The sequence below is a fragment of the Microthrixaceae bacterium genome (assembly GCA_023957975.1).
GTDB lineage: Bacteria > Actinomycetota > Acidimicrobiia > Acidimicrobiales > Microtrichaceae > JAMLGM01.
The window spans coordinates 56,585-114,255 of the sequence record JAMLGM010000001.1; the positions used below are offsets into that span (position 1 = coordinate 56,585).

Consider the following 57,671-nt stretch of genomic DNA (forward strand, 5'->3'; position numbering starts at 1 on the left):
GCGCACGCGCCCGTTCGATGGCGAGATGCATGTCGACGGCCTTGTGCTTCACCGCCTGGAACGACCCGACCGGCACCCCGAACTGGTGACGCTGGGACACGTAGTCGACGACCATGTCGAGCGCCCGTTGACACGCCCCGACCATCATGGCGGCGAGACCCGTGAGCGCCTCGTCGTTGGCCCGACCCACCGCGGCGAGTCGCTGTGACGGGTCCACCCCGTTGAGGCGTCGATCCTCGTCGACCACGACCCCGTCGAAGCAGACGTCGGCGAGGTGCATCGTCGGGTCCATGGTCTCGATCCGGGTTGCGGTAACCGCTGTGCCCGGAACCACGAACACGTCGATGTCGCCGCCATCAGCGCTGCCATCAGCGCTGCCGCCGGCGCTGCCGTCGGTGCGGGCGATGACGGCGATCTCATCGGCCCGGTCGCCGTCGAGGACGAAGCACGCGGTCCCCTCCAAGACCCAGCCGGCGTCGGTGCGGCGGGTGCTCACCGGGGAGGTCTCGGCGTTCCACCGTCCGCTGGGCGCACCGAGGGCGATCGTGGCGGTCCCACCGCTGGCGACAGCGCCGAGCAGACGCGCTCGCTGTGCATCGTTACCGCAGGCGGCGACGAGGGGTGCGAACTGTGTGGTCGTGGCGACAAAGCCGGTGGGGTCGGCCACCTAGCCGAGTTGTTCGATCACGATCGCCAACTCGACCGCGGTCGCTCCCGAGCCGCCGTGGGCGACGTCGAGTGCCAGGCCCGGCCAGTCGAGGGACACATACGTCTGCCACAGGGCATCGGTGCTGTCGCCGTCGATCACCTTCCTCAACACGCCCGACGGGACCTCTTTGGTGAGGATCTCACGTACGGCCTCGTGGAGGTCGTTCTGGTGCTCGTCGAACTCAAAGTCCACGCTTGTTGCTCCTGATTGATCTAGAAGTTCTCGTATTCGACGGTCACGACCGGGCCCTGTGGCAAGGCCTGGCAGGTGAGGACCCACCCTTCGGCCACCTCCTCAGGAGTGAGGGCGTTGTTGACGCGCATCGTCGCCGACCCCTCGGTCACCAACGCCATGCAGGTGGCGCAGTTGCCGGCCTCGCAGGAGAACGGCGCTGCCAGTCCGCCCCGCCGTGAGGTCTCAAGAATTGTGTCGCCGGGTTGATAGGCGATTTCGGTTCGCTTGCCCTTGAGGATGATGTTGACCGTGGCGGTCACCTCGGCGGTCACCTCGGCGTCGCCGGCGCCGCCCTCGCCCTGGCCCTGGCTCGTCGCAGCGACCTCCGCCGCGTTCTGGCCGGCGTTGATGAAGCGCTCGATGGAGATGTTCGACGGGTCGACGCCACGGCTCAACAGGTGGGCCTCGACGAGATCCATGAACGGTGTCGGGCCACAGATATAGAAGTCGGCGTCGAGGTCGTCGCCCAGGAACCCGTCGAGGTCGACGGGGGAGAGGTACCCCGACTCGGCATCGAGGTGGTGAGCGAGGTCGAATCGGTCGGAGTGGTCCACGGCGAGACACTCGAGCACCTCGGCGAAGATCACCGAGGCCGCGTCGCGATTCGCGCACAACAACCGAACCGGACGCTTGCCGGAGTTCAGCGTGCTCTTGGCGATGGACAGCACCGGGGTGATCCCGCTGCCGCCCCCGAACGCGACGATGGGCCGACGAGCATCGACCGTCTCCGCTGCCACGAACACCCCGGCCGGTCGGGTGGCCTCCAAGACGTCGCCGACCGCCACGTGGTCGTGCATCCAGTTCGACACGAGTCCGCCGGGAACACGCTTGACCGTGATGGTGAGCGCGTCGTCGGTGTCGGGTGCGCTCGACATCGAGTACGAACGCAGGCATTCGACACCGTCAATGCTGAAACGAAAGGTGCAGAACTGCCCGGCGCGATAGCGGAACAATTCGGCTGCGTCGGTGAGGATGTCGAAGCGAAACGATCGGGCATCGGCCGTCTCGTCGACGAGTTCGACGACGCGCAGCGGGTGGAACCCGTGGGTGGCGCGAACGGCGTCGTGATCGACGCTCACAGGAACGCTTCTTCGAACAGGCGCAGATGCTCCCAGGCCAACTCCGGGGGGATGCCGCCCACCATCGGGTGCAACACCGCGAACATCGCGCCGGTGCGTTCGAGTTCGTCGCGGTACTGGTCGGGGGTGAGGACCTGGTACTGCCCGCCGGCACGTACCTCCTCGAGCGTCTCAACGGGCCGGTACTTGTCGTCGCCGGCCATCGGGTTCCACGCGCCGTACGCATTCGATTCGTGGATGAAATACGGGGCGAGTTTCGGCCATGCCACCTCGGGGTCCTCGGCGAGGATCGTCACCGCCGCGTTCGCCCCGCTACCCGGACCGGGGTCGGGCTTTCCGAGCTTGAGGCACTCGTCGCGGTAGTGCTGCCAGCATTCGGGGTCCGAGGGCACGAATCCATCCGCGATCCGCGCGGCGCGACGGGCCGCGGGTTCACTGCTTCCCCCGAGGATGATCGAGGGTCCTCCGCTTTGAGCCGGAGTCGGCAGCACCTGAACCGTTCGACCACGGAACTCGAAGGGTTCGCCGGTCCATGCCTGGCGAAGTGCGGCTACGGCCTCGCGCACCCGGGCCGGTCGCTCGGATAATTCGACACCAAACATGTCGAATTCGTGCTCGGCGTACCCGCCGGCGAAGGTGACGTGCAGCCGACCGTTCGCGATGCGGTCGACCACGGCGATGTCCTCGGCCAGGCGCAACGGATCGTGAAAGGGGATGGGCATGGCGTTGATGGCGATCGCCACCGAGGAGGTGCGCGCCGCCATCGCGGCGGCCATTACGAGCGGGCTCGGCAGATATCCGTCCTCGCTGCCGTGATGCTCGGACAACGACACCGCGAGTGCACCGTTGCGCTCACCCCACTCCGTCATCTGCAGCGCGGCCTCATAGCGATCGGCGAGGTCGACCCCCGAGAAGGCCGGGTTGCGAAGGTCGAATCGAAGCAGGAACAACATCAGCGGCCTCCAGGGGCGTCGTTGCGGAAGATCTCGCCGCCCTTCATGACGAAACACACCCGCTCGACCGCGGTGATGTCGGCGAGCGGGTTGCCCGCCACGGCGATGACGTCCGCGAGCAGGCCCGCCTCGAGGGCACCGCGGTCGTCGACGTCGATCAGTTCCGCAGCCACGAGTGTCGCTGCCTGCAACGCCTGCAGCGGAGTCATGCCCCGGTCGACCAGCGCGACGAGCTCCTTGGCATTGCGGCCGTGGGGGATGGCCGGTGCGTCGGTGCCACAGGCGATTCGAGCGCCTGCAGCGATGGCCTTGGAAATGGTGGCCTTCGCCCGTGGGAACACCTCGGCCGCCTTGGCCTGGAGTTCCTTGGGAGCGTGCGACACGTCCATGCCGTCCGCCAGATAGGTGGTCGGAACCAGGAACGTCTCTTGAGCGACGAACCGTTCGAGCGTGTCGTCGCTCATGAGTGAGCCGTGTTCGATGCAGTCGAATCCGGCGGCGAGCGCAGCGCGGATGCCGTCGTCGCCGTGGGCGTGTGCGGCCACCTTCAGCCCGGCGCGATGTGCCTCGTCGGCGATCGCGGCGAGTTCTTCATCGGAGTACTGCTGCGCGCCGGCCGGTCCGGTATGTGACATGACCCCGCCCGAGGCGCACACCTTGATGACTTGAGCCCCGTGCTTGATCTGATAGCGCACTGCCTTGCGGACCTCATCGACGCCGTTGGCGATGCCCTCCTCGACGGTAAGGGGCAACACGTGCGGGGCGAATGCCTGGAACATCGTCGGGTCGAGGTGTCCCCCGGTCGGGCAGATGGCGTGTCCTGCCGACACGACGCGGGGCCCCTCGAACCACCCCCGGTCGATGGCCTTCGCCAACGCGACGTCCAACAGGATCCCGTTGGTCTGGATGAACAGTCCCAGATTGCGCACGGTGGTGAACCCGGCGCGCAGTGTGCGTTTGCCGTTGACGACGCCGCGAAGTGTCCGGGTCGCCGGGTCTTCCTGTACGGCGGTGAGGGGGCTGGCGTGATCCGGGCCGCCGAGAAAGAGGTTGACCTCCATATCCATGAGGCCGGGCAACAAGGTGACGTCGCCGAGGTCGATGGTGACGGTGCCGTCGGGCAGGGCCGTGGGGGAGACCTCGGCGATGCGGTCGTCGATGATGAGCAGCGAGCCGGGTTCGACGAGTTCCCCCGATCTGATGTCGACCATGGCAGCGCTGCGCAGATGGGTCGGATGCTCGCGTGTGCGACGTCGCGCCACGGTGATGCTCCTGAACGGGTCGTGAGGTGTGAAAACTCGGTTGGGTGCTGGCGGTTAGAAGGTGACCGGGAGCTTCTCCCAGCCTCGAACGGTGGAGGTGCGGGCCTGCACGGCGTTGTCCCAATCGACCTCCCAGGTGGGGAATCGCTTGAGGACCTCGTCGAGGGCGACCCGTCCTTCGAGGCGGGCGAGGGCGGCTCCGAGGCAGAAGTGGATGCCGTAGCCGAAGGCGAAGTGGTGGCCGATGTCGCGGCGCACATCGAACCGATCGGCGTCGGGGAACCGGCGCTCGTCGCGGTTGGCCGAGCCGTTCAACAACAACACGATGCTGTCGGCGGGAAGCGTCTGGCCGTGGTGGTCGACGTCTCGGGTCACCCACCGGGCATTGACCGGCGATGGGGCTTCGTAGCGCAGGAGTTCTTCGATCGCGTTCGGCACCAGCGAGCGGTCGTTCACCAGCACCTCGCGCTGGTCGGGGTGTTCGGCGAGCACCTTGCCGCTCCACCCGATGAGGCGGGTGGTGGTCTCGTTGCCGGCGGCCGCAAGGAGATTGATGAAGTTCAACACCTCTTCGCGGGTGAGCTTGCGGGTGGTGCCGTCGTCGGTTTCGACCTCGGCGTTGAGCAACTCGGTCATGACGTCGTCGGAGGGGTTCTTGGCCCGCCAGTCGATGTAGTCGGCGAAGATCTGCGCCTGATCGATGTTTTCCTGCATCTGTTCGGCGGTGATTCCGGCGTTGTTCGAATCGGTGAGCTTGAGCCCTTCATCGACCCGGTCGCGGATCGCTTCCTGGTCGGTTTCGGGGATGCCCAACAACATGCCGATCGTGCGCATGGGCATCTGGGCACCGAGGTCTGCGATGAAGTCGAAGCCGCCGGAGCCGACGAGTGGGTCGAGGCTTCGGGCGCAGAACTCACGTACCTTCGGTTCGATCGCGTTCATCTTTCGTGGCGTGAACACCCGCGACAACACGCTGCGGAGGCGATCGTGGGTGGGCGGGTCGTCGAAGATGATCGAGCCCGGCGGAATGTCGATGTCGGCGCGAATCAGCTCGAGCAGGGTGCCTTTCGCCGAGCTGTAGGTGCGCCAGTCGACGAGTGCCGCCTCGACGTCATCGGCGCGGCTGAGCGCATAGAAGTCGTGTTTGTCGTTGTAATAGAGCGGCGCCTCGTCGCGCAGCCGTTTCCACACCGGATATGGGTTGGTGTCGATGTCGAAGTCGAACGGGTCGTAATACGGTGAGGCGGAAGCGTGCGCGCTGGTGGCGGTGTCGGCCATGTCGGTCCCCCTGACGACGGCGATGAAAGTGAAGTTACTCTATGAGGAGAAGCTGATTCTCGCAATCGTGTTCGAATGGCGACTCTGGGCGGGAAGCTGGCGGCTCGCAGATGTGACGAACCCCCGCGTGCTCGTTGAAACCTAACTCTCCGTTTGCGATAATGGGGTTCTCCTCAGCCAGAGGGCCGCAACACATCAGGGGGCCACGATGACCACTCGCACACTGGACTGTCCCGTCTTCGACGCAGACCACCACATGTACGAAACCCGAGACGCGCTCACCATGAGGTTGACCCGGTTCAACGGACGGGTTGGTTATGCGGCTTCGGGTGAGGCCTCGGCTTGTTGACGGTACCAGTCGGTTTCGGTTTCGATCGGGCTGCGGTAGCCGAGGGTCGAGTGGAGCCGCTTCGGGTTGAACCAGCCCTCGATCCAGCGGATCAGGTCACGGCGGGCATCGGCCCGGTTGGGCCAGGTGCGCTTGTGGGCGAGCTCACGTTTGAGGGTCCCGAAAAACGACTCTGCTGCGGCGTTGTCCCAGCATTAACCGGCCAATCTCGGCTCGGGTTGAAGCGATCTCTGGTGTGGATCCGGGGTGGTCAGTTCGCTCGTCGGCGGGTTGTGGTTCGGCCTTCGAGGTGGCGGAGTCGTTCTTCTTGGTCGCGGACTCGGTCGGCGAGGGCTTCGAGGCCGGTGCGGAGGTGGGCGATTTCGGCGGCGAGGCCGGTGAGGGTGTGGCGGTCGTGGCTGTCGCGGCGGTGGTCGTCGATGACGGCCCGGAGTTGGGGGTTGCGATAGAGGGTGGTGCGGCTGATGCCGGTGTGCTCGGCGACGCCGGTGAATGTGATCTGGTCGCCGGTCTCGGCGAGGTGTGTGCAGGCGGCTTCGACAGCCTCGAGGGTTGTGGTCATCCGGCCTCGGCTTGGCCGATGAGGGCGTCGAGCCGGTCGAGGAGGCGCCGATGTCGGTCGGCTTCGTCGATCCAACCTCGAGCTTCGGCGTCGTCGGCGAGGGCCCGGGTGTCGACGCGTTGGGCGGCGAGCACGGCGATGGAGGCGGTGTCGGTGCGGAAGCTTGGGCAGTGCTCGCAGATGTTGGCGTAGGGGCATGCGCCCTGGGACGGGGCTCGGAGGCAGTGACCCCCGGCGAGACGGGACTTGATCGCGGGTGCGTCACGCCAGTCATCACCATCACCGCAGCCGTTGTTGGCGATCGGGATGCGGGTCTTGCCGGTGGGTGTGGGCAAGGCGCCGATCCGGCCCTTGGCCAGGTCGAGGGCTCGTTCGTATTCGGCTCGGACGGTGGAGTCGAAGAGGTGCGCGTAGCGCAGGCTCATCTCGGCGGACACGTGACCGAGCAGGGCCATGAGGGCTTGGAGCGACACGCCGGCGTTGACCAGCGCCGTGGCGTATGTGTGGCGGAGCTGGTGTGGAGTGACGTGGCCGATCCCAGCGGTCTGGGCGCTGCGGGCGAGCTCTTTGCGAACCGCCGTCTGGGACAGACGCCGGCCGTAGTGGGTGAACAGGAACTGGGTCGGTCGGCCGGTGCGGGGGTGGGGCAACGGTTTGCCGACCGAGCGGGTTGTGCAGATCCGGTCGATGAGCGCCACGGTCTCGTCGTCGAGGGGAACCATGCGTTCGGTGTCGAGCTTGCCGAGTGGAACCTTGAGCCAAGCGCCGTGACCGCCGATCTCGTGCACACAGTCGAGTTCGAGATCGAGCAGCTCCCCGATGCGGAGCCCGACGGCCCGGGCCAGCAACAGGGCGTCGGCGGCGAGCCGGTAGTCGGAACCTTCGAGCGCGGCTGTGAGTCGGCGATCGGCATCGACGGGCACGTAGCGGGGTAGCGGCCGTGGCTTGCGGGGATGATCGCTGCGGAAGATCAGTTTCCGGGTCGGGGCGTCGTCCCAGCCCCATTCGGTGATCTCGTTGAGCATGTTGCCGACGGCGCGCACGCGGCGGTCCTGGTCAGCGAGCGTGATCGCCTTGCCGGTCTTGGCGGAGTCGGCGTGGGCGACCGAGTTCAGGTAGGGCTCGATGTGGCGCTGACGGTGCAGTCCGGCAAGCGTGACGAGGTCGGGGTCGGTCTCGGCCAGGAACCGGCCGAAGTGAGCGAGTCGGGTAGCGAGGCTGGAGACGGTCTTGGGGCGGCAGGTCCCGAGCTTGCGTTCGAGGTAGGCGACGAACGCTGGGCGAAGGTTCGGGTGGCAGTCCGCCAGCCGAACCTCGAACGTGTCGGGTTGCTGGGCCGGTTCTGGTGGTTTGCCGACGACGTCGAGGTGGAACAGCACGATGTGGGCGCAGCTGAGTGCGGACCGGTAGTGCCGCCATCCCTGCCCGGTCGCTGCCTCTCGGGCCCGGCACGCCGCAGCGAGTTCGTCGAGATCGCCGACGGTGAGCGCTTCGAGGGGGCGGCCGGTCTGGATCAAGAGCCGGCCGACCGATTGCGACGCGGCCCGCTTGGCCTGGATCTCGGTGAACCCGACCATGACGGCGGTGTCGCAGAACCGGGACATGTCGGCCTCGAGGCGAGAGCCTTCGACCTCACGCCAAAAGCTCGACAGCTTCTTGGCGACGAGCCAGTCCCAACCGGGACGGAGCCACCCCTGGACCATCAAGAACATGAGCAGTGACATGGTCGACGGCGCCAAGTCCAACCGTGCCGCCAAGGATTGGTCGGCCCAGTCATGCGGGTGTGGCCAACGGGTCAGGAACGATCGTGCTGCCCAGTCCGATGCCGGATTCCCTCGACCGGTCGCTGCCTGGTTGGCCCGCCACGCCGACAACATGACATCGGCCGACGGGATCGGCGCGAGGTCAGGTGTTGGCGCGTTGGCGGGCGCGGGCAGCATCGAACTCGGCTTTCACGTGGGTGGGGGCCAAATGGATGTAACGGGCGGTGGTGTCGATGTGCGCGTGGCCCAGCAGGGCCTGCATCACGGCCAGATCGACACCAGCCTCGGCCAGCGCGGAGCCGAACGTGTGCCGTAGCGCGTGCGGATGCGCAGCCGTGATGCCGGTCAGGTCACGGTGATAACGGAAGATCCGTCGCAACCCTGCCGGCGAGAGCGGCTGGCCTCGGGTCGGTCCCTTGGCCACGATGAACAACCGCGAGCTGGCCGTGTCTGGTCGCTCGGCGAGCAGGTACGTCTGGATCACCCCTGCCACGTCGACGTCGAGCGGGACCCGGCGTTCCTTGCCGCCCTTGCCCGACACTCGTAGCCAGCGGGCACCGATGTCGACGTCGCCGACATCGAGGGCGAGAACCTCGGCTGACCGCAGCCCGCAGAACACCATCAGCCCGGCGATGGCCCGGTCACGCCACGTGCGCAAGCTCTCCAACAGTTGGATCACCTCGCGGTGATCCAGCGTCTTAGGAAGGCGTTTCGTGTCGCGGACCCGCAGCGGTGACCGTCGCTTCGGCGCACGCGACACATGAGCCAGCATGCCGGTCCGTTCCCCCGCCGACAGGCGCTTCGCTTCCCGACCCTTGGGGACCGGGTTCGAGATGTCGGGGTCGCGCATCGACCGGAACGAGTACAAGCCCGAGATCGCGGCCAGGCGCATGTTGACCGTCGCCGGGGACAACACGTCGGTCCGGCGGCCGTCGAGTCCGACCACGTTCGCGCCGCCCAGTCGACCCGTGACCAGCTCGGTCCGACACGCGGCCAGGAACTGCAGCAACACGTCGGTCGTCACCGAGGCCAAGTCGAGGTCTTCGCTGTCGAGCCAACGACAGAACGCCAGCAGACCGAACCCGTAGGTACGCGTCGTGCGGGGCGAGTAGTTCCGGTCCGCCAGATACGACAAGTACTCGTTCACCAACCGGAACCGGCCGGCGTCGCCGCCGCCCAGCCGCCAACCATCGTCGCCCCGTTCGAGGAACAACCCGTCGTCTGACACAGACACATCTGTAACGCTGACCGGACCAAAAGACAAGCATTCCCCAGAGAACCCGGCCCTTAGGCTGCTACAGCTAGATCACATTGGCCGGTTAACAGGCACACGCCGGTCGCGCCCATCGACTGGATCACCCCGAGCTGCTCGCACAGCTCAGCGAACTCGGCGGAGGTGTACTGCGAGCCGCGGTCGCTGTGAAAGATCACCCCGTCGACGTGGCCACCCCGAGTCGCGGCGGCCATCTTCAAGGCGTCCGCGACCAGCTCGGTGCGCATGTGGCTCGCGACCGACCAACCGATCACCCGACGCGAGAACAGGTCGATCACCGTCGCGAGGAACAGCCAGCCTTCGCCGGTGCGCAGGTAGGTGATATCGCCGCACCACGTCGTGTTCGGTTCGGTCGGGTTGAAGTCGCGCTTGACGTGGTCCGAGGCGGCCTTCGCACCGCGATCAACGATCGTGGTGCGGATCTTGGACCGGCCCGTCTCGCCCTCCCAGCCGTTGCGCCGCATCAGCCGGGCCACCCGCTTGCCTGACACCGCGAAGCCCTGCTTGCGCAACCAGGCAGTGACTCTCGGGACGCCGTAGGTGCGCCCGGAGCACTCCCAGATCGCCTCGATCTCGACCTCGAGCATCCGGTCGGTGATCTCACGCTTCGACGGGGCCCGGTCGACCCAGTCGTAGTAGCCGGACCGAGACACATCCAGGGTCCGGCACATCTCGCTGATGGTCCACGGGTCGGTGGGGTTGGTGGGGGTGGCCTGCTCCTCGGCGATGAACGTGTACAACGCTCTCACCCGTTCCTCGGGTCCGAGGCCGAGAAGTAGGCCACTGCTTTTCCCAAGATGTCCCGTTCCCGGGTCACCCGCTCCAACTCGCGCTTGAGCTCGCGGATCTCTGCTCGCTCCTCCGCGGTCGGGGCACCGCCGTCGGCTTCCTCGCGGGCTTGGCGAACCCAGTTCCCCAGGGTCGAGTCGTAGATGTTGAGTTCCCGGGCGACCTTCGCCACATTGCCCCCCGACGCCGCGACCATCGCCACTGCCTCAGCCTTGAACTCCTTGGTGAACTTGCGCCGGCTACGACCGGACTTCGCTGCTGCTGACATGAACACTCCGTTCTGGCCTCATCAGGCCAAGGTAGGTGTCCGCCAGACCGGGTCAACCTCACCCACGAATCGACCCCACCCCACCAACAACAAGCCAACCCGGCACAATTACCCACGCCCCCAGACATCGGGTCGGAGTCCACCCCGGGAGGTAGGCACAGCGATACGAGGGCCCGAGACACCACCACGCAAAGGGGACTCAGACTGCTGATTGTATGGAGCCGTACGTTGATGTACATTCAACCCATGAGCACCGTATCGGCGACAGAAGCCCGAACGACGTTGCCCGATCTCCTCGACCGGGTGACATCAGGTGAGGAAATCACGATCACCCGCCACGGGCGAACAGTCGCTGTACTCGTACACCCCGACGCGCTGCGTGTCCGCAAGGCGGGGCGCGCGCTTGCGGAGGCCGAGCAGGTCGGCGCGCTGCTCCGACGTGCACGCGAACTCCCCCTCGCGGACATGCCCTCGATCTCGGCCGATCGCGCCGACGAACTCATCGCCGAGTTGGCAGCAACACGATCGATTCGTTGAGTCGGCAATGGACGCATTCGACGCCGAAGCATTGATCTACGCAGCCGTGCCGAATCATCCGCTCGGCAAACGTGTGCGCCGTCTCCTCTCAGCAGCCGCGACCTCCCCGGACGGCACTGGCATCGGATCGGTGCTCCTCATCCCCGAACTCCTCTCCAAGCCGATGCGCGAGGGAGCGACAACCGAGATGACGGAACTGGCCACGTTGCTCGGGCGGCTCATTCTCCTACCCGTTGACGAACATGTCGCCGGTCTGGCTGCCGCACTGGGATCCAGTTATCGGCTACGCGCTGCGGACGCGGTGCATCTGGCGACTGCTGTCGCCGCAGGCGCCGACCGTTTCATCACCAACAATCAGTCCGATTTTCCAACCACCATCTCAGAGATCGAGATCGTCTACCCGGCCGAGCTGCCACACCCTTGACCGAGCACTAGTCGCGACTGGATTCAGCGACCGTCGGTGATGCCGCACTACGGGGTATCGAGGCCGATCGCGTTGGCCCACAACAGCGTGAGTTGCATGGCAACCTCGTCGAGGTCGTAGTCGCCCCAGTGCTCGATCAACCACAGTTCTGCAAACCTCGCCACCATCGAGCCCAGCGCTCCTGCCGCGATCTCCGGGTCGAGAGCTTTCGACACCGCTCCAGATCGCTGCATCCGACGAATCGAACGCTCGGCGCGATCCGCGAAGTGCTTCTGGCGACGCATCCGCGCCTCACTCACTTCATGGTCGTACCGCGACACCTCCTCGATCACCCCCATGATCCGGCCGTTATCGCGGTACCGCTCGAGGTAGCGACGATTCGCCCGCAACAACCGGTCGAACTCGCTGAGCTCGGCCCCGCCGTCGTCCGTTTCCGATTCCGACGGCGGGGCGGTCAACAGCGCCTCTTGCTGCTCGGCCACCTCGCGAAACACCTGCTCCTTGGAATCGAAGTAGTGGTAGAAGGACCCGTGCGACATCCCCGCTTCCTTGGCGATGTCGGAGACCCGGGCCTCGAGAAACCCGGTGCGTTCGAACACCGCCTTCGCTGCCTCGAGCAGACGTGCACGGGTCTGTGCCCCCTTGCGGGAACGCGGTCCCGCGGCACCCTGGTCGATGGTCTCGATCTTCGCCATAGGCAGCACTCTCTCGATGGGTGAGCTCGGTCGACTCGGTCGCCGTCGATTCTACGGGGATGGGTCCGCTTCGACGTCGAAGCGCTCAGCGACGCAGCAGCGGCGCAAGGCCGACGGTGCCGTCGGCATCGAGCAACCGAAGCCCCTCGTTGCGTGACGGACGCCAGTACACCCGCTGCGCCTCCCACGCCTGGGCCCGCAGCGCCTTCTTGTCGATCTTCATACTCGACAGCTTCGGCAGTTCAACATCAACTCGAACGAAGGACGGCACCCACTTCGGGCCCAGGTCGGGCTGCTCGCTCAGGAACGCCTCGAAGGCCGCTAGATCGAAAGCAGCAGGATCGAAGGCTGCGTTGCCCAACCCATCGTCGACCTGCCCGGTCATCTCAAGCGCCGCCATCACCCGGTCACCGACCGGATCGTCGGGCACCGCGTACACCGCTACGGAACGCACGCCTGGGAATCGCGCCAGGATCTTCTCGACCGGCCCTGCGGAGAAGTTCTCCCCGTCGACCCGCAACCAGTCGTTGGTGCGCCCGGCGAAGAAGAACCAACCCTCCGCGTCGCGATAGGCCAGGTCCCCCGACCAGTACCACCCGCCTCGGAACCGCTCGGCCGTTGCGGCCTCGTTTTTGTAGTACCCCTCGAACCCCGATGCCGGAGCGGTCTCGACCAGCTCACCGATCGCCTCGTCGAGATTGGTGATCTGACCGTCCGCACCGACATGCGCACGAGGGCATTCGACCCCCGTTTCGGGGTCGACCACCTTCACCGACTCGTTCGCCGTGCCGAGCGCGCCGGGCGGCATCGTCTCGTCGCGTCGCACGATGATGACCCCTTCGGTCGAGCCGTAGCTGTCGCGCACCTGACAGTTGAAACGTCGAGCGAACTCGCGGATGTCGTGTTCGGAGGCCTCGTTGCCGATAGCGAGCCGTAACCCCAACCCGGTATCGGTCGGGTCTTCCGGCATCGACAAGATGTAGTTCAGCACCTTGCCGGTGTAGGTCATGTAGGTGGCGCCGAACTTGCGCAGGTCGCCGACGGTGGCAGACCTTGAGAACTTGTCGCGGGTGGCGATGGGAATCGCCGCGTTGATCGCCGACGCCCAGCCCGTGAACATCGACGCCGCGTGGAAAAACGGCAGCGGCGCGTACGCGACGTCGTCGTCGCCCAACGAGGCGATGTTCGCCACATGGGCACCGGTGCGACCGAAGCGTCCCTGTGTACAGCGCACCGCCTTGGGTAGCCCCGTCGACCCGGAGGTGAAGATCAACATGAACAGATCGTCGTCGGCAGGCTGGTACTCGACGGTCACCTCCGCCGCAGCGTCGAGGCGTTGGTCGTAGTCCTCGGCATCGACGACGAGTCGCATCTCGGGTGCGACGGCGGTGTCGACATCGTCAAGAAGACCGACCAGGTTGGAGGAGGTGACGATCGCCTGACAATCGGTGTACTCGACGAGTTGTCCGAGTTGTTCGCCGCGATAGGTGGCGTTGATTCCGACGATCACCGAGCCGGACAGGGCGGCGCCGGTCAACCAGAACAGGTAGTCAGGAACGTTGTCCAACAACACGCCGATATGCGGGGGCCGCTGCGGGTCGCGAACCGACTCGAACCAGGCGGCCCGGCGACGCCCCTCGGCCACGAGTTCGCGGTACGACCACGACCGGTCGCCGTACAGCAACGCCGGCCGGTCGCTCTCGCTCAGCTCCAACAGCAACGTTCCGACGGCGGTCACAGTCCCCTCCAAATTTCAGCCAATGGCGCGATCGCCGCGGGAGTCGTGGGCTCGACGATCAGCGTGGTGATCGGCCCGCTTCGCCAACGTTGAAGTTGCTCGCCGATGTGGCCGGCAGGGCCGACGAGCGTCATGTCGTCGACCATCTCATCGGTGACCGCGGCGATCGACCCGGCACGGTCACCCGACAGCCACAGGTCCTGAATGCGCTCCGCTTCCTCGCCGTAGCCGTAGCGGGTCACGAGAGACTTGTAGAAGTTCGTCTGCTTCGAACCCATCGCACCGACGTGCAGGGCGATGCGTGGACGCACCTGATCGCGACACACCGCGAGATCGTCGCCGAGCGCGGCCACCACCGTGGGTGCGACGGCGAAGCCCGGGCGGGCCGCGCCAAGCACCTCGCCCCACGCCGCCTCCCAACGGGTCGCGCTCCACAGGTACGGCAACAATCCGTCAGCAACCTCGCCAGCGAGGCGCACGTTGTTGGGCCCGAGCGCCGCTAGGTAGATCGGCGTGTCGGGCCAGCCGGGTTGGGTCGAACGAAGCGGGCGGCCTTGACCGGTCGCTTCGGCACCCCGATACGGAACGCTCAGCTCCGAGCCTTCGTAGCTCACTTTGGTATCGGCCGCGAGCGCCTGACGCACGATCGCCACGTAGTCGCGCGTCACCGCCAACGGGCGCCGAAACGCCACGCCGTGCCATCCCTCGACCACCTGTGGCCCCGACACCCCGAGCCCCAGCACCAGGCGACCCTCGGACAGCTGCTGCAGGGTCAGCGCGGTCATCGCTGTTGCCCCGGGCGTGCGCGCCCACACCTGAGCGATAGCGGTGCCGAGTTTCAGCCGGGTCGTCGTCGCGGCGAGGAACGCGAGCGGGGTGAAGGCGTCGGCTCCCCACGCCTCTGCGGTCCAGATCGAGTCGTAGCCCGAGTCCTCCGCGATCCGCCCGAGCTCCGCCAAGTCACTCGGAGCCAAACTCAACCCGATGGTGCTCAACCCAAGTTCCACGATGATCTCCCCTCACTGGCGCCGGCAGGAAACCGACGAACGGACCGGTCTAGCGCGACCCTGACGACGTCGCCGCTGCGAGGTGCGCCGCTGCGGCAGTGAATCCCGGATCGGTGTTCACCTCGCGCAGCCAACGTCCCAACCCATGGGTCAGCTCGGCCGAGGAGCCCAGCAGCGCATCGAGCATCAGCACACGACTCTGGTAGTGGTGATGAGGATGCTCGGCGGTGAACCCGATCCCTCCGAACACCTGCAGGGAACGCTGACACGCCTGACGGGCGTTGCGCCCCGCCAGCGCCTTGACCACCTCGTCGAAACGCGCCGGTGGAGAGTCGGCGAAATCCAGTCCACGGCGATTCACGCTGCCGATGGCGGTGACGTCGGTCGATGCCCACGACAGCAGATGTCGCACTGCCTGAAACGTTCCGATCGGCTTCGAGAACTGCTCGCGGACGGTGGCGTATTCGACCGCGAGGTCCACGATCCGTTCCGCCAGCCCGTGTAGTTCCGTCGCCAGTGCGAGCCTGGCGAGATACCTCGCACGATCCCGCACGGCCGCCGCTCGCGGTTCGGTGAGAATCAGCTCACCCGCGTCGGGCGGGATCGAGACCTCGGCGAGGCTGAAACGCCCCGACAACTCGACCGCAGTGACGGCTACTTCGGCCAGGTCGACGAGCCAGACTCCCGATCCCGCACGATCGACGAGCAACGGCCGCCGGCCCACGGGTCCTATGAGGGTCCACGTGTCGACCCCGCTGCCTTTCGACGCGCCTCGCGGGAGCACTGCGACGGCCTCGCCCGGCCCTCGACCGGCCGCGACGAGAAAGGTCGACGCGACCAACGCCCCGAGGGCGGCGGTGTCGGCGAGTTCACGCCCCTGGGCGCGAAAGACCGCAAAGACCGCCTCGCGCGCGTCTGGGTCGCCCCACAGAGCGATCCCGTCGCCGAGCAGATCCCACCACCCGAGTTCGTCGAGCGCTTCGGGCCCCGGCGTGGTGTGCAACGCGCGGGTCGCAGCGGCGAGGAACTCGTCGTCGGGTTCGTTCGCCGACGTCATGGGAGCCTCAGAATCTGTTTGGCGATCGTGTCGAGCTGCATCTGTTGGGACCCTCCGTACACCGTCACGATCCGCGAGAACAGGTACTCCTGGCGGCGCAACGCGGTCTGTGCATCGAAGGGGCCGATGGCGATGCCCTCGTCGCTCGCCAGCACCGCGTCGTTCACCGATTGCTCCGAGGCGCACAACAACAGCTTGGTGTACGCCGCTTTGACGCCGAGTTGGTGTCCGAGCCCGTGTGCCCGAACCCCGGCGTACCCGGTGGCGGTGACCGCAGCTAGGTCGAGTAGCGCATCTCCGAAGGCGACGTCGTCACGCGCCGTCGCCCGACCTGCAGCATCCAGCAGCTGTTGGTACAAGAAACAATGACGGAACCAGGCGAAGGTGCCGCGCTCGTTGCTCAAGATGTGCATGGCGACCGCCCAGCCGCCGCCGACCGTCCCGACGATGCGATCGGCGGGCACGACGACCTCGTCGAAGAACACCTCGGCGAGTTCGTCGGTTCCGTTCGCCTGCTCGATCGCCCGCACGTCAACCCCGGGTGAACGGAGATCGACGATGAACGCGCTCAGTCCGCGGTGCGCCGATCCAGGCTCGCCGGTTCGGGCCAGCACCAGACACCACGTCGCGTACCGCGCCCAACTCGTCCAGATCTTCTGGCCGGTGATCCGATACGAGTCGCCGTCGAGCACCGCTGTCGTGCGGAGGTTGGCGAGGTCCGACCCGGCGTTGGGTTCTGAGAACCCCTGTGCCCACAGCTCCCGACCCGACAAGAACCTCGGGAGCAGATCGGCGATGAGTTCGCTCGGACCGTGAACAGCGAGGGTCGGGGCGAGGATCTCGAGGTGCTCGAACAACGCCATGCCCTGCACCCCGAATCGGGCCGCGACCTCCCACATGACCGCCCGATGCGCAATCGTTCCGCCCAACCCGCCCAGTGCGACCGGCCAGCCGTACCGGGCCCATCCGGCCTCGAACAGTTCGGCCATGAAGGCCCGCATCGCCTCGACCCGTTGCCCGTAGTCGACGATCGGCTCGCACACGGCCGCCAAGGTCGCACACTCGGTGCTCAACCACGCTTCGAAGGCCGCGCTGTAGTCCGCGATGTCGGCGAGCGAACCCTCGTCGGCCGATGCGATCGGCGTGCGTGCGGTGGAAACGATGACGGCGTCGCCCATCGGTGGCTCCTCGGATTCGCGCGTGAGGTGGAGGTTACGAAGATGTTGACATCGACGTCAACATCGAACCAGTGGCGCTCCGCCCGATACGATCGCCACGGATCTGCATCGAAAGGACCCGTGCGGTGCGCCTGCTGCCCGAACTCACCCCCGTCAACGAATGGTTTTGGACCTCCGGCGCCGACGGCGTCCTGCGAATGCAGCGTTGTGAGGACTGCACCCGGATCGCTCATCCCCCGACCCCCATCTGCCCCGAGTGCCGGAGCCGCAACCGGGGCATCGTCGAGGTCTCGGGGCGCGCCACCGTCGTCGGAGTCACGGTCAATCACCATCCGTGGCTTCCGGGTTTCGACCCGCCCTATGTCATCGCGAACGTCGCCCTCGCCGAGGATCCGACCGTGCGGCTCACGACCAACATCGTCGACTGCGACCCCGACACCGTTCGCATCGGCGACGTCGTCGAAGTCCGCTTCGAGGAATACGGGCACAAGGGTTCCGCTCCGCTCCACCTGCCGCTGTTCACCCCGACCGGGGAGCGCGACGACCGCGACCTCGTGGGCGAACCGGCCATCGCGACACCTCGGGCGCCGCTCGGCTCCGAGCGATTCGAACACAGCGCAGTGCTGTCGGGGGTCGGCCGGTCCGATATCGGCCGACGGCTCATGCGCGACCCGCTGTCGCTCACCGTCGACGCCGCCCTCGCAGCGATCGCGGATGCCGGACTTGAGATCGACGACATCGACGGCCTGTCGACCTACCCCGGCCCGCTCGGCATGGGGATGAGCGAAGGCGGCGTCGAAGCTGTGACCGAGGCCTTGCGCCTCAACCCCACCTGGCACAACGGTGGCATGGAACTACCCGGCCCCGGCGGCAGCATCATCGCCGCCGTGCAGGCCGTCGCCAACGGGTTGTGTCGTCACGTCCTGTGTTTTCGCACGGTCTGGGAGACGACGCACTCGGCGCTCGGGCTCAGCCGCGGCGGCGGGCTGACGGTGTCGGGGGCGATGGCCGAATGGCGCATGCCCTTCGGGGCGATGTCGGCGTCGAACTGGATCGCGCTCAACGCCAGCCAGTACCTGCACCGTTACGGGGCGAGCCGCGAGATGCTCGGTTGGGTTGCGCTCAACGGTCGGGCGAACGCGGCGCGCAATCCCGCCGCCATCTACCGCGACCCGCTGACGATGGACGACTACATGGAGGCGCGGCTCATCTCCACACCTTTCGGCCTGTATGACTGCGACGTCCCCTGCGACGCGTCGATCGCGGTGATCGTGTCCGATGCCTCGGTCGCCGGCGACCTGCCCAAACCGGCGGTGCGCATCGAGGCGGTGGGCACCCAGATCCTCGAACGGGTGTCGTGGGACCAGGGGACGATCACCCACGAACCACAGGTGCTCGGCCAGGCCGCCCACCTGTGGACCCGCACCGATCTCACACCGGCAGATGTCGACGTTGCGCTGCTGTACGACGGCTTCACGTTCAACGCCATCTCGTGGCTCGAAGGGCTCGGGTTCTGCGGCATCGGCGAGGCCCAGGACTGGCTCGACGGCGGTCGTCGCATCGCCATCGACGGCGAATTGCCCGTCAACCCCCACGGCGGGCAGCTGTCGGAGGGACGCACACACGGGTTCGGCTTTATCTACGAAGCGATCACCCAGCTGCGTGGCGACGCCGGCGAACGTCAGGTGGCCGATGCCCGCACCGCAATGGTGACCTCCGGCGGCGGCACCCCGTCCGGTGTGCTGTTGTTGCGCACGGACTGAACCAACCCGAAATCACACGACCAGATTGCAGGAGCCATGGCCCACGACAACATCCGCGTCGACCTCGACGAGCACCTCATGACGATCACGATCGACCGTCCCGAAACCAAGAATGCCTGCACCTTCCCGATGTGGACCGAGCTGCGCGACCTCGTCCGAGACGCGCCGGGCGCCGGGGCGCGAGCGATCGTGTTCACCGGGGCCGGGGGGAACTTCTGCTCGGGTGCCGACGTGTCGGGAAAGGCCGGGTCGCGTGGGTTCAAGGGCAACGACCTCGACTCGCTTCGTCTCATCGCCCAGACCGTGCAGGCGATCCACGACTGCCCGATTCCGACCATGGCGAAGGTCGACGGGGTCGCGGTGGGGGCTGGGCTCGGACTCGCCATCGTCACCGACCTCACGTACTGCTCCGATCGCGCCCGGTTCAGCGCCATCTTCGCGAAGGTCGGCTTGACCCTCGACTTCGGAACCTCGTGGTTGTTGTCGCGACGGGTCGGCGTGGCGAACGCCAAGGAGATGGCGCTCACCGCCGAGATGGTGAACGCCTCGGACGCACTGGCGATGGGTCTGGTCAACGCCATGGTCGCGACCGACGAACTCGACGGCCATGTCGACACGATCGCCCGACGCATCACGGCTGGAGCGCCCATGGCCCTGCAGATGAGCAAGCGTCTGATCGACAGCGCACTGACCTCATCGCTGGCACAGGCGCTCGAGACGGAGGCACTCGCGCAGAGCCTCGCACTCACGACCCACGACACCCGTGAGGCACTCAAGGCCCATCGCGAGAAACGACCGCCGACGTTCGAAGGCCGGTAGCGATTCGCTTGCCGTCAAACGGTGCGTGAGCTGCTCGACATACGACGTTGCACCTACGCGGCGAAATCCTCGCCGAGCCATCCGTGCGCGACGAGTTGGTCGAGTGCCGCTACGACATGTCGTTCGGTGAAGAGTTGCTCTTTTCGCTTACTCCATCCATGCACGGTTGCGATGACGCACGCTCGATCGTCGCAACCCTCACTCGACGCAGCCCAGTGGGCGGTTGCAAGTAGTTCCATGCCGTACGACGACTCAAACCCGTCAGCCAATGCCAGCACTCGATCGATCCGGCGCCGAAGTTGGTCGTCGGCGGCCACCACGACTTCGGCTTCGGCTCCGGCTCCATCAAGGAGAGCGATCGGCTCGGCTTCGGTCACCGAGGCTGAGCCATCACCGAATCCTGTGAGAAAATGGCCTTCGACCCGGTTGAGTACGTGGCGGAGGTTGTCCGCGTACGGTCCGTAAATGCCCTTCACATAGTGGAGGTTGAGGGGCTGCCCGGCGACTTGCAGGAAGTACATCAGTTTCTGGATCTCGATCAGCCCCGCGCCCATGGCGACCGGTGAGTATCGGTCGATGATGTGAACCAAAGCAGCCTTGCCCGCCGACATCGTCGGGCGATTGCCCGATGGGACGATCGCCGCAGCGGGCGGCGCCCCCTCCGGTGGATAGACGACGATGTCCGCATCGACGCTGGCCAGCTTGCGTTCGATGAGCGGCCGAACCTCTAACCAATCCAACCCACCCAATCCGCAACCAAGCGGTGGCAGGGCGATGCTCTGAATACCCAACTCACCGATCACGTGCACGAGATCGTCGAGGCCAGCGTCGATGTCCTTGAGGCGCGATCGGGACTTCCAGTGCTGCTTCGTTGGGAAGTTGATCACCCAACGAGGTGTCACTAACTGTCCAGCGTCGAAGACGAACATCTCACCCAGCTTCACGTCGCCGAGCTTGCACGCGGCGCTGTAGGCCTTGAAGTTGTCAGGAAACCGCTTCTTGAACTGGAGCGCGATACCTTTGCCCATCACGCCGACGGTGTTGACCGTGTTGACGATCGCATCCACGTCTGCGCTGAGTAAGTCGCCGTGAGCCTCTCTGATCATGGTCATCCCCTAGAAATACCAGTTGGTCCTGACAGCGAGAGCTGGCCGGTGCTCGACACTAGCGAGCAGGTCGTTCACTTGCGCGAGCATCGCCTCCGACCGCGCCGCGATCTCCACGACCAACGAGAACGGCACCGCGTCATGAACCAGCATCTCAGCCATGCGTCGCTCCATCCGGTCGGGCTCATTGCCGGTGTTGTTCCACATGGACGCCCTCATCAGCGGCCAGTCAACCTCGTCGTATGCACGACGAGCGTCAGCGTCGAACGTTGCGTACGGGTAATAGGCATTCCGATCAGTGAACACGGCAGTACAGCCGCCGTCGACCACCGTCGAGATCTCCGAGACCAAGTAGACAATCGGGTCCTGCCCACCCTGGTACGAAGCGACGTTCCCGCAATGAATTGTGTAGAGCATCGGCGACCTGGCGGCGAAGTAGAAAGGGACGTAGTCCGCGACCACGCCACCCGGCGGGATGGGAACGGGCCGCGATCGCCTGGCCTTCTTGATGCGGTCTTCCCCAACCTCCACCTTGAGCGCATCAGCCGTCTGGACAGCTGAGTCCGCCCGCCGGCCGTTCGCAATAATCGAGGGCAGGTTCTCGATGTGCGTGAAGTGAAAGAGCAGCCCATTCTGCGGAGTGGTCACGTCGCATTCCTAGATCTCGTCCGCCCCACTCTAGAGATCGCCATTTGATCTGCTCAGACCCGTTCAACAGAACCGAAGCCGGTTCGTCCCTCACCTCTCGGCCCTACACCAGCTGGCGAGTTGCAGAAAGGGGTGTCCAGAGCTCACCCGGTCACGACCGGTAGGCGCTCCCACCCGCGCACGTGCGGAGTGTGGGCCTGCTTCGCGTTGTCCCAGTCGACGTCCCACTCCGGCCAACGGTTCAACACCTCGTCGAGCGCGACGCGGCCCTCAAGCCTGGCGAGCGCGGCACCCAGACAGAAATGAATGCCGTACCCGAAGCTGAGGTGCCGCGAGATGTCGCAATGGATGTTGAAGGTCTCACCGTCGACGAACTCACGCTCGTCGCGATTCGCCGAACCGTTCAGGATCACCACGGCGCTGCGTTCCGGAATCGTGACCCCGTGCCAGGTGACCTCGCGATAGTTGACCCGCGCCTGCACCGGTGACGGGGCCTCAAACCGCAGGACCTCCTCGATCGCGTTCGGGATGAGGGAACGATCATTGGCGATCTCGCGACGTTGATCGGGGTGCTCAGCGAGCAGCTTGCCGGTCCAGCCGATGAGCCGGGTCGCCGTCTCATTGCCTGCCCCCGCCAGCAACATGATGTAGGTCATCGCCTCGTCGAGTGAGTCGCGGATCTCCACCTGATCCGCCTCGGGAATACCGAGCAGCATCCCGATCGTGCGCATCGGCATCTCGGCACCGAGATCCGCGACGAAGTCGAAGCTTCCCGCGTCGCGCAGCGGGTCGAGGGTCCGCGCGCAGAACTCGCGGATCTTCGGCTCCAGGGCGTTCATCTTGCGGGGAGTGAACACCCGCGACAACAGGCCGCGGTGCACGTCGTGTTCGGGTGGGTCCTCCATCAAGATGATGCCCGGCGGCAACTCGATGTTGGCCTTGATGATGTCGAGGGTCGACCCGTGACCGCTGCGATACGTGTCCCAGTCACGCATGACCTCTTCCACGTCCGCGAAGCGGCTCAGCGTGTAGAAGTCCTTGCGCTCGTTGTACCACCACGGCGCCTCGTCGCGCAGGCGCTTCCAGATCGGATACGGGTTCTTGTCGATCTCGCGGTCGAACGGGTCGTAGTAGAAGTCGTCGTTAAGGCCGTCGACGCGATCCGTCGTCATGCCACCACCCCATCGATCTTCAACTGGATGATCGCGTCCATGTCGAGCCCGATCTCTCCGAGGATTTCCTCACAGTGTTCGTTGAACTGCGGTGCGCGTGTCGGCACCGCGGGTGACCCGTTGTATTGCACCGGTGCCGCGACGAGCCGAAAGGCCGTGCCCTCAGCGCTGTAACACTCCTGGAGGTACCCGTTCGCCACGGTCTGAGGGTCGGAGATCACCTCGACGCTGTCTTGCACCACCGCCCACTGACCGGTGAAGTTGGCCAGCCGTTCGATCCACTCGGCAAGCGGACGCGCCGCGAAGGCCGCCGAGAGTTCGTGCATCGCCGGCGTGCAGTTGGCGACCAGGTCGGCGTGTCGCGCGAAGCGCTCGTCGACCGCAAGGTCGAGGCGTTCGATGACCTCGCACATCGACCCCCAATACACCCCGGCCTGCAGACACGTCAGCGCGATCCACCGTCCATCGCTCGTCTCATAGTTCGCGACGAGCGGATTCATCGACTGGTCCGCCGGCCCGGGTTTCCACGGCATCCCGAGGCGGTCGGACAGCGCAAGGGCCTGGCCCATCGCCCAGAGGCCGGCCCCGAGCAACGACACGTCCACCTCGGTCGCCTCGCCGGTTCGTTCCCGATGGAACAACGCTCCCATGATCCCGCCCGCGATCGTCATGCCTCCGACCGAGTCGCCAAAGCCCGGTGCCGGAGCTGGCGGAACGATGTCGTACTCGGGCCGCATCGCCCCGACCGCAGCACCGCTGCGGGCCCAGAACGCGAGCGAATCGTAGGAACCCTTGTCGGCGTCGGGCCCGTATTCGCCCTGCCCCGTACCTCGGGCGTAGATGATGTCGGGGTTCGCTGCCCGGATCTCCTCCACGCCGATCTTCAGTCGCGACCGGACCCCTGGCATCTTGTTGGTGAGGAACACGTCGCAGGTCGCCGCGAGGCGATACAACACGTCGCGACCCGCGTCGCTCGCCAGATCGAGCCCGATGCTGCGTTTGCCCCGGTTCGAGTGCTCCAGCAGCGGGTGCACCTCTCCGCCGAGTCCAGCCAACCCGGTCGAGCCAAGGCCGCGCATGGCGTCGCCGCGTTCGACGTGTTCGATCTTGATGACGTCGGCGCCGAGGTCGCTCAGCACCGCCGAGGCGGCCGGAACGAAGGTGTGCTCGGCGACTTCGAGAATCCGAACCCCTTGCAGAATCGCGGTCATGGCGGTCTCCCCCTGTCACAGCCCCCGTCGGTGGTGGCCTTCGGCGTTCATCGCACGACACAGCTCTACCACATTTTTGATTCCGACGTCAGAACCAGTTATCGTCCGATCAGACCGGGACACGATGAGGGGGCCTTCGATGTACCTACCGATCTTCGACGCCGACAATCACCTGTACGAGACCAGGGAGGCGTTCACGAAGTACCTCCCGAAGGAGTACCGCAACGTCATTCGCTACGTCGAGGTCGACGGCCGCACCAAGATCGCGGTCAACGGCACGATCAGCGAGTACATCCCGAACCCGACCTTCGACGTCGTCGCCCGACCCGGCGCCCAGGAGGACTACTACCGCAAGGGCAACCCCGAGGGGCTGTCGATGCGCGAGATCTACGGCAAGCCGATCCCGGCGCCCGAAGCGTTCCGCTCGCCCGAGGCTCGCCTCGCGTTGATGGACGAACAGAACCTCGAACGCACACTCATGTTCCCGACGCTCGCGAGCCTCCTCGAGGAACGCATGCGCGACTACCCGGAGATCACCCACGCCGTGATCCACGCGTTCAATCAGTGGCTGTATGAGACCTGGCAGTTCAATTACCAGGACCGCATCTACACCACACCGGTCATCACGCTGCCGATCGTCGACAAAGCGATCGAGGAGCTCGAGTGGGTCGTCGAACACGGCGCCAAAGCGATCCTGATCCGCCCCGCCCCGGTACCCACCTACGGCGGGCTGTCGCGCTCCATGGCGCTACCGGAGTTCGACCCGTTCTGGGCCAAGGTCGTCGAACACGACCTCCTCGTCGGCCTGCACTCCTCCGACAGCGGCTATGACCGCTACACCAACGACTGGACCGGCCAGGGCGGCGAGTTCCTTCCGTTCCAACCCAACCCGTTCCGCACCTTCGCCATGTGGCGACCGATCGAGGACACCGTCGCCTCCCTCGTGTGTCACGGGGCGCTCAGCCGCTTCCCCGAACTGAAGATCGCCATCATCGAAAACGGCGCCTCGTGGGTCGCACCGCTGTTGGCCAAGATGGCCGAACTGTGGAAGAAGCAGCCCCAGGCGTTCGCGGAGAACCCCGTCGAGGTCGTGAAGCGAAACATCCACGTCAGCCCCTTCTGGGAGGAAGACCTCGGCGAGATGGCCGAACTCCTCGGCGAGGATCGGGTCCTGTTCGGCTCCGACTTCCCGCATCCCGAAGGACTTGAAAGCCCGCGCAGCTACGTCGAGGAACTCTCACACCTCCCCGAGGCGCTGCAAGCCAAGATCATGGGTGGAAACCTCTCACGCCTCATGGGCGTACCCGCCGAATTGCCCGCCTGACCCGATCGAACAGGACACCATGAGCACCGAGACCACCGCTTCCGTCGACATCTCCTCCACCGAGTTCTGGCAACTCAGCGAGGTCGATCGCGACAAGCGATTCGCGGCACTGCGAGCAACCGAAGGCCTCACCCAACATCGTCCCATCGAACTCGGAGGCATCACCGACGGCCCCGGGTTCTGGGCGATCGTTCGACGCGACGACATCCAGTACGTCAGCCGCCACGCTGAGCTGTTCTGCTCCAGCAAAGGAGTCGGCTTCACCGACATCCCCCAGGAATACAACGAAGCCTTCGGTTCGTTCCTCATGACCGACGCACCGCGCCACACGCATCTGCGCGGACTCATCAGCCGAGCGTTCACCCCCAAGCGCGTGCGCACCATCGAGGATCAGATCCAGCGCCAGGCCGTCACGATCGTGGGCGCCGCGGTCGACCAGGGCAGCGTCGAGTTGGTCGCCGATCTGTCGATGCAGCTCCCGTTGTGGACGATCTCGGAGATGCTCGGCGTTCCCGAAGATCGGCGCCGCGAGCTGTGGGACGGAGCCAACGCGCTGGTCAATGCCCAGGCACGAGCAGACGCCGGCGACGACGAGGCCGACGCCCTCGCCGAGGCGCTGATGGCCGGAATCAGCCTGAGTGCGCTCGGCGTAGAATTCGCCAACGCCCGTCGATCCGACCCCCGCGACGACTTGTTGACTTCGCTCGTCGAGGCCGAGGTCGACGGGCAGCGTCTGACCGACGAGGAGATCGGCGCGTTCATCGTGTTGCTCGGGGTCGCCGGCAACGACACGACGAGAAACACCATCACGCTGAACGTCAAAGCCTTCGCCGACAACCCCGACCAATGGGACCTGTTGCGCAGCGACCCCGAGCGGTATATGGCCGGTGCCGTCGAAGAGATGCTCCGTTGGGCGACCCCGGTGATGACCTTTCGCCGCACGGCCACCCGCGACACCCTCGTCGCCGGAACCGAGATACGCGAGGGCGACCGTCTCGTGATGTTCTACGCGTCGGGGGACCGCGACGAGGCGCACTTCGCGGACCCGTGGCGATTCGATATCACCCGGACCCCGAACGAGCACGTGGCCTTCGGCGGCGGTGGGGTGCACTACTGCCTCGGTGCGAGCCTCGCGCGCACCCAGTTGCGCTGTGTGTTCGGCGAACTCGCCAAGCGGGTCGAACGCTTCGAGGTCGGCGATCCGCACATGATCACCAGCGCGTTCGTCAACGGTGTCGAATCCGTCGCCTGCACCTTCGTCACCGCCTGACGTCTCCCCCGAGGCCCGCAACGATGACCGACGCGCTCTTTCGCCACCACGGAGGCGGACGCTACGAACCCACCGGCTCGGCCCGCGGTGCCTGGGACCCGGGCATCGTCCACGGCGCCGCGGTCGCAGCGCTTGTCGTCGGACGACTCGGCACCCGCAGTGGGACGATCTCGCGGTTCACGATCGACTTCCTCGCACCGGTGCCCTTCGAGGAGTTGACCCTCGAACTCGACGAGCCGATCGGCGGACGGCGGGTGCAACGCCGCCGAGCGCGACTCCTTCACGGTGACCGTACGGTCGCCGAGGCGCTCGCGTTGATCGTGGCGACCAACGACCTCGAACTCCCCGACAAGGCGCTTCGTCACCACACGCCCTTCGACCCCGATGCGGTTCCCGACCTGTGCGAGCCCAACCATGGTGCACGCGAGGTGATCGGCCACGACTGCTTCGACAGCGAGTCGGTGATCGTGCAGCGCATGCGCGTCGAGGGCGACCCCCGGATACACCAGTGGATCGGGCTTGCCGGCGATGTCGTCGACGACGAGGCACTCCAACCCATCGAAGTCGCGACGGTGGCCGCCGACTACGCCCAGGGTGCGGTCCATCGCCGGCTGCCCTTCGGCGACTGGTCGTATCGAAACGCGGAACAGACACTCCATTTCGCCCGAGCACCTCGCAGCAACTGGATCGGATCGCGATGCGACTTCGTCGGATCGAACCTCGGGGCCGGCTACAACAGCGCCGACCTGTTCGACGAGGCCGGCCGATTCGGTCAGGCGGCGGGCGCCCTCGTCATCGAAACCCGCGGCTGAGTCGCTCCAGCCTCCCGTGCACCACGGTGCCGCCGATGACCACGGCCTCGATCGGCGGAGGTTGTGGAATGGGGCTGAGCAGCCATTCGCGGCCCACGTCGCACACCACCAGGTCGCCGGCGCGGCCGACTTCGAACGCGTCTTCGACCCTCGCCACGCCCTCGGGCCACATGAGCGCGAGCGCCTCGCTCACGCCGACAGCCTCCTCGGGCGCCATCGACGCGCCGGAATCGGTTCGACGGGTGAGCGCAGCCTCGAACCCACACCACGGATCCGCCGGCCCGTACGGGGCATCGCTTCCCGCGCGCAGGCGCAGCCCGGCCGCGAGGAGCGACCCGAGCCGGTGCACGCCGGTTTCGCCGACCAAGTCCGGCGCGGCGAGATAGCGATCGCCGCGGCTGGCGACGAACCCGGGCGAGACCACCACGGTGGGCCCGGCCTTGACGACGAGATCGATCACCTCGTCGGGAAGGTGAAACCCGTGCTCAATCCGGTCGTGGGAGCCGATCCCCGCCGTGATCGCCAACACCGTCTGCGCCGGCGTCACGCAATGCACCGCCACACGGCGACCCAACCGATGTGCCTCCTCGATTCGTGAGCCGAGCGTGTCGAGATCGGGAAGCCGGTCGTCGTCGAGCAAGATCTTGACCGGGCCGAGCTCGATTCCCGCCGGCGGCTCGACGTCGGGGTCGGCGGTCATCGCGATGATCCGTTGCGGCAGTTCCGCTGCTGCCAGCGCCTCCAGGTCGCCGAGTCCATTTGTGGCGCCCGCGTCGGTGAGCGTCGTGACTCCCCATGATGCCAACATCGCACCGGCCGCCGACACGTCGTGAGCGGCGCTTGGCACCCGGCTGCGCAACCACCCATCCATGCGCCACAAGCACCCGGTCGCCTCGCCGTCGAGCACCTCGACCCCCGCGGGTCGGTCCGAGCCTGCGAGCACGTCGCCGAACCCGCCGCTGAACACGTCGTTCAATACAGCGTCGAGTGCACGCGAGTCGAGCACCCAGAGTGCGCCGGTTCGATCCTGGACCCGCACCGGGCCCACACCGATCTCGTCAAGCGACCACCGGTCGATCGAACCCGACACATCCGGGTCGTAGCCCACCGCCCGCAGCCAGCCCGACGGATGGCGCCGTCTGGCCTCACGCAGCACGCCGACGAGTCCACCCCCTCGCATCAACGCTGCCGGACTGACGTCGATGGAGGCGAGCGATGCTGCCAGCGCGAACAGATGGGTGTGATGATCGACGATGCCCGGCAACACGACCCGGCCGTCGAGATCGACGACCTCGTCCGCTGGGCTGTCGGTCGGCACCGCGAATCGTCCGTTCTCGATGACGAGGTCAACGACGCGATCCCCACCGATCCTCGCGTTGTGAAGGACCAGGCGGCTCACAGGCCGAACTCCGACATGACCACCGCGTTGTGTTCGCCCAGACAGGCCGCTCGACCGAGCGCTTCGCGACGCCGAGGTTCGGCAAGGACCGCACCATCGATGCGCCAGGTTCCGTCGACGCCCTCGGTCGCAGGGCGAGCGGGCTGACCCGGCTCGACGTCGCGCAGCGTTCGCGTTGCCGCTCCGACGAGGCTCGCGTCGATGAACCATCGGCCACCGGCCTCCCAGCACCGCTGCGTCTCAGCCGCAGCGAACACCCCGGTGAGCGGATCGGCGATGGCGTCGCCGACGAATCGCGGCGCACCGTCGTCCCCCCACGCCACCAGCCCGGCCGCGGCCGCGGCGTCATCGCCGAAGGCGACCCGGTTCGAGTTCCATCCGAACCCGGTGATCGCCACCCACACGCGATCGGTCCCCCCCGCGAGGAATGCGCCGACGTCGAGCCCAAGTCCCTCGATGGCGCGACGACGAGCCGAGGAGATCACGACGTCGGCGGCATCGATCAACCCGCGCAGGCGGCGACGGTCCTCAGGGCTATCGAAATCGAACGCCACGCTCTGTTTGCCCGCATTGAGCAGGTCGAAAAATGACCGGTTTCCGCGTCGGGCACCGTCGGGGCGCGAGACCGACTCGACCCGAATCACCCGCGCCCCCCGGCGTTGCAACAGGTGACTGCACAGCGGCCCCGCCCACAACGCCGACAGGTCGACGACGAGTGGGCCATCGGGCGCCGCCCCCGCTCCGGCCACGGGACGGGACCTCGCGGAGTCACGGCGACTGACGGTGAACTCCCCGGGCTCGACATCGCTTGGCGCGGGCGATGCGTCGACGACCGCGCCGGGCAGGTCCAGCACCGCCGCCCGCTCGACAAACTCCGCAGCCGACACGGTCCGAGCGAACTCGACGACGGCGTCCCACGGCGACCCGCTCGGAACCTTCTCCCCACCAATGAGCGCCGGCACGAGCTCGATGTCGCTGCCCCGAGCCAGCGACAGCACAACCCAACCATCGCACACCTCCAGCAGGCACGATGCCCCGCCACACGAAGTACGCCCGTTGCGGTGCAACCCCATGAGCGCGGCTCGCTCCGACAGCACTCGGGCGTCGAGGCCGAAGGCCGCCGCCTCGGCCTCGACCATCGCAGCAGCGGCACCGGGAGGAAGCAGCGCTGGCCCCTCGACATCGCCCGTGAGCGTCACGACACCACTGCGCGCCCATTCGGCCTCCGGTGTCAGACCAACCATCGAATCGCCCACAACGCAGCGATTGTACGGCCAACAGGTAGCGTCGTCGCCGTGGAAGTGCGAGACCTACGGCGCCTCATCGCGCTCGAATCATCGAGCCTGCTCGACGACGCGTCGATCCTTCACGCGTCCGAGCCCCTCGTGCTCGTTCCCACCGGCGACGAGTCGGAGCGGGACCTGGCGGCGATCGCGGCGGTTGCATCGGTCGCCCCGACGGTAACCGTGTTGGTCGACGAGACCGGGCGACTCGCCGACCGACGCCGATTCGATCGGCTCGCGAAGGCGACCGACATCAGCCTCACCACCGCGCCCGACCCGCCGTCGCCGTGGATCCACGACGAGTTGAAATCCATCACCGAACCCGTGGCGGCGCACCCGCTGGCGGCGTTCAGCCTGGCAACACTGCTGCGCTCGTCGTTCGTTCGACCGGTGTGGGAAGGGCTCGCCGCCGAGGCGACGAGCTATTCGATGCTGCTCGGGGCACAGGACTTCCGCGGTTGGCTGCAACGTCGGGGGCCGGCGACCGTCAAGGATCATGTCGGCCGTGGGGTCGTGATTCGCAAACACGGCCCGATCCTTCAGCTCAAGTTGAATCGAGCGGAGGCGCGCAACGCCATCGATTCGTCGATGCGCGATCTCCTCGTCGACGCCTTCCGCAACGCTCGCATCGACCCGTCGGTCGCGCGAATCACCCTCACCGGCAACGGACCGTCGTTTTGCGCGGGAGGCGACCTCGCCGAGTTCGGGACCGCCCCGAGCGGGGCCACGGCCATGGCGGCCCGACTCACGCGCCACCCCGGTTGGGAGGCACATCAGGTTGCCGACATCCTCACCGTTCACCTGCACGGGCATTGCGTCGGAGCCGGCATCGAGATCGCGGCCTTCGCTCGGCAGGTCGAGGCCGCCGCCGACACCGTCATTCAACTTCCGGAACTGTCGCTCGGGTTGATTCCCGGCGCCGGGGGCACCGTGTCGATCCCCCGCCGGATCGGCCGACAACGAACCATGTGGCTCGCCCTCACCCAAACGAGGCTCACCGCCACCGAGGCGCTCCACCTCGGACTCATCGATCGAATCGTCGACTGAAGCGTCGGCTGGAGCATCGGCCGGAGCGTCGGCTGGAGCGTCGAAGCCCGGTTCTACGCCATCTCGTCAGCACAACACCCCGGCGACTCCTGAACCCACTATTCGGATGCGCCCCTCAGCTTCGTCGCAGCTGCTGCGCGTATCCGTCGAGAACACCCAAGATGCCCGAGTGCTGCCAAATGCGGTTTCGTCGGTGCCCCGTGCGTTCGACAAGTACTCCGGCAGCGGTGAGCTGACCCAGTGCGCGTTGGGCGGTCATGTCGCTCATTCCCAGATGGTCGACGAGATACCGGGCGTTGATCACCGGTTGCGCGACGAGATGGGGCAGAACCCGCCATGCCGACGCTTGCGGACGCAGGCCCGCCATCTGCACCCGTGCCCGCTCGACCTGCGCGGCGAGATCGTCAACCAGACGGGTGCCGGTGGTCGCGGCGTAGCGGCTCGCACGAGCGAACTCCTCGATGATCGGTCGAGCATCGCCCGCTCTGAACGTCGACAAGGCGCCGAAGTACGACTCGGTGTCGGTCAGGAGGCCGGCCGACACCGGCGCTGTCGTGTGGGTCATGAGTCCCTTGCCGCGAAGGATCGCATGAACCAGCGCTCTGCCGGTACGACCGTTGCCGTCTGCAAAGGGATGGATCGTTTCAAATTGGGCGTGCGCCACGGCCGCTTGGAGGAGCACGGGCAGGTCGTCTCGTGCCAAGAACTGCTGGAGGTCGTCCATGGCCGACGAGACAAGTTCGGGTTGTGGCGCGACATGGGTTGCCCCCCGTGGGCTGATCCCGCTGGTCCCGACCCAGACAAGGCTGTTTCGATAGCACCCAGCGTGTTGCTCCCAACCCGGTTGGCGGGAGATGAGTTCGGCGTGCATTGCCAAGACGGCCGCTTCATCCAAGTTGTCGGCGAGTACGAGGGCGGCTTCCATCGCCCGCACATTCGCAGCAACGATCTTCGCGTTGGTGCTGCTCGGCTGAGCAATCTCAGCGAGTGCGAGCTGCCGCGCCCCCACGGTGAGGTTCTCGATCTGCGACGACGATGCCGATTCGGTGCGCAGCAGGATCGAAGACATCGGGCCGAGCGCAGGGTGCTCGATACCGAGGACGGCCTGTGTGTAGGAGTCGAATCGCGCCAAGGCCGCCGACGCTTCCTCGATGTCCGCGGTGAGGTCGGACGGAACCGTCGGGCGGTAGCTGGCGATCGTCGCCGGCACCACCGATTGGTAGGGGCCGGAACCGGCCGCGACCCGCGCGCGACTCGACATCCCGTCGGACTCCGCGATCCACTCGTGATCCTCGAGCCTGACGGGCTCAATCGGCAGCGCTGGATCTGTGATCATTGTCCTATTCTACTAACAGTTTGGATAAATGTGTTAGTACATGAGGTCGAGTTCATGAGTCATCCACCGGATGCTCACGACACTTCGACCCGATGGGCAACGGTGGCGGGATGGACGTGCACGACAACGCGATCGTCGATGCGTAGCGGGGCCGCGCCCGCCGTCGACTGCTCGGAACGCAGCCGCACGGAGCCGTGAGTGACGACGGCACCTGCATCAGCCTTGGCATCAACCTCGGCACCCACGTCCACATCCACGAGCAGCGTCGCTCCGGTGTATTCGACCCCGACGACCCGACCGAGCGGCCACGCGCTCGTGCGCTCGAACGTGAGGCACTCGGGTCGGATCATGACCGTGTCCCCCGCCGCGACCGGAGCGCCGACACGAACCGGGCCGACCACGGTGTCGGCCAACGTGTCGACCTCGCGATCGCCCACGGTACGCACTTCGAGGAAGTTGGCGTCGCCCACGAACCGGGCGACCCAGTCATCGACCGGGCGGTCGTAGACGTCACTGGGCGTGCCGAACTGGGCGATGCGACCATCGCGCATCACCGCGACGCGATCCGCCACCGCGAACGCCTCGTCCCGATCGTGGGTCACGATGACCGTCGGAGTCGCCGAGCGTCGCAGCACCTCGGTGACCTCGCGCCGCAACGACCGTCGCAGCCGGGCGTCCAGGTTCGAGAACGGCTCGTCCAACAACACCACCGCCGGCCTCGGCGCCAACGCCCGAGCCAACGCAACGCGTTGTTGTTGACCCCCCGACAGTTGATCCGGATACCGGTCTTCGAATCCCGCCAGGTCGACCATCGCCAGCAGTTCGCTCACCCGCGACGTCCGGTCCTCACCCTTCGCCAGACCGAAGGCGATGTTGTGGGCGACGTCGAGGTGCGCGAACAGTGCCCCGTTCTGAAACACCAGCCCGACCCCGCGCCGTTCGGGCGCGACGTGCACGGCTTTACCCGACGCGGGGTCTGACCCCGCAACGACGCGCTGCGCACCGTGTGCCGAGGCCAACTCCACGACGCCCCCGTCGAGTCGCTCCAAACCCGCAATGATGCGCAGTAGCGTCGATTTTCCACATCCGGAGGGGCCGAGCAGGGCCACGATCTCGGCGGGCGCGACGTCGAAGGTGCACTCGTCGAGCACCATGTTCGACCCAAAGGATTTCGACACCCCCCGGACCGAAACCGCCGCGGCGGCGCCCACGGTCAGGACCCGGCGTCGGCCGCGCCGTCGTTGGATGGGCCGTCGCTGGATGGGCCCACATCGGCCACGGGAACATACGGGGATTCCGGCCGCAACGTCGGGAACAACACCACGTCGCGAATCGTGGTCGTGTTGGTGAGCAACATCACGAGACGGTCCATCCCGATGCCGAGCCCCACCGTTGGGGGCAGCCCGTAGTCGAGCGCGCGCAGATAGTCCTCGTCGACCACCATCGCCTCGTCGTCGCCATCGGCCTTCTGCGCCGCCTGCTCCTCGAAGCGCTCCCGCTGATCATCGGGGTCGCACAACTCCGAGAACCCGTTGCACAATTCCCGTCCGGCGACGATCCCCTCGAAACGCTCGGTCAACAACTCGTCGTCGCGGTGCACCCGGGACAGCGGCGAGACCTCCTTGGGGTAGTCGATCACGAAGGTCGGCTCCCAGAGCGTGTGCTCGACGGTCTTTTCGTACAGCTCCAGCAGCAACTTCCCTGCGCCGTAGGACTCCTTCCACGGCGTGTCGTGTTCGTCGCACAGACGCCGAAGCTCCCCGACCGGCGTGTGTACATCGACCTCGACCCCGATCTGCTCACTCAGCAGCGTCGCCAACGGAGCGCGCCGCCACGGGGCCGACAGGTCGAGTTCGCGATCGCCGTAGGTGACCACGGTGGAGCCGCAGATCTGCGTCGCCAGGTGCGCGATGAGTTGCTCGGTGAGATCCATGTGCACGTGGTAGTCGCCGTAGGCCTCGTAGCACTCGAGCATGGTGAACTCGGGGTTGTGTCGGGTCGACATCCCCTCGTTGCGAAACACCCGCCCGATCTCGAACACCTTGGTGAACCCGCCGACGACCAGGCGCTTCAGGTAGAGCTCCGGGGCGATGCGCAGGAACAGCTCGGAATCGAGCGCGTTGTGATGCGTCGCAAACGGACGGGCTAACGCCCCGCCGGCAAGCGGGTGCAGGATCGGCGTCTCGACCTCCAGGTAGCCGCGGTCCTCCATGAAGCGTCGGGTCAGCGACAGGATGCGACTGCGGTTGGTGAATGCGGCCCGTGCCTCGTCGGTCACCCACAGGTCGACGTAACGCTGCCGGTAGCGCATGTCGGTATCGGTGATGCCGTGCCACTTGTCGGGGAACGACCGACGGGTCGGCGCCAACAGCGTCCAGTCATCGACGCGCACCGACAACTCGCCCCGTTTGGTCGTCATCACCTCGCCGGTCACCGAGATCCAATCGCCGAGGCTCAAGGCGGTGAAGCGTTCGAAATCGGGGGTCGTCTGGCTCGGCGCGAACAGCTGAATCCGACCCGTCTGATCCGCGAGGGTGCCGAAGGCCAACTTGCCCTGCACGCGCCGCAACATGAGTCGACCGGCGATCGCTGCTCGCACACCGGTCTCGGTGCCCGGCTCCAGGCCTGCGAAGCGATCGGCGAGGGCAGCGGCAGTATCGGTGACCTCGGCGCGATGCGGCAGCGCCGGCGTTTCGGCGCTCGGAGGTGAGTCGGCGGTGGTGTGGTTCGGCTCGGTGGTCATCGATTCTTCTCCCAGATGAGGCGCAGGCCGTGCAGCGTGAGCCACGGCTCGACATGTTCGATGGCGTCGGACAACGGCGCGACCAGATCGGCGAGGCCGCCCGTGGCGATGACGGTGGCATCGCCGACGACCTCTTCGATTCGGTCACTCATGCCGTCGATCATCGACGCCCAGCCGTACAGCACGCCCGACTGGATCGACTCCATCGTCGTCTTGCCGATGACCGAGCGGGGCTCGGTCAGCTCGACCCGACGCAGCGCGGCAGCACGGCCGAACAGCGCATCGAGGCTGATTTCGATTCCAGGGATGATCGCACCGCCCAGATACTCTCCGGCAGCCGAGATCACATCGAAGGTGGTCGCGGTACCGAAATCGACCACGATCGTCGGGCCGCCGTACAGGTCGTAGGCCCCGACCGCATTCGCGATGCGATCCGCTCCGACCTCCTTCGGGTTGTCGTAGAGCACCGGCATCCCGGTCTTCACCCCGGCGCCCAACACCACCGGATCGATGTCGAGGTACCGCTCGCACATGCGGCGCAGCTCGAAGGTCACATCGGGCACCCCGGACGACACCGCCACCCCCGACACGTCCTGGCGCCAATCGTGGCCGGCGCTCAGCAGAAACTCGCTGAACAACAGTGCGAGTTCGTCACAGGTGCGCGTCGCGTTCGTGGCGATGCGCCAATGGTCGAGCAGCTCATGGCTTTCCTCGCCGCGCTTGTAGAGCCCGATGACGGTCTGGGTGTTGCCAACGTCGATCGCCAGAAGCACCGGCGTCTCCTTTTGTCGAACCTGAATGGTTGATGTCGCTAACTACGGTCGGTACAGGACTGCGCTACCGAACCCTTCGAATACAGGTCAGGCTACGGGCGGGCCGATGTCGAGGCCGATGTCGAGCACCGGAGCGGAGTTCGTGATTCGACCGATGGAGATCTGGTCGACCCCGGTGCCGGAGTACTCGCCGATCGTGTCGAGGGTGACCCCACCGGACACCTCGATCAGTGCCCGGAAGCCCCGATCCGCCAACTCGCTGGCCGCCGCCACGCACTCGCGCACCTGATCCGGGCTCATGTTGTCCAACAACACGGCGTGGGCCCCGGCGGAGATGGCCTCGACCATCTGATCGAGACGATCGCATTCGACGTGCACCGTGCGCGCCGGCCACAGGTCGAGGCAACGGGTCACCGCCTCGGTGATGCCGATGCCCGTGATGTGGTTGTCCTTCAGCAACATCCAGTCGCTGAGGTTGCCGCGATGATTGCGCCCGCCACCGGCCCGTACCGCCGCCTTTTCGATCGCCCGCAGCCCCGGCGTGGTCTTGCGCGTATCCCACACCTTCGCACCGCCACCCGCCTCGGCGGCCACGACATAGCGATTCGTCAGCGTGGCGATACCCGACAGGTGCCCGAGGAAGTTGAGTGCGGTGCGCTCGGCGGTCAGCACCGGGGCCAGGCGGCCGCGCACGAACCCGATGTCGTCGCCGGGGGCCAGCGTGTCGCCGTCGCGCTTGACCCATTCGACCTCGATCGAATCGTCCACCTGCGCAAACGCCTCCTGGGCACACACCGTTCCTGCGAGCCGACCCGCTTCGCGGGCGTTGAACCGGGCGACCGTGCGGGCTTCGGGGTCGAGCAGATCGGCGGTCAAGTCGCCGAGGGGATGAAGGTCCTCCTCGAGGGCGCGCCGAACCGCATCGCGCACGAGCACCAGCGGAGGGTCAAAGTAGGTGTTCATCACGATCCAATCACCAAACGAACTCGGAATTCCTCGTGGGTCCCCGGGAAATCCGTTCGGGTGTGCGCCCCCCGGCTTTCCTCGCGAGCCTGCGCCGCGCCCAACAACGCGACTCCTACCACGACCAGGTTGATCAGCTCACACACCGCCGGATCCGTGGAGTGCGCCGGCAGTTGTGCCCACACCTCGGCGAGATCGTTGCGAGCCGTGTCGATCGACTCCGCGGTACGCAACACGCCGGCGTGAATGGTCATCGTGCGCTGAACCTGCCGTCGCAGTTCGTCGACCGCGTCCCGCCCGAGATCGGTCGCCGTCGACGTCTCGAGCGCGGCCACCGTGATGCGCCGACCGCCGATCACGCGATCGGTCGAGCCCTCGCGGTTCACCGAACGCATCGCCCCGGTGTCGCACGGACCGCGTTGACCCCGCGAGATCGCCTCGGTGACGCGGGCGCCGAACACCATGCCCTCCAACAGCGAGTTCGATGCAAGCCGGTTGGCGCCGTGCACCCCCGAACAACTCGTCTCTCCCGCAGCCCACAGGCCGGGCAACGACGTCGCACCGTCGAGATCGGTGACGATGCCGCCACACTGGTGATGGGCTGCCGGCGCAACCGGGAGGTAATCGTGGGCCGGGTCGAGCCCCGCGCTTTCGAGATCGGCGAGGATCGTCGGAAACCGTACGTCGAAGTCCTTCAACACCGTCGCGTCCAGCCACACGCGATCGCTGCCCTCCTCGAGCATCTTGGCGGTGATCGCACGACTCACGACGTCGCGAGGCAACAACTCGTCGACGAAACGCTCGCCCCTCGAATCGCGAAGCAGCGCACCGTGACCTCGCAACGCCTCGCTCAACAGCGCTCGCGGCATCGCCGGATGATCGAGTGCGGTCGGGTGGAACTGGAAGAACTCGAGATCGGCCACGGCCACCCCGGCGCGCAAGGCCATAGCCACACCGTCGCCGGTGGCCACCGGTGGATTCGTGGTCACCGCGAAGAGTTGGCCGGCGCCGCCGGTGGCGATCAACACGTTGCGTGCCCGCACCTCGAACACCCGACCGTCGCGTGCCGCCGTCACACCGCAGCAACGGCCATCCTCCACGATCAGGTCGAGCGCGAAGGTGAACTCGTGTACCTCGCGAACCCGTTCGCGCACCGCCACGACGAGTGCCCGTTCGATCTCCGCACCGGTCGCCGCGCCGCCTGCGTGCACCACCCGCGGCACCGAGTGGCCGCCCTCTCGTGCCAGTTCCAACTCGCCGTGCTCGTCTCGATCGAACAGCGCACCGAGCGCGATGAGATCGTGCACCCGGCCGGGGCCCTCGTCGACGAGCACCCGCACCGCTTCGATATCGCACAGTCCGACCCCGGCGGCGAGGGTGTCGGCGAGATGGAGATCGGTCTCCTCCTGTTCACCCGACAACGCCGCAGCGACGCCACCTTGAGCCCAGCGGGTCGTCGCCAGGTCGAGTTCCGCTTTGGTGACGACCCCGACGCTGAGTCCTTCGACCTCGGCGGCCCGAACCGCGGCCGACAACCCGGCCACGCCGCTTCCCACCACCAACAGATCGAGTTCCTCGCTCGATTGTGTGCTCACCTGCCCTCGATTCCCACGTTGTCGATCAGCCGGGCGCGGCCAAAGCGCACCGCTCCGAAAAGTCTGCTGGAAAGATCACAGCGAAGCTGCGGTTCGAGTGTTGCACCGTCGGCCACCTCGACGTAATCGAGTTCGCCGAGCGGCTCCGCCTCGATCACCTCCGCCATCGCTCGGCGCACCACCTCGGCGTCGCGCTGCCCGCCGACGATCAGGTCGGCCCCGTGGCGCAACGCTCGGTGCAGCACCGGAGCCACGGCACGTTCAGCGTCGCTCAGATACACGTTACGGCTCGATCGCGCGAGCCCGTCGTCCTCTCGAATCGTTGGGCACCCGACGATCTCGACGGGGAGCGACAGGTCGAAGGCGAGCTGACGGATGATCGCAAGCTGCTGATAATCCTTCTCGCCGAAATACGCCCGACAGGGGCCCACGATCGACAGCAGTTTCGTCACCACCGTCGCCACCCCGTCGAAATGGGTGGGCCGGCTCGCGCCCTCCATCACCGCGGCGAGCGAACGCACCGACACGGTCGTGAGGACCGGTCGGGGATACATCTCCTCCACCGACGGCGTGAACAGGTACGCGATTCCGCAGCGTTGCGCCCGTTCGCGATCGCCATGCGGATCGCGCGGATACGCGTCGAGGTCCTCGCCGACGCCGAACTGCAGCGGGTTGACGAAGATGCTGGCGACCGCGACGTCGCAGTCGCCAACGGCGCGTTTGAACAGCGACTCGTGGCCGTCGTGGAGGTACCCCATCGTCGGAGCGAATCCGACCCGGCGACCGTTCGCGCGGTGGTCGTCGAGGGCCTCACGAAGCTCGGCGATTCCTTCGATGATCTCCACCGCTCAGCCCTCTATCCGGTCGAGCGGTGCGAGCAGGTCGCGGCCGGCCAGGCGGGTGGCCTCGCGTGCGAGCACACGGTAGGTGTCGCGCTCGTCGGGGCCGATGGCCTCGAGATGCCGCTCGATCGTCGCGAGGTCGCCACGCGCCGCGGGGCCGGTCAGCGCCTCGGCCGCTCCCAGGGTGCGAACGTTCTCGACGACGGCCGCGGCCATGTCGAGATAGGCGTCGATCGGGGCGCCGATCGACGCTGCGAGCCGTTCGACCTGACCCAGCAGGGCGACGAGATGATTCGCTGCGACACAAGCTGCGGCGTGGTAGGTGACACGGTCGAGATCCGAGATGCGAAACGAGCGACCTCGTAACGCTCGAGCCACCTCCCACACGATCGGATCGCCGCCGGTTCCATACCAGGCTCCGACGAGCCGCTCGGCGCCCAACTCGGCCGAGGGCAACGACACGAGCGGATGGATGGCGCCGACGCGCCGATGGGGGGCGAGCACGTCGAGTCCGACGGCGCCGGCCACGTGGGCGACCACCGCGTCGCCGGGCCGGATCGTCGAGGCGACCTCGGCGATCGCCGGGTCGGACACGCACACCAACACCAAATCGACCCCGTCTGCCGCCGCCTCGATCGCGGCGTGGTCGCGCCCGATCGGCCCGTCGACGTTCCAGCCGGCGCGCCGCAGCGCCAACGCGAACGCGCCGCCGGCGCGGCCCGCACCCACGATGCGAACCTTCGTGGTCACGCCAACCCCTCCGCCAGCCATACCCGACCGTCCGCGGTCTCGATGTCGCGATCGCTGACGAGGTCGGGGGCGACCTCCTGCATCGGAACCAGCACGAACCGACGATCCTTCCAACGCGGGTGGGGAAGGGTGAGGTTGGGGTCGTCCATCTCCACACCATCGACCCAGATGATGTCGACATCGAGGGTCCGCGGCCCCCAGTGTTCCTCGCGCACCCGATACGCCGCCGCCTCGAGGCGATGACACAGACCCAACAGGTCCTTCGGCGACAGGTCGGTGTCGAGGACGGCCACCATGTTCAGATACGGCCCCTGTCGCAGGGGACCGCCGACCGGTTCGGTCTCATAGACGTTGGAAACCGCCACCAGGTCGGGCAACGACGCGATGGCATCGCTCAGATACGCCCGCCGGTCGCCGAGGTTCGATCCGAGCGCCAGAATCGAACGGGTCATCGCCGCTGCTCTCGACGGATTCGCACTCCCGACGTTTCGAGGTGCTGGGGAACCGGCGGTCTCAGTTTCCGAATCGACACCGTGACCGCGTCGATGCGCCGATCGAGCAGGACCTCGTGAGCAATGCGTGCCGCCGCTCGCTCCATCAGCGCCGCGCGTTCATGTTCGATGATGCCTTCGACCGTGGCACACAGGGCGCCGTAGTCGACCGTGTCGTCGAGATCATCGCTGTGGCCCGACTGCGAGAGATCGACCTCGACGTCGAGGTCCACCTCGAAGGGCTGGCGACGCTGTTGTTCCTCGGCCAACGCTCCGATGTAGCCGAGGGCCCGCAGGCCGCGCAGCTCGATCACATCCGTCATCGCAACGGTCACTCGGCGCCGCTCGCGCTACGGGCCCGGGCCAACATCTCATCGCGGACCTTCGCCGCCACGGTCACCAGATCGCGGGCCTGAGGCCCGAGCTGACGACTCGTGATGTGTTCGACGAGGAAGATGGCGCGAGGTTGCTCGGCGACCAACCCCGCCCACACCAGGTACCCGGCCATGAGCCCGAGGACCTTGTCGTTGAGGTCCTCGTGGTGATACAGCACCTTCGCGCCCGACGCGAGCGCTGTGGCGAGTTCCGGGTACACCTCGCTGAGATAGCGCGGATAGTCCTCGGCCGCCGGGAACGGGCGGTGACGCCAGGGCACACCCAATTCGTCGTAGTTGTGCAGGTTGTGACTCGCCGGGATGAGGCTGATCACCGGATTGAAGCCGGTCTCGCGAATCCAGATGATCTCTTCCTGGCGGCGCACCTTGCGGTGATTCTGACCGTATCCACCCGGTCGTTCACACACGCCGAGTTTGTCCTGCATGATCCAATGGAAATGCCGGGGTTCGATCCCCTGTGCCCACTTTCCCTTCGCTGCCATGATCTGTCCTTTTCCAATCCTGGTGGAGTTCGTCGAATCAGCCGGCCCGTAAGCCGTTCTGGAGATGGTTGGGGGCATTCAAGCGCTCGAACGCCATCCCGAGCGCGGCGACGTGCGCTGCAACATCGTGTACCCGAATCAGGCTCACGCCCGCGGCCATCGCCCACACCGCCATCGTCAGCGCCGCCTCGAGACGGTCCGTCGGCGCCGGAGGGCGGTCCGGGGTTCGGTCCGCTTGAGCGCACAACGCGCCGAGGGTCGACTTGCGGCTGACCCCCAACGCGACCGGAATCCCGGTCGCGACCAACTCGTCGATTCGCGCGACGAGTTCGAGGTTGTGTTGCGCCGTCTTGCCGAACCCGATGCCCGGATCGATCCAGATCTCCGCCACCCCGCCATGCGCCGCTGCGTTGGCATGCGCCACCAACTCGTCGCCCACCTCTCGGCACACGTCGCGGTACGTCGGAACACGCTGTTGCATCGAGGCCGGATCCCCCGCCATGTGCATCGCCAGCCAGCCGACCCCGCGCCGGGCCGCGACGGGCCACAGCGACGCCGACACATCGTTGATGATCGAGGCACCGGCATCGATCGCCGCGCTGGCGACCTGTTCGTGTCGGGTATCGACCGAGATCCGCGCCCCGAAGCCGCTGATCGCGGCGATCACCGGAACGACCCGCTCGAGTTCCTCGTCGATCGACCCGGCGACCGCTCCTGGTCGGGTGGATTCACCGCCGACATCGATCACGTCGGCGCCCTCATCGACCATGCGGCGCGCGTGACTCACCGCGGCATCGAGATCGACGTAGCGGCCCCCGTCACTGAACGAATCCGGCGTGACGTTCAAGACGCCCATGATCGAGGGGATCATCGACCGCCATGGTAGAGGAGGGTGTCAAATCTCCGATGGGCGAAAATCTCGACCCCGAAGCGTTCAGCGCTGTACGAAACTCATGGCCTCGGCCCGGGCGGCCTTATCGGTCAGGAAGATGCCGCGCACCGCGCTGGTGACCGTCGTCGATCCCGGCTTGCGGACCCCGCGCATCCCCATGCACAGGTGTTCGGCCTCGATGACCACCATCACCCCGCGGGGGTCGAGCACGTTGACCATCGCATCGGCGACCTGGGTGGTGAGTCGTTCCTGCACCTGCGGACGCTTCGCGAAGCCGTCGACGAGGCGGGCAAGCTTCGAAAGCCCGGTGATTCGCCCCTCGGTGTTGGGGATGTAGGCCATGTGCGCCTTGCCGAAGAACGGGACGAGGTGATGTTCACACATGGAATAGAAGGGAACATCGCGCACGAGGATCATCTCTTCGTGACCGGCGTCGAAGGTCACCTTCAGGTGTTGAGCCGGTTCCTCGTGAAGCCCGCTACTGGTCTCCGCGTACATCCGAGCGACCCGGGCTGGAGTGTCGCGCAAGCCATCGCGGTCGGGATCCTCCCCGATGGCGGCGAGGATCTCGCGAACCGCAGCTTCGATACGGCCGAGGTCGACCGGCGAGGCCGCGACCCCCGCAGGGACGGTCGCGTCGATCGTGTTCAGGTCCGACGCAGAGGTGGTTGAGCGCTCAGTCATCGAGGGTCGATGCTTGCACGGATGGCTCAGCGGGTGCGAGCGCGTCTACTCGCCCTGTTGGTACCGAGCGAGGTAATCGAGATTGCGATACCGCTGGGCGACGTCCAACCCGTAGCCAACCAGCCAGTCCTCATCGGCGACGGTGAAGCCCACGTAGTTGACTTCGAGCGCCTCGATATCGGCCGATTCCCGAGCGATCAGGGCGCACACCTCGAGACTGGCGGGCTTTCGGGACTCGAGGTTTCGGCGCAGGTAGCGCAGCGTGAGCCCCGAATCGATGATGTCTTCCACCAGAATCACGTCGCGACCGGCGATGTCCTGGTCGAGATCCTTGACGAGGCGCACCACGCCGGAGGTCCGGGTGGAGCTTCCATACGACGACACCGCGATGAAGTCGATCTCGACCGGCAGGTCGATCGCTCGCGCCAGATCGGTCATGAAGACGTAGGCGCCCTTGAGGACACAGACCAGCAATGGGCTTCGCCCGGCGTAACGTTGCGTCAGTTGCGCACCGATTTCGGCGATTCGCGCCTGAATCTGCTCGGTGGTGAGGAGAACCTCTCCGACTTCGGGGTCGCGCTCGGCAAAGCTCATCGTCGCCAACCTACGGCCGGGTGCCCACGGGCCGCCAGCCACACGTCCGCACCCCCCCGTCATCGCTCGCCAGGGGGGATCAGCCGGAGGCGCTGCGCGGTTCGAGCGATCTGCCAGCCCGCGACGACATCGGCTCGCGGGCGGTCCCCCCGAGCGACGGCCAACATTCGCTCGAGTGCGGCGGCATCGGGGGCGTACGAGGTCTGCACCTCACGACGCCACCATTGCCGCATGGCGGTCACGGCCACCGGGCGGGCAGAGCCGGCGACGGAACGGGCATCGGTTGGATCGACATTTCGCGCCAGTTCATCGAGGCCCTCGATCAGGTCCCGTTGGTGTCTCGCCGCCGCGGCGATCGCCGGCACCACGTCGCGCCGGGCGATGTCGTTGAACAGCGAGATGAGTTCGCTTCGGATTCGGTTGCGGGTGAACCGGGGGTCGGCGTTGGCGGGATCTTCGAGCGCGTCGATCCCGAGCACCGCACACAATTCAGCGGTCTCGCGCCGGCGGAGCCCGAGCAACGGTCGGCGGGTCGGATCGATCCCCGAAAGACCCTCCGGGCCGGTGCCGCGCGCGAGGAACCACAGGACCGTCTCCGCCTGGTCGTCAGCGGTGTGGCCCAACAACGCATCGCCGAGCACCTCGTGTCGCGCCGCACGGGCGCGGGCCTCCAGATTGGGGCCGTCGCCGACCTCGACACGGACGCTGCGAAAGCCCGCACCGAACCGCCTCGCCGCCTCCGCCACCACGAGCGCGTCGTTCGCCGAGTCGGGTCGAAGCCCGTGATCGACGTGCACCGCCGTCACCTCGCACCCTGCGGCCACCGAGAGCACCAGTAACGACAGCGAATCCGCTCCGCCCGAAACTCCGCACGTCACCGCCGTGCCGGCCACCGGAAAGCTGCACCGCTCGAGGAGACGCCCGATCAAGTCCTCGCCGCGATCCCCGACCACCGGACCCTCAGATCGCGACGGCGGCGGGAACCCGCTGCAACCAGCGTTGCGGTTCGCGGATCTCCTCAAGGCTCGGAAGGTTGTCCGGCCCGGCGAACGCCAACTCGAGATACTCGCGACCACCCTGCTCCTCGAGGGCCGCGATGAACGCCTCCCCCTGCGCGTACTGGGCCATCTTCGCTTCGAGACCGACGAGCTTCTGAACGAGCTTCGCCGTGCCTCTCACCTCGCCTCGGCGAGCGCTCAGCGTCGCGCTGAACCGTTCCGCCGACGGAACCGCCGTTCCACCGGCGCGGTCCATCGTCACGTCTCCGTGACCCTCGAGCAGGCTCATCATGCCGCCCACCCGATCGAGTGCGGCCCGCTGCGAGGTCGACGCGAACAGCGTGACGAGGCCGTCGTCCAACGGATTACGCCGGGAGCGCACGCCCTCGGCGATGCGGCCGATGGCAGCGAAGAACCGGGTCGGATCCGGATCGGCGAGGGTCATGAGTTCGGTGGTCTGTTCGACGAAGTAGTCGCGCAGCCAGGGTTTGCCGGTGAACTGCGTGCGATGGGTCACCTCATGCAACGCCACCCACAACCGGAACTCGTCGCTCGGAAACTCGAACTTCGACTCGAGCGCGGCGATGTTCGGCCCGACGTAGTACACGATGTCTTGTTCGTCGGGATTCTCGTCCTCGAGGACGAGTAGGTCGTATTGGCCGAGCACGCGCTGGCTCATCCAGCCCAGCATCGCGCCGATCTCGACCCCCGCGGCCCGCGACGCAAGCGCGGTGCCAACCCCGGGGCGCAACCGTTCCTCGACCCGATCGGTCAGCGGGCGCAACAGGCGCTGAAACGACGCGATGTTCGCTCGGACCCAGCCTTCGCGATCCACCACCCGGGCTCGGGCCCGACCGGAGGTCGACTGCCAACCGGTGTAGGCCTCGACGAGGCCCTGGGCCTGATCGGTGAAGTCGTCGAATTGGCGATGGATGGCGCTGTATCCCGCCGGGAGCGCCCCCTGACCACGTGATGAGACAAACCGGGCGACGCGCTCGGCGGTCGGCCAGTCGATCGCGCCGCTCACGCGACGGCCGTCAGTTCTCGGGATAACGGGTGCGGCTGACCTTGAACGCGTACAGGACGAAGATCGCGATGACAGCGAGGAAGATCGGCGGGGCCAACAAGACGCCCAGCCAGAAGTGCCACACGTGTGAGCCCTCTTGGGCGAGAAGAGTGAGCAGTGCGTACATCGGGGTTCAGCTTAGGAGACGAACCCGTGGATCGCGCAAAAGCGCCACCGCCCGACGTGTCGTGTGTCATCCGGGCGCGACGTGTCGTTGCGCCCGGAGGGCATCGATCAGTTCTCGGGTTTGGCGCATTCGGCGATCGCCGCAGCGATCCGAGCCCGCAACTCGTCCGGACACCGATCCTGGCAGCGGTTGGCGATCACCTTGCGAATCTCGGCTTCGAAATCGAACGCCTCAAGACACGGTGAACAGTTGCGAAGATGCCCCTCGACCGCAACGCGATCGTCCTCGGTCAGTTCGCCATCGAGGTAGGCATAGAGCTCGGAAAGCGCACCATCGCAGTTCTCGGACATCATCGGGCTTCTCTCGCGGTCGGTGCCAGGTTGCCGCCCGCTGCACCCGAAGCTGTTCCGTCGGGAACAAGGCGGCGAGCGGACGCAAAATTCCACAACGACTTCTGCAGCGCTTTTCTTCCCCGATGCAGCCGACTCATCACCGTTCCGATCGGCACGTCCAGGATTTCGGCGATCTCTTTGTAAGAAAACCCTTCGACATCGGCCAACAACACGGGCATGCGGAAGTTCTCCGGGAGCGACTCGATCGCCTCTTTGACCTCACCCTCGGTGAGCAGATCCATCAACTGATCCTCGGCGCTACGCCCGATCTGGCTCGTTTCCACCCCGCCGAGCCGCCGGTAGAGATACAGGTCTTCCACGTCCGCCAGGTCCGATTCCTGGGGTCGACGCTGCTTGGCCCGGTAACTGTTGATGTAGGTGTTGGTCAGGATGCGATAGAGCCAGGCCTTCAAGTTGGTGCCCTGCTCGAAGCGGTCATAGGCACGAAACGCCCGCAGGAACGTCTCTTGCATCAGATCCTCGGCATCGGCGGTGTTTCGCGTCATGCGACGGGCCGCGCCGTACAACGCGTCGACGTACGGTGCGGTGTCGTCGGTGAAGGTGGACGGATCGGCCATTCGCCAACGAGGGTACTCCCGACGCAGCGCCGCGTCGCCACGAGGCGACAACCGGTGACGGCGGGCTACGTTGTGGCGGTGGCGCCGAGCTATCTCATCCCCGACGATGCCTGCACCTCGTTGAGCGACTACAGCGCACTCGGGCTCGACGCCGCGGTACAGGCCGCCAGAAGGTCCACACCTCAACAGCTGCGCACCATCGTCGAACAGAGTGGGCTGCGAAGCCGCGATCACGCAGCCCTGTCAGTCGGGCGTCGGTGGGTGCAGATCTGCCGAACCACCGACGTGGGCACGCGGTATCTCGTCGCCACCGCCACCGACCCCGAACCGGGGAGCTTCAGCGACCGTCACCTGTTGCGCACCAACCCGTTCGCGGTCATCGAGGGAATCGTCACCGCGGCGTTGGCGCTCGACACCAGCGAGGCCTTCATCGTGATGCGCCGCAGCTTCGAACGCGAATACGAGATCCTGACCACGGCACTCGCCGAGGCCGAAACCGCCGGCTGGCTAGAGCAGGTGAGCATCAAGTGCGTCCGCGCCGATGACCACTACCTGCTCAACGACGAACGGTCAGTACTCGAGGTCATCGAAGGCCGTGCACCGATTCCGCGACGGCTCTCCCCCGATGTCGACGGGTTGTTCTGCAACGCCGAGCGGGGCCCCGACGGGGTCGAACGCCTCCCCGATCTGCCCAATGCCACGGTGGTCGAAACCATCGAAACCCTCGCGAACGTTGCGGCCATCGTCGTCAACGGCTCACGCTGGTTTCGAACGATCGGCACTGCAGTGTCCCCCGGCAACCTGCTGTGCACCATCACCGGCGACGTCAACACCCACGGCGTCGTCGAAGCCGAGCTCGGCGAGCGGCTCTACGACGTCATCGAGGCCGGTGGAGACGGGTACTTATCGGCGTCCTCTCCGAAGGCGGTGCTCAGCGGGGTGAGTTCTGCGGTGCTCACCCGATCGCGCCTGTCGGCACCGATGTCGTGGGAGGGGCTCGCTGCGGTCGGGGCCGACATCGGACGGGCCGCGTTCACCGTCCATGACGAGCCGACCAACATGATCGAGGTCGCGCATCGAGTCGCCGCATACCTCTATGTCGAAAGCTGCGGGCTGTGCCCCCCGTGCAAGTACGGAGGGGGCGAGGTGACCGCGTATCTCGCCCGACTCGCGGCCGGGGTGGGCGACCAGCGCGACGTCGAGGCACTCAACCAGCGGGTCACCACGGTCGCCGACGGCCGTCGATGCGACATTCCACTGCGGATGTACAAAATCGTCAGTTCGATCATGCAGGCGTTTCCCGGCGACGTCCGCGACGCCGCGCATCGACAACTCACCCCGGTCACCCCTTCCACACTCGAACACATCGTCGACATCCTGGGTGGGGTTGCGATTCACGGCGACACTCAGACGTACCGCCGAGCCGACTGGTCGACCTCTGCAACCCCCGTCGAACTGACCCGCTGGTAGCGAATCACCGCGGAAGCGGCCGTCTCGGCCGTCTCGGCAGTGCCGACGCGTCGCCGGACGATCGCCGCACCTACCATGAACCCGCGCACGCAAACGTTCAGGGGGACTCGACATGGCACACGATCTGGTGATTCGAGGCGGCATGATCGTCGACGGGACCGGCACCGAGGCCTACCGCGGTGATGTGGCGATCGACGGCGACCGTATCGTCGAGATCGGCACGGTAGATGCCACGTCGGCGGCGCGGGTGATCGACGCCGACGGAGCCATCGTCACCCCCGGCTTCGTCGACCTGCATTCGCACCTCGACGCTCAGGTCGGATGGGACCCGACGATGAGCTCCTCGTGCTGGCACGGGGTCACCTCGGTGGTGATGGGTAACTGCGGCATGACCTTCGCCCCGCTGCGTCCCGGCCACCACGAGGTGCTCGCCAACATGATGGAATCGGTTGAGGACATTCCCGCCTCGGCCATCCTCGACGGACTCGCCTGGAATTGGGAAACCTACGGCGACTACCTCGACCGGGTCGAGGAGATGCCCAAGGGGATGAACTGCGGCGGGTACGTCGGCGATGTCGCGCTACGTGTGTACGTGTGCGGCGAACGGTCGATCGAACCCGAGTACCGCGCCACCGAGGACGAACTCGCACAGATGGCCGCACTCGTGGAGGAGGCGCTCAACGCCGGCGCCCTCGGCTATTCGATCTCGCGGAGCCTGAGCCACAAGGTTCCCGACGGACGATTCGTTCCGGGGACCTTCGTCGACCCGGTCGAGTACCGCACGATCGCCGAACCGCTGCGACGGCTCGGCAAGGGCGTGCTCGAGGCGGCACCGCGGTACAACGATCTGGACGGGTCGACCTGGCGGGTCGATGAGGAGGTCGCCTGGATGGCCGACCTCAGCCGGTTCACCGGACGACCGTTCAGTTTCAACCTGTTGCAGATGAAATCGCTCGGTGATCACTACCGTCGCGTCATCGAGCTCTGCGACGAGGCGAACCGCACCGGGGCCCAGGTGCGCCATCAGACCACCCCGCGTCAGGTCGGCATCCTGTTCGGACTCGGGGCCAACTCACTGCTCGACTCGCTGGCGAGTTGGGCACCGTTGCGCGACCGCCCCTTCGCCGAACGGCTCGCGGCCCTGCGAGACCCGGCGCTGCGTGCGAACCTGGTCGCCGAGGGCGTGGCACAGGGCGACGGCACCTACGGGGCGATGTATCTGCTCACCCCCGAGTCGGGCGCGTTCTACGAGTACGCGCCCTCCGACACGATCGCCGCCCGGGCCGCCGCGGCGGGGGTGCATCCCGTCGAGTTCTACCTCGACGCCCTCGATGCCACCGACGGACGAGCAGTCGCCAACTGGCCGGTACTCAACAACGACTATGGGGCGATCGAGGAGCAGCTTGCAAGCCCGGCGAGCATCATGGGCCTCGCCGACGCCGGCGCTCACGCCACCCAGATCATGGACGCCTCCCAGCCGACGTTCCTGCTGTCGCACTGGGTCCGCGACCGAGGCACGCTCCGGCTCGAAGACGCCGTTCGGCGCCTCAGTTCCGACACCGCGGATTTCGTGGGCTTTCGGGATCGTGGGCGCGTGGCCGTCGGGGCCTTCGCCGACCTCAATGTCATCGACTTCGACAATCTGGCGTTGCCCATCCCGGAGATCGTCAACGACTTCCCGACCGGCGCTCCCCGATTCGTGCAACGGGCCGAGGGCATGTTGCACACGATCGTCAACGGACGTCCGTTCATGGACCACGGCGAACACACCGGCTCGCTCAGCGGACGGGTGCTTCGCTCGTAGCGAGCGTTACCCCTGCTTCGACGGATCCTGCGCAACGCTCGAGACGTCGCTCGACCTGGTCGCGCGCAGCGAGGCGACCACGGTGACGGTCAACGCGACCAGGATGATCCCGAGCGAGACGAACGGGTTGATGTGCACCCACTTGCTCAGAACCATCTTGATGCCCACGTAGAACAGGATGATCCCCAGGCCCTTGGGGAGATACACGAGGCGATCCCGCACCGACTCCAACAGGAAATACAGCGACCGCAGCCCGAGGATCGCCATGGCGTTGGAGGAGAACAGAATGAAGCGATCACTGGAGATCGACAGGATCGCCGGCACCGAGTCGACGGCGAACAACAGGTCGGTCACCTCGATCGCCACCAGGACCACGAACAGCGGAGTGGCGATTCGACGACCGGCTTCGCGCGTCCACAGTTTCTGTCCGTCGTAATGCTCCGCGACGGGCACGACACGGCGCACCAGACGCAGGGCCGGATTCGCCTCGGGGTCGATCTCGTCCTCGTCGTCTCGAAACACGTTGACCGCCGTGTAGAGCAGGATCGCTCCGAATACGTACATCATCCATTCGAACGACTCCAGGAGTGCCGCCCCCGCGAGGATGAACACCGCCCGCATTGCCAGCGCCCCGAAAATTCCCCAGAACAACACCCGGTGCTGGTACTTGGACGGGACACCGAAGTACCGAAAGATCACCGCCCAGACGAACACGTTGTCGACCGACAGCGACTTTTCCACCACGTACCCGGTCAGGTAGCGCGCCGCAGCGGTGCCTCCGTCGTCGAGCACGAACGGCAGCACCGCCGCAAAGCCGACGCCGAGCGCGATCCACCCCGCGGAGGTCCGTGCCGCCTCGGCGGTGGTGATTTCATGTGCCTGTTTGTTCAACACGAACAGGTCGATGAGCAACAAGGCCGCGACCCCGACGAGAAACGATGCCCACAGCCACGCCGGAACGTGAAACGCGTCCTTTGGCGCCGACGAGGCGAGCAGATGCACGGTGGGCGTCGACAGGTTCGGCACGAGCGACGATCGTAGGTCGGTCTCGGTCGAGTGTCAGAGGTCCTCGTTAGGGTCTGTGTTCATGCTCGAAGTCGTGGCGTCGCAACACATCGAAACGCTCGTCGCCGATCTCGCGCGCCGCCTGATCGACGATCCGCTCGATCCGATGACCCCGGAATGGATCGCCGTCGGCTCCGACGGGCTGCAGCGCTGGCTGCAACTCGAACTCGCGCGCCACCTGGGCGCTCAGCGCGGCCGCGACGACGGAGTGGCGGCCAACATCACCTTCGCCTATCCGGGCACGCTGCGAACCGCCGTCGTGCTCGCCGGCACCGACCACGCCGAGTTCGACCCCTGGCTTCAGGATCGCCTCGTGTGGTCGGTGCTCGAAACCCTCCAGAACCTTTCCGCCGGCGCCGTCGACGCCGCCGACGGGCACACGGCGTCGATCCTCGACTCAGGCGGGGGAGCGTCACATGCGCTGGCCCGGCGCGTCGCGTCGCACTTCGCCGCCTACCAACTGCATCGTCCAGCCATGGTGATGAGTTGGCTCGAGGGTCACGACGTCGATGCCGCCGGGAGCGCACTCGCTGCACCACAGCTCTGGCAACCCGAACTGTGGCGGTTGGTGCGCGATCACCTCGGGGTCCCGAGTCCTCCGGAGCGCTTGCGGGAGGCCCTCGAACGGGTTCGACGGGGCGAAGTCGACCTCATGTTGCGCGGACGACTGTTGCCACGTCGCCTGGTGTTCTTCGGCCCGTCACTCCTGCCGACCGGCGCGGGGTTCCTCGACGTGGCCGAGGCCGTCGCGCAGCGCCCCGGCACCGAGGTCATCGTGTATGTCAACGAGGCGTCGAGCGCCCTATCCACCACCCTGCGCCGTGAACTCGGAGACCAGAAGATCTCGCAACGCCGCACCCACGATGTGTCCGCCGAGGTGGCAACTCATCAACTGCTTCGGTCCTGGGGTCGGCTCCAACGCGAAACCGCCCTGTTGCTCGCCCCCTACGAGACCACCGTCCTGCCCGATGAACCGCGGCCCGCCAGCTCGGTGCTCGGTGCGGTGCAAGCCGACATCCGCGCCAACCGCGAGCCCGCGGGCACCTTCGCGGCCGCGGCCGACGATCGCTCCGTACAGCTGCATTTCTGCTACGGAGCTACCCGACAGGTCGAGGCCGCTCGCGATGAGATCTGCCGGCTTCTCGCCGACGACGACACACTGAGCGAGGACGACATCGTCGTGCTCACCCCCGACCCGACGACGTTCCTACCGATCGTGCAAGCGGTGTTCGGCGCATCGGCAACCCGGACCCGAAGCCACACCGCCGACGCCACCCCGTTGATCCGCTACCGCATCAGCACCGGCTCCGCCACAAGCAACCCGGCCGTGACGGCGTTGCTCGCGATGTTGAATGTCGCCACGGGCAGGTTCGAGGTCACCGAAGTTCTCGCACTGTTGCAGATGCCCGCAGTTCGCGATCGGTTCGGGTGGACCGACGACCATATCGAACGCATCTCCGGGTGGCTCGCCGACACCAACGTCCACTGGGGCCTCGACCCCGCGCATCGCGAGCGGTTCGGCCTTCCCGCCGCCATCACCGGTTACTCCTGGCAAGAAGCGCTCGATCAGTTGCTCATGGGCGCACTCGTGCTCGGCGACGACGAGTTGGCGATCGGCGACGTCGTTCCCTATGACCCTGCGAGTTCCGAGATCGACGTGATCGGACAACTCGGTTCGGTGCTGTCGACCCTCGAACGCCTTACCGAGGCTGCGACCACGCCCCGCACGATCGACGAGTGGTGTGCGCTCCTCTCCGACGTCATCGGCGAGACCCTCGGAGATACCTCACCCAATGGTTGGCACCTCGACGGTGCGTACCGCCTGTTGGCGCGGCTCGCATCCACCTCGCGCCTCGCCCGAGTCGGCGGCGAGCGGCGAGCCGACGGCACCCCCGGCTCCTCCACCGCACTGTTGACCCTCGCCGAGGTGCACGCACTGGCGAGCGACACGCTCGGCGAATCGCGATCCCGCTCCGATTTCTTTCGGGGCGGCATCACGGTCACTTCCCTGGGGGCGTTGCGGAACGTCCCCAGTCGCGTGACCTGCGTTGTGGGCTTCGATCAAGCCGCGTTCGGCTCCGGGGCGACCGACAGCGACGATCTCATCGCCGCCACGCCACGCATCGGCGATCGCGATCGACGGGCCGAGGTCCGCCAGACACTCCTCGACGCGGTGGTGTCGACCTCGGATCACTTCTTGACGTTCAGCGACGGGCGCGACGTGCAGACGAACGCGGAGATTCCGCCTCCGGTGCTGCTCGCCGAACTCATCGAGACGCTGTGCGCAACGCTCGGCGTCGACGACGCTGAGCAGCTTCCAGCCGGGATCCTGGTGCGACATCCACGACACGCATTCGACGCTGCGTACTTCACTGATGATGCCGGTGGGCTTCGATCGTTCAACCGCAGCGCACTGCGTGCAGCGCTGGCACGAAGGTCGCGTGATCCGAACGCCACGCTCGACCCCGACTGGCCGATGATTCGCCTCACGGAACCGATGAATCCGGGAGACGCTGCTCTCGAACTCGACACCCTTCACGACGTGATGCGCTCACCCACCCGTATGTTTCTGGAAGGCGGGGTTGGCATTCGCCTTCCCCGGGCCTCCGAGCAGTTGTCCGCACGACTTCCGATCGAGTTCGATGACCTCCAGAAATGGGAACTCGGTACCGAGGTGCTCGACATCGAGCGCACCGGCCAGAACCTCCATCGCTGGAGCGAACACCAACGCCGCAAGGGAGTCCTCCCACCGCTCGGATTGGCCGACCAGATCATCGGCGACCTGAAAACCGAGGTCACCTCCATCATTGAAGAAGCCCAATCGCGGGGCCTCGCGCTCGTCGAGGGTGCAACCGTCGGCATCGACCTCACCATCGCGGGTGATCGACGCATCCTCGGTTCGATCGTGGAGGTGTTGAGCGCGCCGCGGCGCGGTACCGCCCACGTGCACTTTCGACGGCCCAAGTCGGCCCACCTCTTGGAAGCCTGGGTCGATCTCCTGTGTCTCACCGCGGCAGATCCAGCCGTACCGTGGGAGGTTCACCTCGCGTCGAGGGCGCCGTCGAGCACGTCGAAGCCGGGCCCACCGCCCGTCGCCATGGTGCTGCGAGGCCGAGACCTCGGCGCCGTAACGGCGATGGACCATCTCGAATTTCTCGTCGGGCTCCACGACACCGCCATTCGCCAGCCGGTGCCGTTCTTCCCAGAACTGTCTCGATCGATCACCCAGGGTGAAAACCGAGGCACTCAGGCCAAGGTCTGGAACGAGGAGCGCGGTCGGCTCCGCGACGAACGCCTCGTCTTCGGCGACCACACGCTCAGACAACTCCGCGAGTTCACCGCCGAAGGCCACGACATCGTGGCGAACTGCGATGGCGAAACGCTCCTCGACCGCTACGCCAACGCGGTGTGGAGCCGCTTCGATCAATCGGTCTCCGTCGAGTCAGATCCCGCTGCCAACGACGCCGACGCCTCGCCGCCGGCAACCGACGACGAGCCCCCGCACTCTGGAGGCCAGAAGCGATGAACGAGCTGAACTCCGACCCTCACGGCGATACCGGAGAGGTCTTCGACACCTCGGCGAAGCTTCCGACCGGTCGTGTCTGCATCGAAGCCTCCGCCGGCACCGGCAAGACCTTCACCCTGGCCGCACTGGCGGTGCGGTCACTCGCCGAGACCGACGTCCCGGCAGCCGGGCTCCTGATCGTCACGTTCACACGCGCCGCAACCGCTGAGCTGCGCGGTCGTATCCGCGACGCCATCAACGAGGCGATCACACACCTCGAAGCGGCGATCGCCGCCCTCGATACCGATCAGCCCGCACCGCAAACCGACGTTGCACACCTGAGTGCCATCGCCAAGGGGACACTCCGGGAGTTGGTCGAGCGCTCCCGACGGCTGCGTGTCGCTCTCACCGAATACGACACGATCACCATCACCACCATTCACGCGTTCGCTCAACAGACGCTCGCGAGTCTCGGCGTCAGTAGCGGCACCGATTCCCTCGTCATCAGCGAGGCCGATAGCAACGACGCCGTCATTGACGCATGCGCCGACGTTGTCGCCCGGGCGATCGGCGAAGGCCACAACCCGGCCATGATGCCGACGTTGTCCAAACTCGCCGACTGGACGAAGTTGGCGCTTCGCTCCAGCGACCTGATCCTGGAGCCGGCGCTGACCGACACCGACGCGGACGATGCCGATCAGATGCGGACTCGTCTCGTCACCGAAGCGGTCGCGTTGCTCGCGAGACGCCGCCACGACCGTGGGCTGGCGAGTTTCGACGATGTGCTCGTGGCCCTGCGCGACGAACTTCGACACGCGACACACGCCCCCGAACGATCGGCGATCATCGACACGCTGCGCTCGCGATATCGCATCGCGCTCATCGACGAGTTCCAAGACACCGATCCCGTTCAGTGGGAAATCTTCGAAACGATCTTCGACGGCGACGAATCCACCCTCGTGCTCGTCGGCGATCCGAAGCAGGCCATCTACAGCTTCCGCGGCGCCGACATCGCGACCTATTCAAGGGCAATCACGGCCCCGGCCACCCGACGCACGCGCCTGCGAACCAACTGGCGCGCCGACGGGATCGTGATCGACGCACTCGATGAACTGCTGCGCGGCGCCACGTTCGGCGACGGAATCGACTTCGTCCATGTCGATCCGGCCGAGCACAACGTGTCGCGGAGCGCCCGCCGAAACGACGGTGCCACGTTGTCTCCGGTGCGGATTCGGCTCGCCATCAACGACGACATCGAACGCACAGGGAAAACCGGAACAACCCAAACGGACGCGGTGCGCCTGGCGATCGCCAACGATCTGGTGGCTCAGGTCCACGACGCCCTCGATCACCTCGTCATTCCCGACCAGGACGGTGACCGAGCGGTCCAGCCCGATGATCTCGCGGTATTGGTTTCGACCAAGGCTGAGGCGGTGGCCATGCAGCAGGCGCTCGTCGCGTCGGGGGTGCCTGCCGTGCTCAGCCGGGCCGAAGACGTCCTCGAATCCCCCTCGGCCATTCAATGGCGTTGGCTGCTCGACGCCCTCACACGCCCATCCGATCCCATGCGCACGCGCCGTTTCGTGCTCGGATGGTTCAGCCAACGCGACATCACCGATCTCACCGCCGACCCGGATGCGGTGCTCGATGAGGCCGCCGAACGGTTGGCGACGTGGAACGAGGTGCTCCGCGACCGAGGGGTCGCCGAGTTCGTGCGACGTATCTTCGACGACAGTCGGGTTCTGGAGCGGGTACTGGCCGGCGCCGAAGGCGATCGAGCCGCGACCGATCTCCAACACCTCGGCGAACTGTTCCAGACCCAGTCCACCCAACGACCCGGAGTCAACGAGCTCCTCGCCCTGCTCGACCCCTCAGGTCTCGACACCGAACACGGTGAAGTGGGCGTCGCGTCGCGGCGCGTCGAGACTCAACAGCCCTCGGTGCAGATCATGACGGTCTGGGTCGCCAAGGGCCTCGAGTATCCCGTCGTGTTCGTCCCGACCTTGTACTCCACGCCCACGAAGGTTGATGCGATATGCACCAAGCCGGACGGGACGCGTCGCCTCGGCCTGTCCGAGGACCTCAGGAAGCGCTATTCGGCGGATGCCAGACTTCACCGCGACACAGAGCGGCTCCGGCTGTTGTATGTGGCGATGACCCGCGGCCGCCATCACTGCGTGTTGTGGTGGTCGCCCGTCCACCAGAATTCGCGTGCCCCTATAACCCGGTTGTTGTTCGCCCGCGACGCCGCCGGCGACGTCGACCCCGAGAAGTTCTCGGGCAAGGACGCTCCGAAGTCCCCCACCGAGGCATCGGCGGCACTCAGCGCCCTGGCACCCCTCATCGAGCGCACCGCGGGACTCGTCGCCTTCGAGTGTCACGGCGATCCGGGTGTCGCACGGCCACGTGCCGACACCGCTCAAAGCGAGGCAGACCGCGACAAGCTGACGGCGGCCGTGCTCACTCGCGAGGTACCGCGGGTGACCGGACGGTGGTCGTTCAGCGCCATCACGGCGCTCGACCACAACCGGTTGAACCCCGACGATCCCTCGCTGGGCGATCACGGCTCCGACGACGAGGACCAAGGCGAGTCGGCCGGCGCCGATGTCCCGACCCCGGCGGGTGACGCTGCGGGTCGCGCCGTCGGCCCGACCGAGGTCGCCACTGCTTCGACGACCGTGACGATGCCCTTCGGACGGCTCCCCGCCGGCCCCCGGTTCGGCACGCTGGTCCATTCGCTCTTCGAACGATGCGACTTCGCCGCGGATGATCCAGCCGTCGAGGTCGCCGGTGTGCTCACCGACGAACTCGCCTGGCAGCCGATCGACCTCACACCACGATCGCTCGTGTCGGCCACACACGCCGACGGCATCGAGCTGCTCGTCGACGGGATGGTCCGGGCCTTCGACACGCCGTTGGGAGACCTGTTCGGCGGTCGCCGACTCGGTGACTTCCGCCGTGCCGACCGCCTCGACGAGCTGTCCTTCGAGTTGCTTGTCCGGCCCGCATCCACACCCCTCAGCGACCGCGACATCGGCGCTCTCATCGCCAGCCACCTTGCCGACGATCATCCACTCGCCCCGTGGGCGGCAGGATTGGCCGAGGGTCGATTCGGCG

General features: G+C 66.5%; 55 protein-coding genes (2 of these 55 running past the window's edge). 13 read left to right on the forward strand and 42 right to left on the reverse strand.

The features are described 5' to 3' along the window. The 6 genes in view from M9952_00275 to M9952_00300 are tightly spaced (at most 54 nt apart) and all read right to left on the reverse strand, a layout consistent with a single transcriptional unit that may run on beyond the window. On the reverse strand, positions 1-667 hold the 5' portion of the coding sequence (locus M9952_00275) for an acyl-CoA dehydrogenase (protein MCO5311367.1). It extends 284 nt beyond the left edge of the window; only the first 667 of its 951 coding nucleotides appear in the window; it begins with the start codon at positions 665-667; the stop codon falls past the left edge of the window. Continuing rightward, positions 668-901 carry an acyl-CoA dehydrogenase family protein gene (locus tag M9952_00280; protein ID MCO5311368.1) on the reverse strand — a complete coding sequence of 78 codons (234 nt, stop codon included), beginning with the start codon at positions 899-901 and terminating at the stop codon, positions 668-670. Positions 902-921: 20 nt separating this feature from the next. After that, the gene (locus M9952_00285) at positions 922-2,022 is read right to left on the reverse strand and encodes a ferredoxin--NADP reductase (GenBank protein ID MCO5311369.1); all 1,101 of its coding nucleotides are present in this window, start codon (positions 2,020-2,022) and stop codon (positions 922-924) included. Further along, positions 2,019-2,975, reverse strand: coding sequence for an LLM class flavin-dependent oxidoreductase (locus M9952_00290; protein ID MCO5311370.1), 957 nt, complete (start codon positions 2,973-2,975; stop codon positions 2,019-2,021). The genes M9952_00285 and M9952_00290 overlap by 4 nt, the downstream gene beginning before the upstream one ends. Further along, the gene (locus M9952_00295; GenBank protein MCO5311371.1) at positions 2,975-4,237 is read right to left on the reverse strand and encodes an amidohydrolase family protein; all 1,263 of its coding nucleotides are present in this window, start codon (positions 4,235-4,237) and stop codon (positions 2,975-2,977) included. Before M9952_00295 ends, M9952_00290 begins: the two co-directional genes overlap by 1 nt. Before the next feature lie 54 nt (positions 4,238-4,291). Then, on the reverse strand, positions 4,292-5,515 hold the full coding sequence (locus M9952_00300; GenBank protein MCO5311372.1) for a cytochrome P450: 1,224 nt from the start codon (positions 5,513-5,515) through the stop codon (positions 4,292-4,294). Here M9952_00300 and M9952_00305 point away from each other — a divergent pair. After that, positions 5,514-5,660, forward strand: coding sequence for a hypothetical protein (locus M9952_00305; protein MCO5311373.1), 147 nt, complete (start codon positions 5,514-5,516; stop codon positions 5,658-5,660). The genes M9952_00300 and M9952_00305 overlap by 2 nt on opposite strands. Positions 5,661-6,114: 454 nt before the next feature. Here the strand turns inward: M9952_00305 and M9952_00310 are convergent, their stop codons facing one another. From M9952_00310 to M9952_00330, 5 genes are all read right to left on the reverse strand, one after another. Continuing rightward, positions 6,115-6,426, reverse strand: coding sequence for a DUF6262 family protein (locus M9952_00310; protein ID MCO5311374.1), 312 nt, complete (start codon positions 6,424-6,426; stop codon positions 6,115-6,117). Further along, positions 6,423-8,150 (reverse strand): site-specific integrase, encoded by a 1,728-nt coding sequence (locus M9952_00315; protein MCO5311375.1) that lies wholly within the window; start codon positions 8,148-8,150, stop codon positions 6,423-6,425. Before M9952_00315 ends, M9952_00310 begins: the two co-directional genes overlap by 4 nt. A gap of 181 nt (positions 8,151-8,331) precedes the next feature. Next, complete coding sequence (locus tag M9952_00320; GenBank protein ID MCO5311376.1) at positions 8,332-9,423, reverse strand: tyrosine-type recombinase/integrase; 1,092 nt, start codon at positions 9,421-9,423, stop codon at positions 8,332-8,334. A 53-nt stretch (positions 9,424-9,476) separates the two neighbouring features. Next, positions 9,477-10,211 (reverse strand): IS3 family transposase, encoded by a 735-nt coding sequence (locus tag M9952_00325; protein ID MCO5311377.1) that lies wholly within the window; start codon positions 10,209-10,211, stop codon positions 9,477-9,479. Continuing rightward, on the reverse strand, positions 10,208-10,519 hold the full coding sequence (locus M9952_00330; GenBank protein MCO5311378.1) for a transposase: 312 nt from the start codon (positions 10,517-10,519) through the stop codon (positions 10,208-10,210). Before M9952_00330 ends, M9952_00325 begins: the two co-directional genes overlap by 4 nt. A gap of 246 nt (positions 10,520-10,765) precedes the next feature. Here M9952_00330 and M9952_00335 point away from each other — a divergent pair, with 246 nt between their 5' ends. Both M9952_00335 and M9952_00340 read left to right on the forward strand, forming a co-directional pair. Further along, positions 10,766-11,056, forward strand: a complete 291-nt coding sequence (locus tag M9952_00335; GenBank protein MCO5311379.1) for a type II toxin-antitoxin system prevent-host-death family antitoxin — start codon at positions 10,766-10,768, stop codon at positions 11,054-11,056. Between the two features lie 7 nt (positions 11,057-11,063). Continuing rightward, positions 11,064-11,480, forward strand: coding sequence for a PIN domain-containing protein (locus tag M9952_00340; GenBank protein ID MCO5311380.1), 417 nt, complete (start codon positions 11,064-11,066; stop codon positions 11,478-11,480). Between the two features lie 47 nt (positions 11,481-11,527). Here M9952_00340 and M9952_00345 read toward each other — a convergent pair whose 3' ends face one another. The 5 genes from M9952_00345 to M9952_00365 form a co-directional block, all read right to left on the reverse strand. Continuing rightward, positions 11,528-12,175 carry a TetR/AcrR family transcriptional regulator gene (locus tag M9952_00345; GenBank protein MCO5311381.1) on the reverse strand — a complete coding sequence of 216 codons (648 nt, stop codon included), beginning with the start codon at positions 12,173-12,175 and terminating at the stop codon, positions 11,528-11,530. 85 nt (positions 12,176-12,260) lie between these two features. Then, positions 12,261-13,913: an AMP-binding protein gene (locus tag M9952_00350; GenBank protein ID MCO5311382.1), complete on the reverse strand. Its 1,653-nt coding sequence runs from the start codon at positions 13,911-13,913 to the stop codon at positions 12,261-12,263. After that, positions 13,910-14,920 carry an LLM class F420-dependent oxidoreductase gene (locus M9952_00355; GenBank protein MCO5311383.1) on the reverse strand — a complete coding sequence of 337 codons (1,011 nt, stop codon included), beginning with the start codon at positions 14,918-14,920 and terminating at the stop codon, positions 13,910-13,912. Before M9952_00355 ends, M9952_00350 begins: the two co-directional genes overlap by 4 nt. 49 nt (positions 14,921-14,969) lie before the next feature. Then, on the reverse strand, positions 14,970-15,977 hold the full coding sequence (locus M9952_00360; protein ID MCO5311384.1) for a hypothetical protein: 1,008 nt from the start codon (positions 15,975-15,977) through the stop codon (positions 14,970-14,972). Continuing rightward, positions 15,974-17,155 (reverse strand): acyl-CoA dehydrogenase family protein, encoded by a 1,182-nt coding sequence (locus M9952_00365; GenBank protein ID MCO5311385.1) that lies wholly within the window; start codon positions 17,153-17,155, stop codon positions 15,974-15,976. Before M9952_00365 ends, M9952_00360 begins: the two co-directional genes overlap by 4 nt. Before the next feature lie 125 nt (positions 17,156-17,280). Here M9952_00365 and M9952_00370 point away from each other — a divergent pair, with 125 nt between their 5' ends. Together M9952_00370 and M9952_00375 are read left to right on the forward strand one after the other, a co-directional pair. Continuing rightward, positions 17,281-18,918, forward strand: coding sequence for an OB-fold domain-containing protein (locus M9952_00370; GenBank protein MCO5311386.1), 1,638 nt, complete (start codon positions 17,281-17,283; stop codon positions 18,916-18,918). A 36-nt stretch (positions 18,919-18,954) separates the two neighbouring features. Then, positions 18,955-19,737, forward strand: coding sequence for an enoyl-CoA hydratase-related protein (locus tag M9952_00375; GenBank protein ID MCO5311387.1), 783 nt, complete (start codon positions 18,955-18,957; stop codon positions 19,735-19,737). Positions 19,738-19,790: 53 nt separating this feature from the next. Here M9952_00375 and M9952_00380 read toward each other — a convergent pair whose 3' ends face one another. The 4 genes from M9952_00380 to M9952_00395 all read right to left on the reverse strand — a co-directional run bounded on the left by M9952_00380 (position 19,791) and on the right by M9952_00395 (position 23,874). Next, complete coding sequence (locus M9952_00380; protein ID MCO5311388.1) at positions 19,791-20,843, reverse strand: macro domain-containing protein; 1,053 nt, start codon at positions 20,841-20,843, stop codon at positions 19,791-19,793. Between the two features lie 9 nt (positions 20,844-20,852). Next, complete coding sequence (locus M9952_00385) at positions 20,853-21,491, reverse strand: DUF4433 domain-containing protein (GenBank protein ID MCO5311389.1); 639 nt, start codon at positions 21,489-21,491, stop codon at positions 20,853-20,855. A 143-nt stretch (positions 21,492-21,634) separates the two neighbouring features. Then, positions 21,635-22,663 carry a cytochrome P450 gene (locus M9952_00390; GenBank protein ID MCO5311390.1) on the reverse strand — a complete coding sequence of 343 codons (1,029 nt, stop codon included), beginning with the start codon at positions 22,661-22,663 and terminating at the stop codon, positions 21,635-21,637. Beyond that, a complete protein-coding gene (locus M9952_00395) occupies positions 22,660-23,874 on the reverse strand; it encodes a CoA transferase (GenBank protein MCO5311391.1) in 1,215 nt (404 codons plus the stop codon). The genes M9952_00390 and M9952_00395 overlap by 4 nt, the downstream gene beginning before the upstream one ends. Positions 23,875-24,013: 139 nt before the next feature. Between M9952_00395 and M9952_00400 the strand changes: the two genes are divergently transcribed. The 3 genes from M9952_00400 to M9952_00410 are packed head-to-tail and all read left to right on the forward strand — an operon-like array spanning position 24,014 to position 27,280. Continuing rightward, positions 24,014-25,198 carry an amidohydrolase gene (locus M9952_00400; GenBank protein MCO5311392.1) on the forward strand — a complete coding sequence of 395 codons (1,185 nt, stop codon included), beginning with the start codon at positions 24,014-24,016 and terminating at the stop codon, positions 25,196-25,198. A 19-nt stretch (positions 25,199-25,217) separates the two neighbouring features. Then, on the forward strand, positions 25,218-26,468 hold the full coding sequence (locus M9952_00405) for a cytochrome P450 (protein MCO5311393.1): 1,251 nt from the start codon (positions 25,218-25,220) through the stop codon (positions 26,466-26,468). A gap of 23 nt (positions 26,469-26,491) precedes the next feature. Next, positions 26,492-27,280, forward strand: a complete 789-nt coding sequence (locus tag M9952_00410) for a thioesterase family protein (protein ID MCO5311394.1) — start codon at positions 26,492-26,494, stop codon at positions 27,278-27,280. On the opposite strand, the gene M9952_00415 is transcribed toward M9952_00410, so the two are convergent. Both M9952_00415 and M9952_00420 read right to left on the reverse strand, forming a co-directional pair. Beyond that, positions 27,261-28,679 carry an amidohydrolase family protein gene (locus M9952_00415; protein ID MCO5311395.1) on the reverse strand — a complete coding sequence of 473 codons (1,419 nt, stop codon included), beginning with the start codon at positions 28,677-28,679 and terminating at the stop codon, positions 27,261-27,263. The two genes, M9952_00410 and M9952_00415, sit on opposite strands and share 20 nt — an antisense overlap. Further along, positions 28,676-29,935: a CoA transferase gene (locus tag M9952_00420; GenBank protein MCO5311396.1), complete on the reverse strand. Its 1,260-nt coding sequence runs from the start codon at positions 29,933-29,935 to the stop codon at positions 28,676-28,678. Before M9952_00420 ends, M9952_00415 begins: the two co-directional genes overlap by 4 nt. 39 nt (positions 29,936-29,974) lie before the next feature. Between M9952_00420 and M9952_00425 the strand changes: the two genes are divergently transcribed. Then, complete coding sequence (locus tag M9952_00425) at positions 29,975-31,009, forward strand: enoyl-CoA hydratase/isomerase family protein (GenBank protein ID MCO5311397.1); 1,035 nt, start codon at positions 29,975-29,977, stop codon at positions 31,007-31,009. Positions 31,010-31,124: 115 nt separating this feature from the next. Here the strand turns inward: M9952_00425 and M9952_00430 are convergent, their stop codons facing one another. The 19 genes from M9952_00430 to M9952_00520 all read right to left on the reverse strand — a co-directional run bounded on the left by M9952_00430 (position 31,125) and on the right by M9952_00520 (position 46,710). Beyond that, a complete protein-coding gene (locus tag M9952_00430; protein ID MCO5311398.1) occupies positions 31,125-32,345 on the reverse strand; it encodes a Fic family protein in 1,221 nt (406 codons plus the stop codon). Between the two features lie 74 nt (positions 32,346-32,419). After that, positions 32,420-33,523 carry an ABC transporter ATP-binding protein gene (locus M9952_00435; GenBank protein MCO5311399.1) on the reverse strand — a complete coding sequence of 368 codons (1,104 nt, stop codon included), beginning with the start codon at positions 33,521-33,523 and terminating at the stop codon, positions 32,420-32,422. Between the two features lie 35 nt (positions 33,524-33,558). Beyond that, complete coding sequence (lysS, locus tag M9952_00440) at positions 33,559-35,088, reverse strand: lysine--tRNA ligase (GenBank protein ID MCO5311400.1); 1,530 nt, start codon at positions 35,086-35,088, stop codon at positions 33,559-33,561. Beyond that, positions 35,085-35,861 carry a type III pantothenate kinase gene (locus M9952_00445; protein ID MCO5311401.1) on the reverse strand — a complete coding sequence of 259 codons (777 nt, stop codon included), beginning with the start codon at positions 35,859-35,861 and terminating at the stop codon, positions 35,085-35,087. The genes lysS and M9952_00445 overlap by 4 nt, the downstream gene beginning before the upstream one ends. Before the next feature lie 87 nt (positions 35,862-35,948). Beyond that, positions 35,949-36,824: a carboxylating nicotinate-nucleotide diphosphorylase gene (gene nadC, locus M9952_00450; GenBank protein MCO5311402.1), complete on the reverse strand. Its 876-nt coding sequence runs from the start codon at positions 36,822-36,824 to the stop codon at positions 35,949-35,951. Beyond that, positions 36,824-38,419, reverse strand: coding sequence for an L-aspartate oxidase (gene nadB, locus M9952_00455; GenBank protein ID MCO5311403.1), 1,596 nt, complete (start codon positions 38,417-38,419; stop codon positions 36,824-36,826). Before nadB ends, nadC begins: the two co-directional genes overlap by 1 nt. Continuing rightward, positions 38,416-39,264 (reverse strand): pantoate--beta-alanine ligase, encoded by an 849-nt coding sequence (gene panC / locus M9952_00460; GenBank protein MCO5311404.1) that lies wholly within the window; start codon positions 39,262-39,264, stop codon positions 38,416-38,418. The genes nadB and panC overlap by 4 nt, the downstream gene beginning before the upstream one ends. Before the next feature lie 3 nt (positions 39,265-39,267). Next, positions 39,268-40,011, reverse strand: coding sequence for a DUF2520 domain-containing protein (locus tag M9952_00465; GenBank protein MCO5311405.1), 744 nt, complete (start codon positions 40,009-40,011; stop codon positions 39,268-39,270). Further along, a complete protein-coding gene (gene folK / locus M9952_00470) occupies positions 40,008-40,463 on the reverse strand; it encodes a 2-amino-4-hydroxy-6-hydroxymethyldihydropteridine diphosphokinase (protein MCO5311406.1) in 456 nt (151 codons plus the stop codon). The genes M9952_00465 and folK overlap by 4 nt, the downstream gene beginning before the upstream one ends. Further along, the gene (gene folB, locus M9952_00475) at positions 40,460-40,825 is read right to left on the reverse strand and encodes a dihydroneopterin aldolase (protein ID MCO5311407.1); all 366 of its coding nucleotides are present in this window, start codon (positions 40,823-40,825) and stop codon (positions 40,460-40,462) included. Before folB ends, folK begins: the two co-directional genes overlap by 4 nt. 8 nt (positions 40,826-40,833) lie before the next feature. Further along, a complete protein-coding gene (locus tag M9952_00480; protein ID MCO5311408.1) occupies positions 40,834-41,379 on the reverse strand; it encodes a hypothetical protein in 546 nt (181 codons plus the stop codon). Positions 41,380-41,416: 37 nt separating this feature from the next. After that, on the reverse strand, positions 41,417-42,250 hold the full coding sequence (gene folP, locus M9952_00485; GenBank protein MCO5311409.1) for a dihydropteroate synthase: 834 nt from the start codon (positions 42,248-42,250) through the stop codon (positions 41,417-41,419). A gap of 63 nt (positions 42,251-42,313) precedes the next feature. Continuing rightward, positions 42,314-42,955, reverse strand: coding sequence for a GTP cyclohydrolase I FolE (gene folE / locus M9952_00490; protein MCO5311410.1), 642 nt, complete (start codon positions 42,953-42,955; stop codon positions 42,314-42,316). A gap of 45 nt (positions 42,956-43,000) precedes the next feature. After that, positions 43,001-43,549 carry a hypoxanthine phosphoribosyltransferase gene (gene hpt, locus M9952_00495; GenBank protein ID MCO5311411.1) on the reverse strand — a complete coding sequence of 183 codons (549 nt, stop codon included), beginning with the start codon at positions 43,547-43,549 and terminating at the stop codon, positions 43,001-43,003. A 59-nt stretch (positions 43,550-43,608) separates the two neighbouring features. Further along, entirely contained in the window at positions 43,609-44,502 is an 894-nt protein-coding gene (gene tilS / locus M9952_00500; protein MCO5311412.1) for a tRNA lysidine(34) synthetase TilS, read from the reverse strand. Positions 44,503-44,509: 7 nt separating this feature from the next. Further along, positions 44,510-45,574 carry a zinc-dependent metalloprotease gene (locus tag M9952_00505; GenBank protein ID MCO5311413.1) on the reverse strand — a complete coding sequence of 355 codons (1,065 nt, stop codon included), beginning with the start codon at positions 45,572-45,574 and terminating at the stop codon, positions 44,510-44,512. A gap of 10 nt (positions 45,575-45,584) precedes the next feature. Then, a complete protein-coding gene (locus M9952_00510; protein ID MCO5311414.1) occupies positions 45,585-45,740 on the reverse strand; it encodes a hypothetical protein in 156 nt (51 codons plus the stop codon). A 107-nt stretch (positions 45,741-45,847) separates the two neighbouring features. Next, complete coding sequence (rsrA, locus tag M9952_00515) at positions 45,848-46,090, reverse strand: mycothiol system anti-sigma-R factor (protein ID MCO5311415.1); 243 nt, start codon at positions 46,088-46,090, stop codon at positions 45,848-45,850. Then, positions 46,090-46,710 (reverse strand): sigma-70 family RNA polymerase sigma factor, encoded by a 621-nt coding sequence (locus M9952_00520; protein MCO5311416.1) that lies wholly within the window; start codon positions 46,708-46,710, stop codon positions 46,090-46,092. The genes rsrA and M9952_00520 overlap by 1 nt, the downstream gene beginning before the upstream one ends. A gap of 54 nt (positions 46,711-46,764) precedes the next feature. On the opposite strand from M9952_00520, the gene M9952_00525 reads away from it, so the two are divergent. Both M9952_00525 and M9952_00530 read left to right on the forward strand, forming a co-directional pair. Next, positions 46,765-48,180 carry a hypothetical protein gene (locus M9952_00525; protein MCO5311417.1) on the forward strand — a complete coding sequence of 472 codons (1,416 nt, stop codon included), beginning with the start codon at positions 46,765-46,767 and terminating at the stop codon, positions 48,178-48,180. Between the two features lie 112 nt (positions 48,181-48,292). Continuing rightward, entirely contained in the window at positions 48,293-49,984 is a 1,692-nt protein-coding gene (locus tag M9952_00530) for an amidohydrolase family protein (protein ID MCO5311418.1), read from the forward strand. Between the two features lie 6 nt (positions 49,985-49,990). Here the strand turns inward: M9952_00530 and M9952_00535 are convergent, their stop codons facing one another. After that, complete coding sequence (locus M9952_00535) at positions 49,991-51,010, reverse strand: TerC family protein (protein MCO5311419.1); 1,020 nt, start codon at positions 51,008-51,010, stop codon at positions 49,991-49,993. Positions 51,011-51,071: 61 nt separating this feature from the next. Between M9952_00535 and M9952_00540 the strand changes: the two genes are divergently transcribed. Together M9952_00540 and M9952_00545 are read left to right on the forward strand one after the other, a co-directional pair. Continuing rightward, complete coding sequence (locus M9952_00540; protein MCO5311420.1) at positions 51,072-54,575, forward strand: exodeoxyribonuclease V subunit gamma; 3,504 nt, start codon at positions 51,072-51,074, stop codon at positions 54,573-54,575. Further along, positions 54,572-57,671: the 5' portion of a UvrD-helicase domain-containing protein gene (locus tag M9952_00545; GenBank protein ID MCO5311421.1), read on the forward strand. Its footprint extends 431 nt past the window's final position; the window shows 3,100 of its 3,531 coding nt (coding positions 1-3,100); it begins with the start codon at positions 54,572-54,574; its stop codon lies beyond the right edge, outside the window. Before M9952_00540 ends, M9952_00545 begins: the two co-directional genes overlap by 4 nt.

What these genes read in the sequence shown, in the direction of transcription:
- M9952_00375 (MCO5311387.1), top strand. Translation starts at nt 18,955, where the DNA reads ATGGCCCACGACAACATCCGCGTCGACCTCGACGAGCACCTCATGACG.
- M9952_00480 (MCO5311408.1), bottom strand. Translation starts at nt 41,379, where the DNA reads ATGGCAGCGAAGGGAAAGTGGGCACAGGGGATCGAACCCCGGCATTTC.
- M9952_00395 (MCO5311391.1), bottom strand. Translation starts at nt 23,874, where the DNA reads ATGACCGCGATTCTGCAAGGGGTTCGGATTCTCGAAGTCGCCGAGCAC.
- M9952_00360 (MCO5311384.1), bottom strand. Translation starts at nt 15,977, where the DNA reads ATGACGTCGGCGAACGAACCCGACGACGAGTTCCTCGCCGCTGCGACC.
- folB (MCO5311407.1), bottom strand. Translation starts at nt 40,825, where the DNA reads ATGACGGATGTGATCGAGCTGCGCGGCCTGCGGGCCCTCGGCTACATC.
- nadC (MCO5311402.1), bottom strand. Translation starts at nt 36,824, where the DNA reads ATGAACACCTACTTTGACCCTCCGCTGGTGCTCGTGCGCGATGCGGTT.
- M9952_00315 (MCO5311375.1), bottom strand. Translation starts at nt 8,150, where the DNA reads ATGTCACTGCTCATGTTCTTGATGGTCCAGGGGTGGCTCCGTCCCGGT.
- M9952_00410 (MCO5311394.1), top strand. Translation starts at nt 26,492, where the DNA reads ATGACCGACGCGCTCTTTCGCCACCACGGAGGCGGACGCTACGAACCC.
- M9952_00335 (MCO5311379.1), top strand. Translation starts at nt 10,766, where the DNA reads ATGAGCACCGTATCGGCGACAGAAGCCCGAACGACGTTGCCCGATCTC.
- folE (MCO5311410.1), bottom strand. Translation starts at nt 42,955, where the DNA reads ATGACTGAGCGCTCAACCACCTCTGCGTCGGACCTGAACACGATCGAC.
- M9952_00290 (MCO5311370.1), bottom strand. Translation starts at nt 2,975, where the DNA reads ATGTTGTTCCTGCTTCGATTCGACCTTCGCAACCCGGCCTTCTCGGGG.
- lysS (MCO5311400.1), bottom strand. Translation starts at nt 35,088, where the DNA reads ATGACCACCGAGCCGAACCACACCACCGCCGACTCACCTCCGAGCGCC.
- M9952_00310 (MCO5311374.1), bottom strand. Translation starts at nt 6,426, where the DNA reads ATGACCACAACCCTCGAGGCTGTCGAAGCCGCCTGCACACACCTCGCC.
- M9952_00365 (MCO5311385.1), bottom strand. Translation starts at nt 17,155, where the DNA reads ATGGGCGACGCCGTCATCGTTTCCACCGCACGCACGCCGATCGCATCG.
- M9952_00305 (MCO5311373.1), top strand. Translation starts at nt 5,514, where the DNA reads ATGTCGGTCCCCCTGACGACGGCGATGAAAGTGAAGTTACTCTATGAG.
- folK (MCO5311406.1), bottom strand. Translation starts at nt 40,463, where the DNA reads ATGACCCGTTCGATTCTGGCGCTCGGATCGAACCTCGGCGACCGGCGG.
- M9952_00330 (MCO5311378.1), bottom strand. Translation starts at nt 10,519, where the DNA reads ATGTCAGCAGCAGCGAAGTCCGGTCGTAGCCGGCGCAAGTTCACCAAG.
- M9952_00380 (MCO5311388.1), bottom strand. Translation starts at nt 20,843, where the DNA reads ATGATCAGAGAGGCTCACGGCGACTTACTCAGCGCAGACGTGGATGCG.
- M9952_00405 (MCO5311393.1), top strand. Translation starts at nt 25,218, where the DNA reads ATGAGCACCGAGACCACCGCTTCCGTCGACATCTCCTCCACCGAGTTC.
- hpt (MCO5311411.1), bottom strand. Translation starts at nt 43,549, where the DNA reads ATGAGCTTTGCCGAGCGCGACCCCGAAGTCGGAGAGGTTCTCCTCACC.
- M9952_00390 (MCO5311390.1), bottom strand. Translation starts at nt 22,663, where the DNA reads ATGACGACGGATCGCGTCGACGGCCTTAACGACGACTTCTACTACGAC.
- rsrA (MCO5311415.1), bottom strand. Translation starts at nt 46,090, where the DNA reads ATGTCCGAGAACTGCGATGGTGCGCTTTCCGAGCTCTATGCCTACCTC.
- M9952_00340 (MCO5311380.1), top strand. Translation starts at nt 11,064, where the DNA reads ATGGACGCATTCGACGCCGAAGCATTGATCTACGCAGCCGTGCCGAAT.
- M9952_00345 (MCO5311381.1), bottom strand. Translation starts at nt 12,175, where the DNA reads ATGGCGAAGATCGAGACCATCGACCAGGGTGCCGCGGGACCGCGTTCC.
- M9952_00300 (MCO5311372.1), bottom strand. Translation starts at nt 5,515, where the DNA reads ATGGCCGACACCGCCACCAGCGCGCACGCTTCCGCCTCACCGTATTAC.
- M9952_00510 (MCO5311414.1), bottom strand. Translation starts at nt 45,740, where the DNA reads ATGTACGCACTGCTCACTCTTCTCGCCCAAGAGGGCTCACACGTGTGG.
- M9952_00430 (MCO5311398.1), bottom strand. Translation starts at nt 32,345, where the DNA reads ATGATCACAGATCCAGCGCTGCCGATTGAGCCCGTCAGGCTCGAGGAT.
- folP (MCO5311409.1), bottom strand. Translation starts at nt 42,250, where the DNA reads ATGATCCCCTCGATCATGGGCGTCTTGAACGTCACGCCGGATTCGTTC.
- M9952_00520 (MCO5311416.1), bottom strand. Translation starts at nt 46,710, where the DNA reads ATGGCCGATCCGTCCACCTTCACCGACGACACCGCACCGTACGTCGAC.
- M9952_00400 (MCO5311392.1), top strand. Translation starts at nt 24,014, where the DNA reads ATGTACCTACCGATCTTCGACGCCGACAATCACCTGTACGAGACCAGG.
- M9952_00530 (MCO5311418.1), top strand. Translation starts at nt 48,293, where the DNA reads ATGGCACACGATCTGGTGATTCGAGGCGGCATGATCGTCGACGGGACC.
- M9952_00540 (MCO5311420.1), top strand. Translation starts at nt 51,072, where the DNA reads ATGCTCGAAGTCGTGGCGTCGCAACACATCGAAACGCTCGTCGCCGAT.